The 57,120-nt window shown below is 63.0% G+C and carries 56 protein-coding genes, 1 tRNA gene and 1 pseudogene (1 of these 58 only partly in view); 23 read left to right on the forward strand and 35 right to left on the reverse strand.

From position 1 onward, the window contains the following. Positions 1–71: 71 nt before the first annotated feature. The gene (gene phbB / locus VGN46_RS18595) at positions 72–824 is read right to left on the reverse strand and encodes an acetoacetyl-CoA reductase (RefSeq protein WP_331645992.1); all 753 of its coding nucleotides are present in this window, start codon (positions 822–824) and stop codon (positions 72–74) included. A 51-nt stretch (positions 825–875) separates the two neighbouring features. Further along, the gene (gluQRS, locus tag VGN46_RS18600) at positions 876–1,745 is read right to left on the reverse strand and encodes a tRNA glutamyl-Q(34) synthetase GluQRS (protein WP_331645994.1); all 870 of its coding nucleotides are present in this window, start codon (positions 1,743–1,745) and stop codon (positions 876–878) included. 195 nt (positions 1,746–1,940) lie between these two features. Between gluQRS and htpX the strand changes: the two genes are divergently transcribed. From htpX to VGN46_RS18625, 5 genes are all read left to right on the forward strand, one after another. Next, complete coding sequence (gene htpX, locus VGN46_RS18605) at positions 1,941–2,831, forward strand: protease HtpX (RefSeq protein ID WP_331645996.1); 891 nt, start codon at positions 1,941–1,943, stop codon at positions 2,829–2,831. 117 nt (positions 2,832–2,948) lie between these two features. Then, a complete protein-coding gene (htpG, locus tag VGN46_RS18610) occupies positions 2,949–4,817 on the forward strand; it encodes a molecular chaperone HtpG (RefSeq protein ID WP_331645998.1) in 1,869 nt (622 codons plus the stop codon). 162 nt (positions 4,818–4,979) lie between these two features. Next, positions 4,980–5,882 carry an AEC family transporter gene (locus VGN46_RS18615; RefSeq protein WP_331646000.1) on the forward strand — a complete coding sequence of 301 codons (903 nt, stop codon included), beginning with the start codon at positions 4,980–4,982 and terminating at the stop codon, positions 5,880–5,882. 38 nt (positions 5,883–5,920) lie between these two features. Then, complete coding sequence (locus VGN46_RS18620; RefSeq protein ID WP_331646002.1) at positions 5,921–6,319, forward strand: RNA-binding S4 domain-containing protein; 399 nt, start codon at positions 5,921–5,923, stop codon at positions 6,317–6,319. A 163-nt stretch (positions 6,320–6,482) separates the two neighbouring features. Next, the gene (locus tag VGN46_RS18625; RefSeq protein ID WP_331646004.1) at positions 6,483–7,325 is read left to right on the forward strand and encodes a hypothetical protein; all 843 of its coding nucleotides are present in this window, start codon (positions 6,483–6,485) and stop codon (positions 7,323–7,325) included. A 166-nt stretch (positions 7,326–7,491) separates the two neighbouring features. Here VGN46_RS18625 and mutS read toward each other — a convergent pair whose 3' ends face one another. Then, a complete protein-coding gene (mutS, locus tag VGN46_RS18630; RefSeq protein ID WP_331646006.1) occupies positions 7,492–10,077 on the reverse strand; it encodes a DNA mismatch repair protein MutS in 2,586 nt (861 codons plus the stop codon). 159 nt (positions 10,078–10,236) lie between these two features. Continuing rightward, entirely contained in the window at positions 10,237–11,103 is an 867-nt protein-coding gene (locus tag VGN46_RS18635) for a peptidoglycan-binding protein (RefSeq protein WP_331646008.1), read from the reverse strand. Between the two features lie 323 nt (positions 11,104–11,426). Here VGN46_RS18635 and VGN46_RS18640 point away from each other — a divergent pair, with 323 nt between their 5' ends. Next, positions 11,427–12,167 carry a lysozyme inhibitor LprI family protein gene (locus VGN46_RS18640; RefSeq protein WP_331646010.1) on the forward strand — a complete coding sequence of 247 codons (741 nt, stop codon included), beginning with the start codon at positions 11,427–11,429 and terminating at the stop codon, positions 12,165–12,167. Between the two features lie 51 nt (positions 12,168–12,218). After that, positions 12,219–13,991, forward strand: coding sequence for a peptidoglycan-binding domain-containing protein (locus VGN46_RS18645; RefSeq protein ID WP_331646012.1), 1,773 nt, complete (start codon positions 12,219–12,221; stop codon positions 13,989–13,991). A 188-nt stretch (positions 13,992–14,179) separates the two neighbouring features. On the opposite strand, the gene VGN46_RS18650 is transcribed toward VGN46_RS18645, so the two are convergent. The 24 genes and pseudogenes from VGN46_RS18650 to VGN46_RS18750 form a co-directional block, all read right to left on the reverse strand. Beyond that, positions 14,180–15,859, reverse strand: coding sequence for a type IV secretory system conjugative DNA transfer family protein (locus VGN46_RS18650; protein WP_331646014.1), 1,680 nt, complete (start codon positions 15,857–15,859; stop codon positions 14,180–14,182). A gap of 45 nt (positions 15,860–15,904) precedes the next feature. Further along, positions 15,905–16,252: a hypothetical protein gene (locus tag VGN46_RS18655; protein ID WP_331646015.1), complete on the reverse strand. Its 348-nt coding sequence runs from the start codon at positions 16,250–16,252 to the stop codon at positions 15,905–15,907. Between the two features lie 40 nt (positions 16,253–16,292). Then, a complete protein-coding gene (locus VGN46_RS18660) occupies positions 16,293–17,771 on the reverse strand; it encodes an XVIPCD domain-containing protein (RefSeq protein ID WP_331646017.1) in 1,479 nt (492 codons plus the stop codon). Continuing rightward, a complete protein-coding gene (locus VGN46_RS18665; RefSeq protein ID WP_331646019.1) occupies positions 17,768–18,370 on the reverse strand; it encodes a hypothetical protein in 603 nt (200 codons plus the stop codon). The genes VGN46_RS18660 and VGN46_RS18665 overlap by 4 nt, the downstream gene beginning before the upstream one ends. Positions 18,371–18,463: 93 nt before the next feature. Next, complete coding sequence (locus VGN46_RS18670) at positions 18,464–19,588, reverse strand: XVIPCD domain-containing protein (protein WP_331646021.1); 1,125 nt, start codon at positions 19,586–19,588, stop codon at positions 18,464–18,466. A 15-nt stretch (positions 19,589–19,603) separates the two neighbouring features. Then, positions 19,604–20,125 carry a hypothetical protein gene (locus tag VGN46_RS18675; protein WP_331646027.1) on the reverse strand — a complete coding sequence of 174 codons (522 nt, stop codon included), beginning with the start codon at positions 20,123–20,125 and terminating at the stop codon, positions 19,604–19,606. Between the two features lie 20 nt (positions 20,126–20,145). Continuing rightward, a complete protein-coding gene (locus VGN46_RS18680; protein ID WP_331646029.1) occupies positions 20,146–21,408 on the reverse strand; it encodes an XVIPCD domain-containing protein in 1,263 nt (420 codons plus the stop codon). Between the two features lie 80 nt (positions 21,409–21,488). Continuing rightward, positions 21,489–22,133, reverse strand: coding sequence for a hypothetical protein (locus VGN46_RS18685; RefSeq protein WP_331646031.1), 645 nt, complete (start codon positions 22,131–22,133; stop codon positions 21,489–21,491). Positions 22,134–22,252: 119 nt separating this feature from the next. Beyond that, complete coding sequence (locus tag VGN46_RS18690) at positions 22,253–23,440, reverse strand: XVIPCD domain-containing protein (RefSeq protein WP_331646033.1); 1,188 nt, start codon at positions 23,438–23,440, stop codon at positions 22,253–22,255. Positions 23,441–23,467: 27 nt separating this feature from the next. After that, positions 23,468–24,040, reverse strand: coding sequence for a hypothetical protein (locus tag VGN46_RS18695; protein WP_331646035.1), 573 nt, complete (start codon positions 24,038–24,040; stop codon positions 23,468–23,470). 307 nt (positions 24,041–24,347) lie between these two features. Beyond that, complete coding sequence (locus tag VGN46_RS20395) at positions 24,348–24,917, reverse strand: DUF4189 domain-containing protein (protein ID WP_414675272.1); 570 nt, start codon at positions 24,915–24,917, stop codon at positions 24,348–24,350. Continuing rightward, positions 24,883–25,389, reverse strand: a complete 507-nt coding sequence (locus VGN46_RS20400; protein WP_414675273.1) for a DUF4189 domain-containing protein — start codon at positions 25,387–25,389, stop codon at positions 24,883–24,885. Before VGN46_RS20400 ends, VGN46_RS20395 begins: the two co-directional genes overlap by 35 nt. Positions 25,390–25,515: 126 nt before the next feature. Further along, positions 25,516–26,019, reverse strand: coding sequence for a DUF4189 domain-containing protein (locus VGN46_RS20405; protein ID WP_414675274.1), 504 nt, complete (start codon positions 26,017–26,019; stop codon positions 25,516–25,518). Further along, positions 26,019–27,179, reverse strand: a complete 1,161-nt coding sequence (locus VGN46_RS18700) for a type IV secretion system protein (RefSeq protein ID WP_331646037.1) — start codon at positions 27,177–27,179, stop codon at positions 26,019–26,021. The genes VGN46_RS20405 and VGN46_RS18700 overlap by 1 nt, the downstream gene beginning before the upstream one ends. A 67-nt stretch (positions 27,180–27,246) precedes the next feature. Continuing rightward, entirely contained in the window at positions 27,247–28,038 is a 792-nt protein-coding gene (locus VGN46_RS18705; protein ID WP_331646039.1) for a hypothetical protein, read from the reverse strand. A gap of 25 nt (positions 28,039–28,063) precedes the next feature. After that, complete coding sequence (locus VGN46_RS18710; RefSeq protein ID WP_331646041.1) at positions 28,064–30,538, reverse strand: VirB4 family type IV secretion/conjugal transfer ATPase; 2,475 nt, start codon at positions 30,536–30,538, stop codon at positions 28,064–28,066. A 60-nt stretch (positions 30,539–30,598) separates the two neighbouring features. Continuing rightward, positions 30,599–30,907, reverse strand: a complete 309-nt coding sequence (locus VGN46_RS18715; protein WP_331646043.1) for a VirB3 family type IV secretion system protein — start codon at positions 30,905–30,907, stop codon at positions 30,599–30,601. Continuing rightward, positions 30,900–31,334, reverse strand: a complete 435-nt coding sequence (locus VGN46_RS18720) for a TrbC/VirB2 family protein (protein ID WP_414675275.1) — start codon at positions 31,332–31,334, stop codon at positions 30,900–30,902. The genes VGN46_RS18715 and VGN46_RS18720 overlap by 8 nt, the downstream gene beginning before the upstream one ends. Positions 31,335–32,141: 807 nt before the next feature. Beyond that, positions 32,142–32,630, reverse strand: a pseudogene (locus VGN46_RS18725) (lytic transglycosylase domain-containing protein); the annotation flags it as partial. A 51-nt stretch (positions 32,631–32,681) separates the two neighbouring features. Further along, positions 32,682–33,719 carry a P-type DNA transfer ATPase VirB11 gene (gene virB11 / locus VGN46_RS18730; RefSeq protein WP_331646045.1) on the reverse strand — a complete coding sequence of 346 codons (1,038 nt, stop codon included), beginning with the start codon at positions 33,717–33,719 and terminating at the stop codon, positions 32,682–32,684. Positions 33,720–33,726: 7 nt separating this feature from the next. After that, positions 33,727–34,977, reverse strand: coding sequence for a TrbI/VirB10 family protein (locus VGN46_RS18735; protein ID WP_331646047.1), 1,251 nt, complete (start codon positions 34,975–34,977; stop codon positions 33,727–33,729). Then, positions 34,974–35,795 carry a TrbG/VirB9 family P-type conjugative transfer protein gene (locus VGN46_RS18740; RefSeq protein ID WP_331646050.1) on the reverse strand — a complete coding sequence of 274 codons (822 nt, stop codon included), beginning with the start codon at positions 35,793–35,795 and terminating at the stop codon, positions 34,974–34,976. Before VGN46_RS18740 ends, VGN46_RS18735 begins: the two co-directional genes overlap by 4 nt. Next, the gene (locus VGN46_RS18745) at positions 35,795–36,835 is read right to left on the reverse strand and encodes a type IV secretion system protein (protein WP_331646052.1); all 1,041 of its coding nucleotides are present in this window, start codon (positions 36,833–36,835) and stop codon (positions 35,795–35,797) included. The genes VGN46_RS18740 and VGN46_RS18745 overlap by 1 nt, the downstream gene beginning before the upstream one ends. 23 nt (positions 36,836–36,858) lie before the next feature. Continuing rightward, positions 36,859–37,377, reverse strand: a complete 519-nt coding sequence (locus VGN46_RS18750) for a hypothetical protein (RefSeq protein ID WP_331646054.1) — start codon at positions 37,375–37,377, stop codon at positions 36,859–36,861. A gap of 1,004 nt (positions 37,378–38,381) precedes the next feature. Between VGN46_RS18750 and VGN46_RS18755 the strand changes: the two genes are divergently transcribed. The 6 genes from VGN46_RS18755 to VGN46_RS18780 all read left to right on the forward strand — a co-directional run bounded on the left by VGN46_RS18755 (position 38,382) and on the right by VGN46_RS18780 (position 43,916). Then, positions 38,382–38,891, forward strand: a complete 510-nt coding sequence (locus VGN46_RS18755; RefSeq protein ID WP_331646056.1) for a CinA family protein — start codon at positions 38,382–38,384, stop codon at positions 38,889–38,891. Between the two features lie 101 nt (positions 38,892–38,992). After that, positions 38,993–40,039 carry a recombinase RecA gene (recA, locus tag VGN46_RS18760; RefSeq protein WP_331646057.1) on the forward strand — a complete coding sequence of 349 codons (1,047 nt, stop codon included), beginning with the start codon at positions 38,993–38,995 and terminating at the stop codon, positions 40,037–40,039. Beyond that, positions 40,017–40,535 carry a regulatory protein RecX gene (locus tag VGN46_RS18765; RefSeq protein WP_331646059.1) on the forward strand — a complete coding sequence of 173 codons (519 nt, stop codon included), beginning with the start codon at positions 40,017–40,019 and terminating at the stop codon, positions 40,533–40,535. The genes recA and VGN46_RS18765 overlap by 23 nt, the downstream gene beginning before the upstream one ends. Before the next feature lie 69 nt (positions 40,536–40,604). Next, the gene (gene alaS, locus VGN46_RS18770; protein ID WP_331646061.1) at positions 40,605–43,238 is read left to right on the forward strand and encodes an alanine--tRNA ligase; all 2,634 of its coding nucleotides are present in this window, start codon (positions 40,605–40,607) and stop codon (positions 43,236–43,238) included. 306 nt (positions 43,239–43,544) lie between these two features. Beyond that, positions 43,545–43,748: a carbon storage regulator CsrA gene (gene csrA, locus VGN46_RS18775; RefSeq protein WP_247334906.1), complete on the forward strand. Its 204-nt coding sequence runs from the start codon at positions 43,545–43,547 to the stop codon at positions 43,746–43,748. A 75-nt stretch (positions 43,749–43,823) separates the two neighbouring features. After that, positions 43,824–43,916 (forward strand) — tRNA-Ser (locus VGN46_RS18780). A 69-nt stretch (positions 43,917–43,985) separates the two neighbouring features. Here the strand turns inward: VGN46_RS18780 and VGN46_RS18785 are convergent. Next, positions 43,986–44,918 (reverse strand): hypothetical protein, encoded by a 933-nt coding sequence (locus VGN46_RS18785; protein WP_331646064.1) that lies wholly within the window; start codon positions 44,916–44,918, stop codon positions 43,986–43,988. 24 nt (positions 44,919–44,942) lie between these two features. On the opposite strand from VGN46_RS18785, the gene VGN46_RS18790 reads away from it, so the two are divergent. From VGN46_RS18790 to VGN46_RS18835, 10 genes are all read left to right on the forward strand, one after another. Next, positions 44,943–45,317 carry an FAD-binding monooxygenase gene (locus tag VGN46_RS18790; RefSeq protein ID WP_331646066.1) on the forward strand — a complete coding sequence of 125 codons (375 nt, stop codon included), beginning with the start codon at positions 44,943–44,945 and terminating at the stop codon, positions 45,315–45,317. Positions 45,318–45,423: 106 nt separating this feature from the next. Then, positions 45,424–45,741: a R body protein gene (locus tag VGN46_RS18795; protein ID WP_331646068.1), complete on the forward strand. Its 318-nt coding sequence runs from the start codon at positions 45,424–45,426 to the stop codon at positions 45,739–45,741. 35 nt (positions 45,742–45,776) lie between these two features. Next, positions 45,777–46,277 carry a hypothetical protein gene (locus tag VGN46_RS18800; protein ID WP_331646070.1) on the forward strand — a complete coding sequence of 167 codons (501 nt, stop codon included), beginning with the start codon at positions 45,777–45,779 and terminating at the stop codon, positions 46,275–46,277. Positions 46,278–46,343: 66 nt separating this feature from the next. Beyond that, complete coding sequence (locus VGN46_RS18805) at positions 46,344–46,700, forward strand: hypothetical protein (protein WP_331646072.1); 357 nt, start codon at positions 46,344–46,346, stop codon at positions 46,698–46,700. A gap of 13 nt (positions 46,701–46,713) precedes the next feature. Next, a complete protein-coding gene (locus tag VGN46_RS18810; protein WP_331646074.1) occupies positions 46,714–47,022 on the forward strand; it encodes a hypothetical protein in 309 nt (102 codons plus the stop codon). Further along, a complete protein-coding gene (locus tag VGN46_RS18815; RefSeq protein WP_331646076.1) occupies positions 47,019–47,219 on the forward strand; it encodes a Ras family protein in 201 nt (66 codons plus the stop codon). The genes VGN46_RS18810 and VGN46_RS18815 overlap by 4 nt, the downstream gene beginning before the upstream one ends. A gap of 1 nt (position 47,220) precedes the next feature. After that, positions 47,221–47,451, forward strand: a complete 231-nt coding sequence (locus VGN46_RS18820; RefSeq protein WP_331646078.1) for a hypothetical protein — start codon at positions 47,221–47,223, stop codon at positions 47,449–47,451. Beyond that, a complete protein-coding gene (locus VGN46_RS18825; RefSeq protein WP_331646080.1) occupies positions 47,451–48,152 on the forward strand; it encodes a hypothetical protein in 702 nt (233 codons plus the stop codon). The genes VGN46_RS18820 and VGN46_RS18825 overlap by 1 nt, the downstream gene beginning before the upstream one ends. A 100-nt stretch (positions 48,153–48,252) precedes the next feature. Then, complete coding sequence (locus VGN46_RS18830; RefSeq protein ID WP_331646082.1) at positions 48,253–49,317, forward strand: hypothetical protein; 1,065 nt, start codon at positions 48,253–48,255, stop codon at positions 49,315–49,317. 360 nt (positions 49,318–49,677) lie between these two features. Further along, positions 49,678–50,712, forward strand: coding sequence for a site-specific integrase (locus tag VGN46_RS18835; RefSeq protein WP_331646084.1), 1,035 nt, complete (start codon positions 49,678–49,680; stop codon positions 50,710–50,712). Positions 50,713–50,929: 217 nt separating this feature from the next. Here the strand turns inward: VGN46_RS18835 and VGN46_RS18840 are convergent, their stop codons facing one another. The 6 genes from VGN46_RS18840 to VGN46_RS18865 all read right to left on the reverse strand — a co-directional run. Continuing rightward, positions 50,930–52,525, reverse strand: a complete 1,596-nt coding sequence (locus VGN46_RS18840; protein WP_331646086.1) for a hypothetical protein — start codon at positions 52,523–52,525, stop codon at positions 50,930–50,932. 15 nt (positions 52,526–52,540) lie between these two features. Beyond that, positions 52,541–53,014, reverse strand: coding sequence for a hypothetical protein (locus VGN46_RS18845; RefSeq protein ID WP_331646088.1), 474 nt, complete (start codon positions 53,012–53,014; stop codon positions 52,541–52,543). Next, positions 53,011–53,520 (reverse strand): glycine zipper 2TM domain-containing protein, encoded by a 510-nt coding sequence (locus tag VGN46_RS18850; protein WP_331646090.1) that lies wholly within the window; start codon positions 53,518–53,520, stop codon positions 53,011–53,013. Before VGN46_RS18850 ends, VGN46_RS18845 begins: the two co-directional genes overlap by 4 nt. Positions 53,521–53,781: 261 nt before the next feature. Further along, positions 53,782–54,363 carry a hypothetical protein gene (locus VGN46_RS18855; protein ID WP_331646092.1) on the reverse strand — a complete coding sequence of 194 codons (582 nt, stop codon included), beginning with the start codon at positions 54,361–54,363 and terminating at the stop codon, positions 53,782–53,784. 31 nt (positions 54,364–54,394) lie between these two features. Then, on the reverse strand, positions 54,395–56,242 hold the full coding sequence (locus VGN46_RS18860; protein ID WP_331646094.1) for a type IV secretion system DNA-binding domain-containing protein: 1,848 nt from the start codon (positions 56,240–56,242) through the stop codon (positions 54,395–54,397). Between the two features lie 5 nt (positions 56,243–56,247). After that, positions 56,248–57,120, reverse strand: the 3' portion of a protein-coding gene (locus VGN46_RS18865) for an AAA family ATPase (RefSeq protein WP_331646096.1). It continues 483 nt past the right edge of the window; 873 of the gene's 1,356 nt are visible here — the last part of the coding sequence; its start codon lies beyond the right edge, outside the window — the gene reads right to left on this strand; the stop codon is at positions 56,248–56,250.

The raw sequence follows: 57,120 nt of genomic DNA on the forward strand, positions 1-57,120 counted from the left end.
GCGCGCTTGCGCGCGATGGGTGCTCGCCGCAACCCGATCGCGCGCAAGCGCGCTCCTACAGAAAGACTGGTTTACCAGCCCATGTAATGGCCGCCGTTGATAGCGAGGTTGGAACCGGTGATCCAGCTGGAGGCTTCCGAGGTAAGAAACGCCACCGCATGGGCGATCTCTTCTGGACGGCCGAGGCGCCCCACCGGGATCTGCGCGATGATCTTGGCGCGAATATCTTCCGGCACCGCCATCACCAGGTCGGTGCCCACGTAACCCGGCGAGACGGTGTTCACGGTGATACCAAAGCGCGCGTTCTCCTGTGCCAGCGAGATGGTGAAACCATGCACGCCGGCCTTGGCTGCCGCGTAATTGGCCTGGCCGTACTGGCCCTTCTGGCCGTTGATCGAGCTGATCTGCACGATGCGGCCCCACTGGCGGGAACGCATGCCTTCGATGACGGGGCGGGTGACGTTGAAGCAGGCGTTGAGGTTGGTGTTCACCACCTCGGTCCACTGCTGGTAGTCCATCTTGTGGAACGTGGTGTCGCGGGTGATGCCTGCGTTGTTCACCAGGATCTCGACCGGGCCGGCCAGTTCTTCCACGCTGCGGACCATGCTCGCGGCGGAGACCGGATCGGCCACGTCGCCGGGCACCATCACCACATCGATGCCATCGCGGATCATGTCTTCGCGCCAGGCCGCCGCGCGGGCTTCGTCGCGGAAGTTCGTGGCGACGCGGTGTCCCTGGCTGGCAAGGTAACGGACGATCGCCGTGCCGATGCCGCCGGTGCCGCCGGTGACCAGTGCCGTGCGTTGCGTCGTGCCCTGTTTCATGTGTTGCCTGGTTCCCGTTAAGTGGTGGCCCGCCGTCCGGGCAATCTCGTTTTATAGCGTCCGCGTGTCGGTAAGACTACTGCGGCGAAGCGCCGCAGGCTCGAACGCCGCGAGGGCTTCGGCCAGGGTAGCGGCCGGCGTGGTCGCCTCCGGCACAGTCAGGCCGAGCCAGGCGAGCGCACGGCGCAGGGCCGGGAGCGGATCGGACGGGTCCACCGGCTGGGCTTTCTCCGATTTGGATAGTTTCCGGCCTTCGGCGTCGAGGACCAGCGGCAGGTGCAGATAACCGGGATGGGACAGGCCGAGTAGTTCCTGAATGTAGAGCTGCCGGGCAGTCGATTCGAGCAGGTCGGCGCCGCGGACCACGTGGTTGACGCCCTGGAATCCATCGTCGACGACGCAGGCGAGCTGGTATGCCCAAAGGCCCTCGACGCGACGAATAACGAAATCGCCCGCTACCTCACGCAGGTTTTCGGCTTGCGGACCCTGGAGTTCGTCGATCCAATGGATCGTGCGGTCGGGCGAGCGCAGTCGCCACGCCGGTGGTCGGGAAGGGTCGGGTGCGGCGATGCATTGCCCATCGCGATGGAGCCCCCCGTGGGCTGCCAGCTCGGTACGGCTGCACCAGCATGGGAACACGTGGCCGGCGTAGCGGAGGTGTTCGAAGGCGGCTTCGTACGCGTCGCCGCGGCGGGACTGGAACAGGATGGCTTCGTCGGCATCGAGGCCAAAGGCGGGCAGAGCCGCGAGGATGCGTTCCGCTGCGCCGGGAACCTCGCGCGGGGGATCGATGTCTTCCACACGCAGGAGCCAATGACCACCCCGGTGCCGGGCGACCAGCCAGCTGCCCACGGCCGCCACCAGCGAGCCAAAATGGAGCGCGCCAGTCGGCGAGGGCGCAAAGCGTCCGCGGTAGCTCATGCGCTGGAATCGGGCATGGGTTGAGACGTTTCTCACGGCGTCAGGGACGGGGCCGCGACAGTGTAGGGGATCGCCACCCCGTGCTGCCCGCGCAGGGCGGGGCATGTGCCCTTCAGGGATTGAATCATTCCGTGTTCGCCCCGAAAACTTAGGGCAGGCGGCGCCACATAGCCAGCCGCTTTAGAGAGAGCAACCATGTTCAAACGCATAGCACTGTTCCTTGCCACCAACATCGCGGTCATCGCGCTGCTCAGCATCGTTTGCCACCTCCTGGGTGTCGACCAGTGGGCGGCCCAGCGCGGCATGGGCCTCGGCGGCCTGATTATCTTCGCCTCGATCTTTGGCATGGGCGGCGCCTTCATTTCGCTCGCCATCTCCAAGTGGATGGCGAAGATGAGCACGGGCGCCAAGGTCATCACCGAGCCGCGCAACGAAACCGAGCGCTGGCTGGTGGAGACCGTTCGCCGCCACGCTGAGAAAGCTGGCATCGGCATGCCGGAGGTGGCGGTGTATGACGCCCCCGAGATGAATGCCTTTGCGACCGGTATGTCGCGTAACAACGCGTTGGTGGCGGTGAGCACCGGCCTGTTGCAGCAGATGGATCGCGAGCAGGTGTCGGCGGTGCTGGGCCACGAGATCGGCCATGTCGCGAACGGCGATATGGTGACCCTGACGCTGATCCAGGGCGTGTTGAACACGCTGGTGATCATCGCCGCGCGTATCGTGGGCCGGCTGATCGATAGCTGGCTCAGCGGCGGTCGTGAGCGGGAGGGTGAGGGCGGTATCGGTTATTTCGTGACGGTGATGGTGCTGCAGATCGTGTTTGGCCTGTTCGCGTCGATGATCGTTATGTGGTTCTCCCGCTGGCGCGAGTTCCGGGCGGATGCGGCGGGTGCGAACCTGGCCGGTCGCGCGTCGATGGTTTCGGCGTTGCAGCGTCTGTCGGGGAACCACGGCGATACATCGCTGCCGCAGACGATCCAGGCCTTCGGCATCTCGGGCCACCTGGCGTCGGGCCTGAAGCGTCTGTTCATGAGCCACCCGCCGATCGAGGAACGCATCGCGGCGTTGCAGAACGCTCGCTAAGCCCTCGGAAAGCCGCCCTTCGGGGCGGTTTTCTTTTGGGGGTGGGGCTGGTGACTTTTCTTTCGCCCCAACACCCCCATAATTCACGGTCTGTCCCAGCCCTGAAGGAACGGCACCGTGAGCCAGGAAACCCGTAAATTCGAAGCCGAGGTCGCCCAGGTCCTGCATCTGGTCACCCATTCCCTCTACTCGCACAAGGAAATCTTCCTTCGCGAGCTCATTTCCAACGCGTCCGACGCCTGCGACAAGCTGCGCTTCGAGGCCCTGGCCGAGCCCGGCCTGGTGACCGAGGACGCCGAACTCCGCATCCAGGTCACCTGGGACCCGGATGCCCGGACCATCAGCGTCCGCGACAACGGCATCGGCATGTCCCGCGAGGACGTCGTCGCCAACATCGGCACGATCGCCAGCTCCGGCACCCGTCGCTACCTCGAAGCGCTCTCGAGCGAGCACAAGGCCGATTCCCGCCTGATCGGCCAGTTCGGCGTCGGCTTTTACTCCGCTTTCGTGGTCGCCGACAAGGTCACCGTGATCACCCGCCGCGCCGGCCAGCCGACAGAAATGGGCGTGCGCTGGGAGAGCGATGGCAAGGGTGAGTACACCCTGGAAGACACCAACATCACCGAGCGCGGCACCACCGTGGTGCTGCATCTCAAGGCCGACGAGGATGAGTTCCTCAAGGCCTGGCAGCTGCGCCAGCTGGTCACCAAGTACTCCGACCACGTGGCCTTCCCGATCCGCATGCCGGAAGAGAAGGATGGCAAGCCGGATCCCACCGAATGGGTGACGGTGAACTCCGCGTCGGCGCTGTGGGCGCGGCCGAAGAGCGAGATCACGGATGAGGAATACACGAACTTCTACAAGGCCCTGGGCCACGACTTCAACGACCCGCTCGCGTGGGCGCACAACCGTGTCGAAGGCAATCAGAGCTTCACCACGTTGCTCTACGTGCCCGAGCAGCCGCCGTTCGACCTGATGATGGGCGGCGGCCGCGATGAGCGAAAGGGCCTGAAGCTGTACATCAAGCGCGTCTTCATCATGGATGCCGCGGAAGAGCTGCTGCCGAACTACCTGCGTTTCGTGCGCGGCGTGGTGGATGCGGACGACCTTCCGTTGAACGTGAGCCGCGAGATCCTCCAGCAGAACCGCCAGCTGGAGAAGATCAAGAGCTCGTGCGTGAAGCGCGTGCTCGACCTGCTCGAGAAAATCTCGCGCGACAAACCAACGAAGTTCGCCACCTTCCTCGCCGGCTTCGGCAACACGCTGAAGGAAGGCATCGTCGAAGACACGGCGAACCGCGAGCGCATCGCCAAGCTGCTGCGTTTCGCTTCGACGAAGGGTGAGGGTGCGGAGAAGTCGGTATCACTGGATGACTACATCGGCCGCATGGCCGTGGGCCAGGAAGCGATCTGGTATGTCACTGCCGATAGCTACACCGCTGCCGCCGGCAGCCCGCAGATCGAGTCGTTGAAGGCCAAGGGCGTCGAAGTGCTGCTCATGTCCGATCGCATCGACGAATGGATGCTCGGCTACCTGACCGAGTACGAAGGCAAGCGCCTGCGTAACGTGGCCAAGGGCGACTTCCCGCTGGATGAAGCCGACAAGGCGAAGCAGGAGGCTGCGAACACCGAAGCCGCGCCGCTGCTCGAGCGCACCAAGGGCCTGCTCGGCGACAAGGTCAGCGAGGTGCGCGTCTCCGCACGCCTCACCGATTCGCCGTCGTGCCTCGCCCTCGCCGATTTCGACCTCGCCCCGCACCTGGCCCGCCTGCTCCGCGAAGCCGGCCAGGACGTGCCCGAATCGAAGGCGGCGCTCGAACTCAATCCCGAGCACCCGCTGGTCAAGCGCCTGGCCGCGGAAAGCGACGACGCCAAAGCCGGCGACCTTGCCAACCTGCTGCTTGAGCAAGCCGAGATCACCGCCGGCGCACAGCTCGCCGACCCGGCCGGCTTCGTGCAGCGCATGAACCGCGTGCTGATGGGCTAACCCCAGTCCCTGTAGGAGCGCGCTTGCGCGCGATCCGGGTTGCCGCAACCCTGGATCGCGCGCAAGCGCGCTCCTACAGGGCACGTTGCACGTTGGGCGCTCAAAGCAAGCGCACGCTGTCATAGTCATGTGGTGAATCGACGGTCTGCTATCGTCGGCGCCATGTCCGCGTTACTCATCCTCTTCGTCTGCCTTGCCCTCGGCATCCTCTGCCGGCGGTATGCGAACGTGCCGGATGGCATCGTCCCGGGCATCAACTGGTGGGTGTTGAACATTGCGTTGCCGGCGCTGGTGCTGGCCCTGGTGCCGCATGTCACCGTGGACCCGCACCTGTGGTTTCCTGTGGCCGGGATGTGGATCACCTTCTTTGGTTCGTGGGCGTTGTTCGCTACGTTGGGCAAGCTGTTCCATTGGACGCCGCAGCGCATCGGTTGCCTCACGCTGGTGTGCGGGCTGGGCAATACGTCGTTCATGGGTTACCCCATGATGGAGGCGTTGCATGGGAAGGAAGGCCTCTCGATCGCGGTGATTGCCGACCAGCTGGGTTGCTTCCCGTTGCTGGCGGCGGGCGGGATCATCGTGGCCTCGATCTATTCGGGGAAGGGCGCGAGTGGCGGCCTGATCGCGAAGCGCGTGTTGGGATTCCCGCCCTTCATCTGCCTTGTTATCGGCGTGATCGCTGGTGTGTTTGGCGGTTGGCCGGGCGAAGTGGACAAGCTGCTGATGCAGATCGGCCAGACGCTGACGCCGCTGGCGCTGTTCTCCGTGGGCCTGCAGTTCAAGCTGCATCTGCAGCGTGACCAGGTCGGCGCACTGGTGGCTGGGCTCAGCTGGAAGCTGGTGCTGGCACCGGTGATCGCGCTGGGCCTGGGTCTGGCGGCTGGCGTGGGCGGGTTGATCCTCACCGTGGGCGTGCTGCAGGCGGCGATGGCGCCGATGATCTCCGCAGCCATTCTCGCCGACCAGCATGACCTGGAGCCGCGCCTGGCCAATACCGTGCTCGGCGCGGGCATCTTGCTCTCCCTCGCCACCATTCCGCTCGGTAACCTGTTCCTGCCGGCCTGACGCTTGGGTTTCATGCGCGGCGGCCGCACACTCCGGGTATGACCGATACTTCGACGAACGCTGGCGTCCGCGCCGACGTGTGGCTGTGGGCCGCACGCTTCTTCAAGACTCGCGCGCTGGCCAAGCAGGCGATCGATGGCGGCAAGGTGGAAGTGAATGGTGCCACCTGCAAGCCGGCGAAGACGGTGCAGGTCGGCGACCAGCTGCGCATCACGCGCGGCGAGGAGCGCCTGGTCTGCGTGGTGGCTGGGTTGGCCGCAAAGCGTGGTCCCGCGCCGGAGGCACAGAAGCTCTACCAGGAAACCGAAGAAAGCCTTGCCGAACGCGCACGCCTGCGCGAAGACCGTCGGCTCACCGGTGGCGCCTTGCTCCGCCCCGACGCCCGCCCCGGCAAACGCGACCGCCGCCTGATCCAGGACTTGAAGAAAACCCTGTAGGAGCGCGCTTGCGCGCGATAAACGACAGCGCGGTGACGCAGCACCCCCCACTTGCACGCAAGACCCATCGCGCGCAAGCGCGCTCCTACATATGTTAATTCGGCCTGAGATTTTGTAGCCTCAGCGAGTGCCGGTGACGTTCCCCATCGGCGGAGGGATTCGCATGGTTCCAGCGTCAGGCATCGCACCGGGTCGGTTCATCAGCCGGCATGGGCGGACGCGAACACACACCATTCTGTTGGCGCTGGCGGCGTTGTGCCTGTTCGCTGGTATCGCCGTGCCCTTGCTCATCGCGGGCGGCGGTTCGCTTGCAGCACACCCGATCGCCACCGTCATCGCGGCTGTGTTGTGCCTCGTCGGTCTCGGCCTGGCCGTGGCGTGGAAAATGTTGGAACCGAAAACCGTTCTGGCCTTGCACGACCGCGGCATCGTCATCCATCACACCCGCACGAAGGTGGATGACTTCGTGCCGTTCGCTGCTATGGGCGATCTCTACCTCTATCGCACGGGGCAGAAAGGCGGGTTGATCAACGGGCTCGCCTTCCGCTGTGATGCGGCATCGCCGTGGTTTGATGTGCTCGATAGCCTCGGCGATGCGTTTCGCCTGCGTGGCGCGATCATCGAAGGTCAGTTGCGCGAACGTGGCCCGCTCACCTTGCGTGCGCTGGAAGCAGGCGAGGGCGTGGTCTTCCATACAGTTTCAGATGAGCAGCGTCATGCAAACCGCCATGGACGCGCGGCGGTGGATGTGCCGGCGACAGCGTTCTATCTCAGTCCGCTGGGCGTCGAGTTCGACAACCTGACCATTCCGCTCGCGGATATCGCCACGGTGGACGAGGGCACCACATCCGGTTCGCTGCGCCTGCTGGATGAACGCGGTAACACCCTATGGGGCGTGCATTACCTGTCGCTGTTTAGCGCCGACCTGTTCATCGTGCTGATGCGTACGCTCATCGAGGCCCGGCACTACGGCCTGGGTGGCGTGACCAGCAACAAGAGCTATTAGAAGAGCGCCTCCCGCCCCGGCCACCGGGCTGCTGAATTCTCAGGGTGGGGCGGGAGGCATCACGGCACCGATGATGGAGAGTCGATGGGAGCCGTGATGGGGTGACTATAGGGTCGCCCCAGGCGTGGGGGAATTTGATTGTTTGGATCGTTTCGATAGGACGGAGCTATCGCAGCATTTTCCGCAGCTTGTACAGCTGGTCGAGGGCGGCGCGCGGGGTGAGGTCGTCAGGGTCCATGGCCCGCAGCGCTTCCTCCACCGGCGATGGTAGCGGCGGGGCGAACAGCCCCATCTGCGGCGCGGGCGTCGTCGGGGCGGCCACCGCGGCGGTCACCTCGTGGCCTTGCTCCAGTGCGGAGAGGTAACGGCGGGCGTCGGCGATCACCGCCTTCGGCAAGCCCGCCAGCGCGGCGACCTGCAGGCCGAAGCTCCGGTTGGCGGGGCCTTCCTTTACCGTGTGCATGAAGACCAGCTGCTCGCCGTATTCGACGGCATCCAGATGCACGTTGGCGATGGTCCGGTACTCGCCCGCGAGTTCGGTGAGCTCGAAGTAATGCGTCGCGAACAGGGTGAACGCGCAGCTGGTGGCGGCGAGATGCACGGCGGCCGCCCGCGCGAGCGATAGGCCATCGTAGGTGCTCGTACCGCGGCCGACTTCGTCCATGAGGACGAGGCTGCATTCGGTCGCGTTGTGCAGGATGTTCGCTGTCTCGCTCATTTCCACCATGAAGGTGGACTGGCCGCGCGACAGGTCGTCGCCCGAACCGATGCGGGTGAAGATCCGGTCGATCGGGCCGATGATCGCAGCCGCGGCGGGCACATAGCTGCCGACATGCGCGAGCAGCACGATCAGCGCGTTCTGGCGCATGTAAGTCGACTTACCGCCCATGTTCGGGCCGGTGATCATCAACATGCGCCGCGTTTTATCGAGGTGGATATCGTTCGGTTCGAACGGCTCGTCGCGTACCTTCTCCACCACGGGGTGGCGGCCGCGCTCGATCTGGATGCCTGGCGCATCGGTGAGCACGGGCTGTGCCCAGTCCAGCGTTTCGGCACGCTCGGCCAGGTTGGCCAGCACGTCGAGTTCGGCCATGGCCGAGGCAGCGATCTTCAACGTGGCGAGCTGTTCGATCAGCTTGTCGAGCAGCAGTTCGTAGAGGGCCCGCTCGCGCATCAGCGAACGTTCCTTCGCCGAGAGCACCTTGTCTTCGAACTGCTTCAGTTCCTCGGTGATGTAGCGCTCGGCGTTTTTCGTCGTCTGTCGGCGCGTGTAATGCGTCGGCGCTTTCTCCGCCTGCGCCTTGGTGATCTCGATGTAATAGCCGTGCACGCGGTTGTAGCCGACTTTCAGGGTCGGGATGCCTCTGGCGGCTTTCTCGCGCTCTTCCATGTCGACCAGGAACTGATCGGCGTTGGTCGAGAGCCGGCGCAGTTCGTCGAGTTCTTCATCGTAGCTGTCGGCCAGCACGCCGCCATCGCGAAGCAGCACAGGCGGTTGTTCGATGATCGCGCGGGCGAGCAGGGCGGCGGTGTCGGCGTGGTCGCCGATGCGTTGCACCAGATCGTGCAGCAGCGGGCTATCGACGCCTTCGATCTCTTCGCGCAGGCGCGGCGCGGCGGCCAGGCCATCGCGCAGGGTGGAAAGGTCACGCGGGCGCGCCGAACGCAGCGCCACGCGGGCAAGGATGCGTTCGAGGTCGCCCACGCCGCGCAGCTTTTCGCGCAGGGTGCCGTGGCGACGCGTGTCGATCAGTGCGCCGATCGCCTGGTGGCGGCCGCGCAGCACGGTGCGATCGCGCAGCGGACGGTTCAGCCAGCGGCGCAGCAGGCGGGCGCCCATCGGCGTCACGCTCTCGTCGAGCACGCCCAGCAACGTGTTCTCGACGTTGCCGCTCTGGTGCGTATCGATCTCCAGGTTGCGCCGGGTGGCGGCATCCATGGCGATGGTTTCGCTGGCGTTCTCAACGGCCATGCCGGTGAGGTGAGGCAGTGCGCTCTTCTGGGTTTCTTCCACGTAGCCGAGCAGGCAGCCGGCCGCGGCAACCGCAAGCGGCAGGCCCTCGACGCCGAAGCCGCGCAGATCGCGGGTCTTGAAGAAACGGCACAGTTCGCGTGTCGCGGCATCGCCATCGAAATGCCAGGGCTGGCGCTTGCGCACGCCGGGCAGGGCGGTAACGAGTTTCGGCCAGGCTACGTCTTCGCTGACCAGCGTTTCCGCCGGCTGCAGGCGGGCGAGTTCAGCGGCGAGGCCTTCGGCGGTCGCGGTTTCGGTCAACAGGAAACGGCCGGTGGAAAGGTCCACCCAAGCCATGCCATAGCCCTTCGGGCCCGCGGCGATCGACAGCAGCAGGTTGTCACGGCGCTCTTCCATCAGCGCGGCATCGGTCACCGTGCCTGGGGTGACGATACGCACGACTTCGCGCTTCACCGGTCCCTTGGACAGGGCGGGATCGCCGATCTGCTCGCACAGCGCCACCGATTCACCCAGCTTGACCAGGCGTGCAAGGTAACCTTCCACCGCGTGATACGGCACCCCAGCCATGGGGATCGGCGCGCCGGCCGACTGGCCGCGCTGGGTCAGCGTGATATCGAGCAGCCGCGCCGCCTTGCGGGCGTCGTCGTAGAACAGCTCGTAGAAGTCACCCATCCGGAAAAACAGCAGGATATCCGGGTGTTCCGCCTTCGCGCCCAGGTACTGGCGCATGAACGGCGTATGCCCCGCCGCCGAGGCGATGTCTTCTGCTAAAGCCATGATTTTCCGAAACCTGGGTTGCTGGGCGGCCCGCCGAGGGCGTGCCGGCCGTACATGATACCGGCTCGGACGGCGCCCGGCGCCCCGATCGCTCCCTTGTAGGAGCGCGCTTGCGCGCGATTGGGGGTGCGGCAAGATCCATCGCGCGCAAGCGCGCTCCTACAGGGGCGCTGGGGCCAGTCGGGTGGCGATGGCGGCTAGTGTTGCCGGGCCGGCGATGCCATCGGCGTCTAGCTTGAGCTGGCGCTGGAATGCTTTCACCGCTGCCGTGGTGGCTGGGCCGAACACCCCGTCGGCTACCAGCGCGTCACCGGTGCCGGCGGTAAATCCCAGGTGGGCGAGGTCGGCCTGCAGGGCGCGTACGTCCTCGCCGCGCGAGCCGGGCTTCAACGCACGCGGTGCGGTGGCGACAAGGGGTGGGAGCGCCGTGCCCTCGGCAAGGCCATCCATCACGCGCCGTGTCAGCCGGGCGACCCAGGCCACGAAGCGCGCTTGCCGGTCTTCAAGGCCGTTGAAGCCGCCGTTGATCGCCATCGTGGCTGCCTTGAGGTTCTGCCGTACGCACGTGGGCACGCGTGTCTGCCAGTACCAGATGGCGATGCGCGATGCGGTTCTGGGTTCGGCCGCGCGGTGAGGTTCGCTGACGAGATCGATATCCAGTGCGTTGCCTGCCGCTTCGTAGTTGTTCCGGCCGGTGAGCTGGATATAGCCGCGCCCGCGGTATGCAAAGCCATCGCCGGGGGCATCGTTGCCCATGCGGTCGCCATACATCAGATCCGCAAGTGCTTCGGGCTTGTCCTTCACGGCGAGCTTCCTTGCATTCTCCAAGGCCTCGCGGCCATGGCGCCAGGCATAGCGCACCGGAATCTGCTCGATGCCGCGGCTGTATCGAAAGCTCTCTTCGAGACAAGTGAGGCCTTGAGACTCGTGGCATACCTGCGCCATGAAGTTCGCCAGCTCCAGCGGGTGCGAGATACCAGCGTGGTAGGCCAGTGTCGCCAGTTGCGATTCACGATCCATCGTCATGTTCCATGTCCTGGTGATGCGGTTCCGAGGGCCCACTCCGTGAGCCGTGTGCACCGTACACCGATAACGTGCATTCGGACCTCAGCGATCCCTGCGTGTTGTGTAGGCCCATGACCCCGCATAGGCTCGGGTTATGCCTTATACGGTCGGGGCTGCCCTGCCTCCCGCAAGGCATTCTGGCCCTGCCGGGTGTCTGAATGTCGGACATTCACAGCTTATGAAGGGGCAGACTGCCAAGCTGTACGCAGATCGGTTCAGGTACCTGCGCTAGCATCGCGCAAGGCCTCGTGAGCCAGCTCAACAGGGTTACCAAGGGATTACCAATGCACGGATTCAAGGGTTTGACGGTGCGTCGACGCGCCTGGATTCTGGGTGCCATGGCCTATGCGCTGGTCATGACCGCCTCGGCCGCCCCGGCGCCGCAAGAGGCCGATGCCGCCTACGATGCCCAAGATGTGCGCCTCAACGCGGCCTACAAGAAGCTAGCCCAGTCACTCGACGAGGCCGGGCGCAAGTCGCTTCGTAACGAAGAGCGCCAGTGGATTGTCGGCCGCGACACAGCATGCAAGGTATCCGCGGGCACGGTGGTGAAGAACCAGTGCACCACCACGCAGACGAGCTTTCGTGCGGACGAGCTGGAGAAGCGCGCCAAGGGCTCCGCAAAGGCCCCGGCGGCTGGGGCGGTATCCGCCCTCGCAGGCGATTGGGCTTATCAAAGCGACTGCAACCTTGGTCACGACGCTGAACTGAGCGTGCAGGCGACCTCGTCCGCGATCGAAGGGACCTGGTCGGATGGCACCCGCACGTCCGGCAGCCAGGGGCGCTTCAAGGGTGACTGGCGCGACGGCAAGCTGTTCGTTCGGTTTTGCACCGAGGACGACGCAAACGGTGGATACCCCGCGTGTCCCGCTTACAGCGATGTCTCGGCTTACATGGTTCCCGACGCCGGGAAGCTGACCTGGTACCGGACCACCGGTGGGAAGGCCAGCAAGTACGTGGTGCTTGATCGCAAGCCGAAAGGCGGCGATGTTCCGAAGGACACGAAGTGCAAGGAAGCTGGGTAATCGATCGCTAGTTACATTTCGCCACAACGACCATTAACCAGGAGTTGGACCATGCCAGGATTGACAGACAACGAAGCGCGCACCCTCACGTATTTCGCGATCGGCGTAGCTTCAGAAGGCGGTGATTCATCGTATCGGCTCGCCTTCGCCGGCAACATCCGCAATGGCGTGATGGACCCCGTTGGCAACAGCGGCTTCTCCATCGGCACGTTGCAGACCGATTTGGGGCAGCACCCCGAGGTCGCCACATCGCTTACCGACGCTTACCAGTCGTGGGCACAGCGTGAGCATCCGGAATGGGCGCTCAATGCTGCTCAGCGCACGCAAACCATCGCGGATCTCAGCCGTACCGGGCACCAGATCGAGGCCCAGCACGGGCGTGCGATGGACGCCACGGTGAAGTCGCATCTGGATAGCTTCATGGCCAGTGATGCCGGTAAGACCTTCGTACACCAGCACGATGTGGCCCAGTCCAATCGCCTTATGGACAATGTGGTCACGCCGCTCAAGCAGACCGATCTTTACAAACACGCCTCGGAGCAGGATCAAGCTCGCCTCATCACCATGACGGCGAAGCTGTACAACCAGAACGAAAACTACGGCAATGCGCTGCTACGCGATATCGAGCAGAACAAGCTGCACAGCGAAGCCGAGGTGAAGCACGCGATCGACGGCCGACCGGGCTATGTGCGTGATGGCCGCGACCACGCATTGGCCGGCGCGGAGCTGTTCAATGACATGCGTGCCATGGGGGCCAATAGCCCGCTGCGGCCAGCATGGGACAACGTGGTGGCGAATCCGCTGGTGAATCCCACCCAGCTCGGGAATGATCCGACCCATCCCAACCTGCCACACGAGTACGCGGCGATCCGCGACGCCTACACGGACACGACGCGTGGCCGCGGCATGGTGCACGCGCTGGAGCAGGGTGGTTCGTACGCCAACACCCAGAATGGCCGCGGCTACCTGGCGGAGGGCCGGGACCTCGTCACGTGGGACAAGTCGGGCCACGGCCATGCCCTCGTGAATGGCCAATGGCGATCGGTGGAGAGCAAGGATGTGTCCACCCACGTCAACGCCGATAAGACCATGGACGTGAATCTCCGCCATGCGGGCCAGGACGAGCGCCTGCTCCACATCACGCACCCGGGCAATGCGCGTGGCCACGCCGCTCATACATCGGCGCCCGCCGCGGGCGATCACGTGCAACGGCCAGGGTCGCTACGCGAGCACGACCGCGCGCCGCAGGTCGGCGAACTTCAGTCTGGCCTGGCCGCGTTGGGTTATCGGGGTGCGGATGGAAAGGTCATTCACCCGGACAACGATTTCGGCGGGAATACGAAGGCCGCGCTGCAGAATTTCCAGCGTGCCCACGGGCTCGACCCGGATGGCATCGCGGGTACAAAGACGCTGGATGCGCTCCACGCCGCGCAAAAGTCCCCGTCGCTGGCCGACCCGGTGCATCCGGGCCACGTCATGTACGAGCAAGCGTTGAAGGCCGTCGGTGACCTCGATGCCAGCCGTGGCCGCACCCCCGACCAGCAAAGCCGGAACCTGGCGGGCGCATTGACTGATGCCGCCCATGCCCAAGGCCTCACCCGCATCGATAACGTGACACTCAGCGGCGACGGTGCACGCGCTTACGCCGTGCAGGGTGACATGAAATCCCCGTTCAAGCAGATCGCCCAGGCCGATACCACTCAGGCCGTCAAGCAACCGCTGGAGCAAAGCGGCGCTAACTGGCAGCAACCGTCGCAGGCTCAATCCCCGCAAGCTCAGAACCAGCAGCAACAGCAACAACAACAACCCACCATGGGCCGCTGAGCCGGTAGGGATCGAAGACCCACCAAAGGCGTCGACCCCTCACCCGGTGCCGACGCCTTTGATGCCGCCGACACCTTGCCGTTGTAGGAGTGCGCTTGTGCGCGACATCTTTTCGCGAGAGAGCAACAGGTCCTGCTGCTCTTCCGCCAATGAGCATCGCGCGCAAGCGCGCTCCTACAAAGAGCGGGTCAGATGGTTAGTTGGGGGACTTCGGCCTTTTTGAGCAGGCGCGAGGTGAAGTACTTGTCCTGGTAGTACTTGATCTTGTCGCATAGCACCGGGTGCGGGATCCCTTCGAAGAAGAACACTTCCTTGTCAGTACCCATGGCCTTCAGCTCCTGTGGGAGCATCAGCGCGCGCTTCTCTTCGGTCTTGCTCTTGGTATCGCCACCCTTGCTCTTGGTGATGTTGGTCTTGCTCACCGTGGTGTAACCGAGCATCTCGGAGTAGTCGTTCGCATCCTGCTGTTCGCGCGGGGCGAAGACGATCTGCAGGGCGTGGTTGGTGATGACCGTGCGCGAGACGTCCTTGCCGTAGACCGCATCGAGCTGGGCCATGCTCTGGATGATGGGGAGCAGGCGGATGTTGTAGCCGGCCATGTACGAGACCGCTGAAGCGATGATTTCCACCTTGCCGATCGAGGTAAATTCGTCCATCAGCAGGAGGCACTGGTGCTTCAGCTCGGGATTGTTCTGTGGCAGCTCCTTCGTATTGAGGTTGATGAGCTGGCTGAAGAACAGGTTCACGATGAGGCGGCTTTCGGCCAGCTTGTTCGGCTGAATACCAATGTAGATGGTCATCCGCTTCTTGCGCACGTCGGTGAGCAGGAAGTCATCGTCGCTGGTGGCGGCGTCGAGCACTGGGTTCAGCCACGCATTCAACGGCTCCTTGAACGTGCCGAGGATCGAGGCGAAGGTCTCCGCGGCCTGGGAAAGCATGTTGGCGAAGGCGGACTTGGCATTGGCGCTGAGGAACGGCTTCTGCGAGAGCGCTCCGTAGAGCTCGCGCAGATCGGTGCCGTCGCCGGATGAGAGGCGGTAGATCATGCCCAGGGTCGGCTTGTCGCGCAGCACGTCCGGCAGGCCGGTCTTTTCGTCGTGCTCCCACTTCTCGCAGAGGTACAACGAGAACGCCATGAACGCATTGCGGGCCTGGCTGACCCAGAATTTCTGGTCATCCGAGCCGTCGGGGTAGAGCATCGAGGCGATGCTCATCAGGTCGGACACGCGGAACGCCGGGTCTTTCGAGACGTAGCTCAGCGGATTCCAGCGGTGCGTGCGGCGATCTTCCGCGAACGGGTTGAACAGGTAGATCTCCTGGCCTTGCTCAGCGCGCCATCCGCTGGTCAGGTCGAAGTTCTCCTGCTTGATATCGAGCACGACCACCGACTCCTGGTAGTCGAGCAGGTTCGGAATCACCACGCCAACGCCCTTGCCTGAGCGGGTAGGGGCGGCGAGGATCACGAATTGCTGGCCCGGCAGGCGGACCAGGTCGCCCTTGAAGCGGCCGACGAGGACGCCGTTAGGGGCCGGGTCGAGCATCTTTTGCTTGCGCAGGTCGCCCGCCTTTGCGAAGCGCGCATCGCCATGCATGGCTTGCTTTTTCTTCTTCAGGATGAAGAAAAGCGAGACCGCCCACAGCGCCAACGGGATCAGGAAGCCGATGACACCGGCGGTTTTGATCTTCCACACATACGGCTGGACCTGCGGAAGGTCCAGCGCCTTTACGTAGTTGATGAACGTCATGAAGCCCAGCGGTACCTGGCCCAGGCCGAGGAACCACAACGTCAGAAGGCCGGCGAGATACTCGCCGGCCAAAAGGGCGGCCACGGCCAGGGCCGCGGCCCACCATCCCCTGTTAGCTGTCATAGCTTGTCCTTGTGGAGCGAGTGTTTCGCGTACGCGATCGTTTCGTTAGTGCTGGGTTGGCGACGTTGAGCCATCGCCTGCGCCCTGCCATTCGCCCGATGTAATAGCGACAGGACAGACCTCCTCGTACTGGGCCAACGAGGCCGTGTCGTCGGAATCCCAGGGAATGCCATAGGGGTCGACGGGTTCGCAGTAAGGTGCGTTCATCCACGCCGTGCCACCGGTAAATGGTGGGAGTGGCCACCAACAGCGGTCCGGGTTCTTCTTGATATCTTGTCCGTCGTGGCAGAACAGGAACGGGTCGCTATCACGGTAAGTCAAGCTGCTCGGTCCTACCTGCGCCGCGGCGGCGCAAGTGACGAACAGGCCTGCGACGAATATCCAGCTCTTCATGACATGTCCTTGGCGATGATTGATGTTGAATAACTGCGCATCACGGGCCGGCGACACCGTGGTTAGGCCGGTTGGCTTGTTGTTGTGTGTTTTGTTGCGCAAGCGCTTCGTTCTGCTGTGCCTGACGCGTCTCGGCCGCCTGCTGCCATTGCGCGCTGCTCTGCGCCACCGGCGTGGCAACAGCCTGAGCCGTATCGACGCTTGCCAACTGTTTGAGCGGGGAATTCAGTTCACCCTGCACGGCGTACGTACGCACACCCGGGTCATCGAGCAGCACGTGGTTGACCTTGTCCAGGCCTTCCTTGCGTGCAGCCACGGTGAGCGATGCGGCTAGGTTGTCGCTGAGCTGGTCGGGTGTCCGACCCTGCTTCGCATCAACCTGATGCACGCCTTCGAGCACCTTCTTGAACAGCGCATTGTCCGGGTGCTGCGGGTGATCCAGCGCGACCTGCGGCTTGTCGTGCTCGAACCATTCCTTGGGGTGGGTCAGCGTGTGCCAGACCCCGGACGCCTTCTCCTCGAAGGTGTGGATGCCCTCGCTGATCTCGTCCTTGACGTGTTCGAACCCCTCCTTGAGGTGTTCGAAACCTTCCTTCGCCTCGTTCACCACATTCTCGATGCCATGCTCGACCGCGAGGATGCCTTCGCCAGCAAGTTCAAAAGCCTTGTGCTCGAGGTTGTCCTTGAACTCGCCGATCGCCTTGGGGATCTCCCATGTCGCCGAAAGGCCAAGGCGAATGTCCGCGACGTCGTTGCGATAACGATCGACCATGCCCTTGTGGGCTTCGTAACGGGCTTCGTTCTCCGGTGCGATGATCGACTGACCGAGCAGCTTGCTGTTCGGCACGAAGTTGTCGATGGCGTGGGCGTCGAAGTCCGTGGCCTTGATCGGATTCCGTAGGCTCAGGATGCCACTGTCATCGCGATAGCCGGCGTGTTGCAGGGTATCGATATCCTGCTGCGCCGCGTATACGCGCACTTGTCCGTAGTGCGGGCTGGCAGCGCTGACAAGGTCACCAGCGCGGACATGGTCGATCACGGTGTTGCCGCCCTCGGGAATGCCCTTGAGGCTTGCCGCACCATAGGCGTTGAAGGTTTCGCCGTGCAGGCCGTACTTCGCCGCGTTGATCTCGGCGAGCGTGCCGCCGAGCGAATGACCGGTGACCGTGACCTGCAGCGGACGGTGGTGCAGTTCGGCGTCCAGGCGGGCCTTCTCAAGCACGCGCTGGGTGAATGCCTCCGAGTCGGGGGACTGCAGGTTCACGCCGGTCAGCACCATGGCGGCATCGACGCCACCATCCTGCACCGGCTCGCGGTCAAACTCCGTGCCGCGGTAGGCGATGACGACCTCGCCGGTATCCATGCGCTTGTAGGCGGTTGCCTGGAAGCCGGTGACCGGATCGTTCTGGGTATCGAACGCCTCGTAGGTCACGCCGCCCAGGATCTTGGGCTTGTTGAGGACCGGATCCTGGTAGGCATCCTGGGCGAGTAAGGCGTAGTCGGTTGAGGAGAGCGTCACGGATGCATCTCCTCGGCGTGCACGGTCACGGAGAACGTGGCGTTGGCTTCATCCTGGTACTGCGCGCGGTTCTCTTCGCCCGAATCCACGCGCTCAAGCTGCGTGGTGGCGTAGGAGCGGTTGGAGTACCAGCGGGTGACCGGCTTGCCCTTGAACAGCTCGTCGTTGAACAGCGGCGCGCTGAAGTCGACCTTCTGCACGAACAGGTTCGCGCTGGCGGCCACGACCGACCAGTGGCAGACGCCCTTGCCGAAGTAGTCTTCGTCCTGGAGCAGATCGGCGAAGAGCTCTCCCTTGTAGACGCCGTTGCCCGCAGGCTTAAGGGTGATCGGTACGCGCTTCTCGGGCGCGACCGTGGCGCCGACCACCGGGGTCAGGGGCACACAGGCTTCGTTGGCGACGCGGTAATCCACGACGCCTTCGATCCGGTCGAACGGGCCCGGCGCGCCATCTACCTTCACGGTGAATTCGTAGCGCATGCGCGGGTTCGGGTTGAGCTTGATGTCAGGCTTGTTCATGGTGGCACCGGTAGCGGAAAAGGGCAGGGCGAGGAACAGGGTTACGGCGGCAGCGTGTTGCTGCCATCGGCTCGGGTTCAAGTCGTTCTCCTTCCGGCGTACCGGGGTGTTTAGCAAGATCATTTGCCATGTGTAGCTCCTGGTTGACGGGCATGTGCGCGGCGAACCGCGCGGTTAGTGACCCGGTGCGGGCTGTGCTGCCTGCTGGGTCGGGGTCTGCTGGTGTTGTGGCTGCTGTGCCTGCGTGGCGGCTTGCTGGTCAGCGATTTGCTTCCACTGCACCGAGCTTTGTTCGATCGTGGTGTTGATCGCCTGCTGGGTGTTCACTTCCGCGGCCTGCTTGAAGGGGGAATGAAGCTCGCCCTGCACGACGTAAACCTTGCTACCGTCCTGGTTGAGCACGGCTGAGTCGACGCTCGTCATGCCTTCCTTGCGCGCCGCCACGGTACCGGCGGCTGCGAGGCGATCGCTGAGATGGTCGGGCGTGCGGCCCTGCTCGGCATCCAGCTTGTGCACGGCACTTTGAGTCTGGCGATACAGCGCATGGTCGGGATGGGCTTCGGAATCGAGATGCGGCCCGAGTTTCTGCTGGGCATGGATCGCATCAAGGGTCTTCTTGCCCACCACGCCATCGACGTCCAGGCCATGGGCGCGCTGGAACTTCTCGACCGCCGCCTTGGTGTGTGCACCGAAGTCGCCATCGGCAGTGAGGCTGCGGCCGCGTTCATCGCGATAGCCAAGCTGGTTGAGCTGCTCCTGGATGCCTTTGACATCGTCGCCTTTATCGCCCTGGCGCAGCGCAGAGTGCGACGCCGGCGCGTGCACAGCGGGATGTGCGGCTTGGGCATGGCCCGGCTGGCCAGGCGAGCGGTTACGCCAGAATTCCTCGGGATTGACAGCGTGGCCGTTGGCGTCCTTCATCTGGTAATGGACGTGCTGGGCGTACTGCTGCGAGCCCTTGGGGCCACGGCCACCCATCTGGCCGATCTCGTCGCCCACCTCGATGTGCTGGCCGACCTTTACCGACTGTGATTGCGTGTGCAGGATCTCGTGGCTATTGCCATCGGCATCGCGGATCTTGATCGTGCCGTACTGGCCACCCACGAAGGTGACTTCGCCGCTGATGGGTGAGTGAATGCCCGGGTGCTCAAGGTTGACGCCCGACTGGCCGCCTGCGTAGTTGAAATCCGATCCGCCGTGCGGACCCTTGGCGCGCACTTCACCGTAGTGGCCGGTGATGTGGGCGGCGGTTCGCTGCTGTGCGGGCAGCATGGTGTTCATGACTTCCTGGTACGACATGCGTGTAGCTCCTGGTCAGAGTGAATCATCCTCGGTCCGATAGAGCTGCCAGCAGCCCTCGGCCGAACGGAAGTGAAACGTCATCTGGTAATCGGTATCTGGCTTCGCGAGTTCCACGGCGAAGCCGGCATCGCCTTCCGGCGTCTTCTTTAGCACCAGGCCATCCTTATGCTGGCGTGCTGAGTCAGGCATCACGGGGAACGTGATTTGATCCTTGGTCAACATCTTCTTTACCGGCGCCGGTTCCGGCTCGGCATTCGCGTCGATCGTGTCGCTTTCGAGCGGGTCGACGATGTAGCGCTTCTGCACCGAGACGTCGTCCGAGAACTTCGGGAGGAAGTCGTCGAACGTGTTAGCGGGGCAGACGTTCGCAGCGTTCTCGGGCGCAGGTGCGGTCAACGCATTCACCGAAGTGGACGGTGATGCGGGCGCCGCAGCCGCGGCAGGTGTTGGCACTTCCGATGACTGGCATCCGGCCAAGAGCGCGACAAAAGCCAGCGGAAGGAGTGCAGCGCGTAGCGTGCCGAGCGTCGTCATGGGCAGTCCTTTTCTGGTCGTCATGGCTGCATCTGTTGCTGTTGTTGCTGTTGTTGCTGGGTGGGTTCGGCCTGCGGGCGCGCGGTATTGGCCATAGTCGAGGCACTTTGCTCAAGTGGCGTATTGACCGCCTGGGCGGTCTGCACTTCCGCCATTTTCTTCATCGGTGAGTTCAACTCGCCCTGCACTGCAAAGGCTTTGCTGCCATCGTCGCTAAGGATGACGTGGTCGATGCGAGTGAGGCCTTCCTGCTTAGCCTTGGCTGCAATGGCGCCCGAGAGGTTTTCGCTGGCCTGGTCGGGCGTGCGGTTCATCTTCGCGTCGATCGCGTGCACGCCCTTGGTGGCCTGATCGAAGAGGGCGCTATCGGGGTTGGCCGGGTTGCTCAGGCTTGCCTTATCGATCTTCTGGTTGTCGAGGTGCTTCTGAGCAGCTATGGCTTCGCGTGTGTCCGGACCGGCGACACCATCGGGCTTCAGTTTGTGCTCGCGCTGGAAGGCTTCGAGCGCGGACTGCGTGCCGGGGCCGAACTTGCCATCGGTGTGCAGTTCGCGACCGTGGGCGTCTTTGTAGCCGAGGCGGGCGAGGTCAGCTTGGAGTTTGCGGACGTCTTCGCCGTTCATGCCTTCCTTAAGCGTGCGATCGGCGGTGGGCGCGCTCGGGGTGGCCGTGGACTGACCGACCTGGCCACTGGCTAAGCGGTCCATCACTTCCGGGGTGAGGCGCTTCTGCCAGTCGGCGAAACGATGCTCGCGGTCTTCGAGGCCGTTGTACTTGCCGTTGACGGCTTTGGTCGCCGCCTTGACGTCATCACGTGCCGCTTCGGGCACGCGGCTTTCCCAATACCACGTCGCGATCTTCGAAGCGTTCTGCGGGTCGGCGGCAAGTTCGGGGTGTTTAACCAGGTCAAGGTCGAGTGCCTTGCCTGCGGCGGCGTAGTTGTCCTTGCCGGTGAGCTGGATATAGCCACGGCCGTGGTACTTCCAGCCATCGCCGGGCTCATCGTTGCCATTGCGGCCGCCGTACATCAGTTCGGCGAGTTTTTCCGGCTTGCCCTGCAGGGCCTCTTTGCGCGCGGCATCGAGGGCGTCGGGGCCTTCGCGCCACGCCGATTGCACAGGGATCTGCTGGATGTTGCGGGTGTAACGAAAGCTCTCTTCAAGCCGGTTCAGCCCATTCGACTCATGGGTGACCTGAGCCATGAAGTTGGCCAGTTCCTTCGGGTCCCTGATACCGGCCGCATAGGCATCGGTCAGGACCTGTGTTTCACGATCAATCGCCATGTGTAGCTCCTGTATGACTTACGGGGCGGTCCAGCCATGGACCCGTCACACCGCCAGCCGTGGCGGTGGTGGAACGAGCGTCAGGGGAGGGTGACCTCCGGGAGGTGGCTCGGATTGAAGTCCTTGAACGCGACATCGCCCAGGTCTTTCGCCGAGAGGTCCACCTGCTTGTCTTTGCCGGAGTCAGGATCGGAGACCCTGCGCACTACATGGCTGGCAAGCCAGTCCCTCTTCGCGGCCGACCAGGTGAAGGTGAATTCGTCGGACCAGCGCTCGCGGCTGCCACCGCCGGTGACGATGGTGAACTGGCCCTTGGCGACCTTGGTGTAGCCGTACGGATCGCCCGTGACGCCACCGCAGGTCGCGCAGGGCACGATGCGGGCGTTGGAGGCCGCCTTCTGCAGATGGCCCGAGGGGTCGGGCACCACCAGCAACACGTCACGCGCAGGGCCTTCGCCCAGCTTCGCGTCGGCGCTGCCTGGCGGGTCAATGATGAGCACCGCGCCTTGGCGGCCATCGCCCATGAGGTCGCCCCTGGTGGATTCGAGGACTTTGGCGCCGCCCGTCGCAAATGACTTCAGGTCATCCATCTTGGTTCCTTTGTCCTGCGGGGCGGACGGTGCAGCAGCGGGTTTGGCGTAAGGGTTGGCGATCTGTGCGTAAGCCCATCCGGGCGCCCCGAGCAGGGCGAGGGCCACCAGGCAGTTGCGTGTTCTTGGCTTCATGGTGGCTTGGGGCTCCGTGGGCTGGGGTGAGCGTAGGTGAAGCGATGTATCGGGGCTGTGCGCGGGGTCGGACTTCGTGCGTGTAACGGGCCGCTCCGGTCAGGGAGCGGCCCCGGTGCTTACAGCGATGGCTGGGACGCTTTCTGCTGCGCCGCCTGTGCCTGCTGCTGTTCGTTGGCCTGCAGGCCCTGCTGGTGCGACTGCTGCAGGTGTTGGTCGACCTGCTGCGTGCTCTGCGCCATGGGGGTCTTCAGGCCTTGCAACACATCGACGCTCGCGATCTGCTTGAACGGCGAGTTCGGGTCGCCCTGGACGGCGAACAGGCGCGATGCGTTGTCGTCGAGCAGCACGTTGTCGATCCGCTTCATGCCGGTGCACACGGCCGAGGCGGTGACAGCACCCGCGAGCTGGTGGCTGTCCGGTCCCGAAGCGCGGCCGTGCGCTGCGTCGATCTTCTGTACGCCGGCCAGCGCGTCGCGGAACATCGGGTGGGCGGCATGCGACGGGTCGGCAAGGCCTGCGGCCTTGTGCGCGGCATCGGCCTGGTGCTTCTGCGATTCGGTCTTCACCGCGTCGTGGATGGCATTCAGGGTGTTCTTGCCAACGATGCCGTCTTCCTTGAGGTGGTGATCGCGCTGGAATGCCTTCACCGCGTCCTCGGTGTGCTGGCCGAACTTGCCGTCGGCAACGTTGCTGCCGAGCTGCCTGGCATAACCGAGGGCGATGAGGCCGTCCTGCATCTCATGCACGCGATCGCCGTGCGAACCGTTCTTCAGCGAAGCCGTACCTGGCTGCGCCGCGGCGGCGTGGCCGGCCTGCGGTGCGTGGCCGGTCGCCAGCTCGATGCCGTGGCGCATCGTACGGCCGGCATAGATCTCACGCATGTTCTCGGCGTACTTCGGGTCCGTGGCATAGCCTGCCTTCTGCAGGGCGTCGGCTTCCTTTTCCAGGTTGCCCAGCGTGCCCTTATCGAACAGGCCGGCCTTGGTGTAACGCTCGTTTTCCTTCAGGAATTTGGCGCGGTCGGTGAGCGCTTCCTCGTAGGAACCGTACACACGGAATGCCTGGTCCTTCCAGACCTTCTTGCCGTGCTCGATTTCCCAGACGTTGAACGTCTTGGTGGGGCCGTGCCAGCTGGGGTCGGCCTTGATGTTGAACAGGTTGTTCGTACCGGGGAGGACTTTCTCGCCCCAACCGGTTTCGCCAGCTGCCTGCGCGAGCGTGAGCTCCGCCGAAAGGCCGGTTTCCTTGCTTACCTTGACTGCCGCCGGGTACAGGTCGGCAATGAATTGCTCTTTACTACCCATGATGTAACTCCTGGTGGATCGGTGGGTTTATTTGGCCAGCGGGATCTTTACCGTGACCTTGAAGTCGTGTGACGCGTCCGGTGCGTCAGTAAGGACATACTTGCCCGCGACTTCGATGGATTCCGGACCGGTGACCCGGAAATTCTTGGCATCGAGATCGGACGACATGCTGACCGAACCCTTCACATCGGCCAGGTCGACGTATTCCATCGCCCGCACCTTGCCGGTAGCCGCATCCAGCTGCGCCACGTTAAGCAATGTCTGGCTCAACGAAGGCGAAGTGTTGGTATCCCCCTGCACCAGTACGTAAAGCGACTTGCCCGACTGCACGCAATGCGTGGCACGCGCCTGCTCGGTGAACTCCGGGAGCTTCAGCGTGGTGGTCCAGAGCGGAGCCTTGCCGTCGGTGACGTAAACGAGGCCCTTGGCATGCATGCCATCCGCATCGGTCACCACGCCCACCTTGCACTGGCGGCCGGCGTCGACGGTGCTGGTGGCGTAGTCGCGGTGGTGGGCGGGGAGGGTGGCTGCGTGCGCGGCGCCAGCTGTGACGAGGGCTGCGAAGGCGAGGGCGGCGAGTTTGGTGGGGGTGCGGGTCATTTGAGGCTCGTTGTGGTGATACTAAGAAGCTCTATCGAGTTGTATGCGACGAGTGATCGTTTACCTGACCAGCTCGGGATAACTGCATTGATTGTAGATTTCCTTACAAGTGCCATCGCATCGCTTAAGTGAGCGCATACTCGCGTCTTCCGCCGTTGCAGCCGTGGCAGTACTGAGTAGATGCGTAGTCTGATCTTGCGATATGGATGCGTATTGATTCCGAAAACTAATGACGATTTTTCAGGTGGCGGCACGAGGCTGACCGCTGGCGAATCGTTCGCGTATTGATCCGGTCGTTCGCCAACATCTACTTCATTCTCTGCGGGACGCTACATTCGCCATACACCACATGACATTTGCTCGCGTCACCACACTTGCCAATTGCCAACGCACCCGCTCGATCGACTGACTCAGCACTCATTGTCGTGACCACCCCGCCGCCATCTGGTTGAGCGACGGCGACACATTGATTTTTGTAGCTCAAGACTAACTTGCACTCTGATCCGCCATTCTGATGGCAAATATCTATGGCCGCGTTTACTGCATCGCTTTTGCTCCGCATCTGCCCCTTCGCCCCCGCGCGGCCATCTTTAAACGAAACTGCGACGGCGCCCCATCTATCCGCCCAGATGGGAGGCGGTTCAACTGGTTGTTGCGCACCTTGGTCGGCGCCTCGCTGGTAGTAAGGGGAGTTCGGTTGATTGGGCGGAATGCATCCGGAATTTCCTGCTGAAGGAATTCCCGGGGCGCACTGTGCGAATGCTGCACTTCCCCAAATTAACGCTGCGACTGCAACGGCCTTTTTTATCATGCTGTAAGTATCATCAAGCGCAGGAGGCCGATCACTGCACCTGCTCGGCGTAGCTGCAGGCGCCATAGATCACGCGACAGGTGTTGTCAGAACACTTTCGAATCGCTAGCTCCTTCGCTTCATCAATTGATGCGGCACTAGCGAGGCCTGCGAGTCCACCCGTGTCCTTTTGCGCGACAGCAGCGCATTGGTTGTGATAGGTGATGACAACCTCGCAGTGAGAGCCGTCGTGCTCTTTGCATACTGCCAATGCACCACGAGACGCTTCCCGCTCACTTGCCTTCCCAATAGTCGCGCCGGCTTTAGAGTCTACGTCGTCAAGCGAAATGGCGCCCCACCGGTCGGCCCACCTCGCAGGCACCTCCACGGGCGTTGCTGCCTCGACGTCGGTTTGCCCTTGATAATAAGGGGAACTTTGTTGATTAGGCGGAATGCATCCGGGATTCCCGGCCGAAGGAATTCCAGGTGCGCACTGTGCTGAAGCTACGCCAGCATGTAACGACAGCAGAGCCAGAAAGGTTCGGTGCAGAGCATTCATTGTCTCTATCAATCCTTCTTCTTGATCGCATTAGGGTTGCTTTGATTGCCAGCATCTCCACCAAAGTCACCATATGTGCGTACCGCGTTGTTCCCGTAATCGGTAATCTGAGGAGGTATTGCCGTCTTAGTTGATTCGCACGGGGGCGCTGCATTCCGATATGAATACCTTGCAGGACTTCGCGTCACCGCAACGACGGATTGACCGACTCTCGGCCTCGCCAACCGTTGCCGCTGTAGCTGTACTCAAGTCTCCGCCCGAGAGCGGTTGCGCAACTGCTGCGCACTGATTGACAAATGTCATGAAGACCTCGCATTTGGCACCGCCATTCTTCTGGCAGTCCCGGACGGCGGCGCGCTCGGCTGATTCCTTGGACTCCATCTGCGCTGCCGATCCGCGGCCACCTTGGCTAAAGTCGAGCGAGATCGCGCCCCATCCCTGTGCCCATTGTGGTGCCGGCGCCTCCGGTACTCCGTCGGCTCCTGATGGCGAGCCTTGATAGTAGGGGGAGTTCTGTTGATTTGGCGGAATACATCCAGGATTGCCAGCCGACGGGATGCCAGGCGCGCATTGCGAAAAAGCCGATTGTGCTAATGCGCAAAGAAGAATGGCACTTAGGATGCGTTTCACTATTGAGGCCCTGGCTGAGGTTTAAACTTGTTTTCTTCGATTGACGGAGTCGTGGTCGTCGTGGTCCTTCCGGCGTTGAAGTTCATCCCTCTGTTCGTCTCGTGTTGACCACTGTCACCTTGAGTGAGGTTGCCACCGTTTGGCGCCGGAACACGCCCCTGCGCCATAGCCTGCTGACGCGCCGCATACCCACCGCCACCACCGATCGTGCCGAACGACGAGTACGAAGCAAAGTTACCCAACGTACCCTGGAAGAACGCAGCGGCCATCGGGGGCGCCATCACGATCAGGGTGGAGAGCAATAAGCCAAGGCCGCCTTGCTGCAGCGCCATGCTGCTGATGCCGTCGGAGCTGCCCATATCGCCAATGGTGGCCGCGGCGTACTTGGCCGCGAAGGCGGCTGTCACGGCGGTCATCATTTTCATTGCAATGGTGACCATGACGGAGAGGACGGCAAGTGAGAAGACAGTGCCTATGCCATATAGCAGCCATTTGCTGAACAACTGCTTGGTGCTGTTGAACAGTAAACACATGATGAAAATCGGCCCGAATCCGACGAAGAGGGCGAGGGCGATTTTGTTGAGCAGGAGCATGGCGCCGGCAATGACGCTAGGGCCGGCAATGCCCACGCCGGTAAACCAGCGGTCGCGATCCTTCGCGGCTTCGGCGCCCGTGCTGCCGCCGGTGTCCAGCGCATCGATGAGGGCGAGTGATGCCTCCATCGTGGCCAGATTCTTGTCGATCGAATCGAAGGGGCTACTACTGCCATCCGTCACATAGGACGAGATGGCGGTGGTCATGCCGTCGGTGACTGTCCAGTACACCGACGACGACGAGTACGCCGCCGTCGTTGCGACCATCAGGATCAGCGCCGCCTTCAGTGAATCGCCAACCAGCGCCATCATGGGCTGCTGGGATTGGCCGGTCACGATGCGGTAGCCCTGGAACATGATCCAGACCGTGAGCACCACGACGCCAGCAAAACCCACGACCGCTGCGGATCCGGTGAGCAGCTTCCACTGCACCACGTCGATCTCGTTGCGCAGGAAGTCATTGATGACTTTGAAGAAGACGAAGTTGGACAGTGCACCTAGCGGATCAGATCCGGCCAGCAGCGCGATCGACGATTTGCCCAGAAGCTGGGTCATCAAACCGGCCATGATGTGAGCATCCTGTTGAGATGGAACATTACGAATACATCCTGCATCGATAATTCACGGGGGACGATCAGAAACCTTCGGTGACCTTGAGTGTTTGCATGCCGCTGGGTTTCGTCGTCTGCATCGTCTTGAGCGTTTCAGCCAACACCGCGCCGCCGATCACGTCCTGAAGCATGTTGCCGACGTCAATGGCACCTACGACGGGCAGGTCGATGCTGCCGTACTTGCCGGGCTTGCCGCCCTTCTGCGCCACGCTGGCGGCCTGGGTCTGCTGCGCACGCAGGTAACGCAGGTTGGCCTCGTACGCAAAGTTGACCGATTCCATCTGCTGGCGATCCAGCTGGATCAACGCGTAGAGCGCAGTCAGCTTGTTGGTGTTGTCTTCCAACTTGCCGTAATCCGTGGTGTTCAGGGCTTTGCGTTCATCAAGAATGGTTCGCAGCATGTCGTCACGCGTCTTGCTTGTCTCGTACATCGTGACCATGAACTTGTACTGGGCATTCTGGATATCGACGATCTTCTGGCAGTTGGCCTGCTGTGCTTCGGCGACGGTCTTGCACGACGTGCCATCATCCAGCTTGATTGCGTCGCTGTCGGACTTGGGAAAGGGCTGCGAGGGGTCGGAGACGCGTTCGCCCACCCACTTGTTGTCCTTGGTCTGCTTGGTGATATCCAGCTTGCTCTTGATATCGCCAAGGTTTGAATTAATGGTGCTGCCGCCCTTGGGGCTGCCGAGCACTTTGTTCGCATCCTTGTCCACCACCTGCCACTGGGCATGTGCGGAATTCGCGCCAAGTCCGGCGATACCGGCCAGCGCGATGAGGGTGAGAACACGGAAGCGAAGGTTTGATGTAGGCATGGGAATCTCCATCCAAAAAGTGAGCTCAGAGCGCCGCCGAGCGGGGCGGGCGCGTTGTCCGGGACGGGGACGGTGACGTCGGGCGTTTGCCGCTGCCCTTGCGGTTTTCATAGAAGGTTTCCAGCCACTGTTCGGGGCGCAGGTGGTCCGGGTGGATGCCCTCGGCCTCACCACGTACCTGAAGCACCTCGTGCATGATTTCGATGTTGTCAGTAGAGGCCGAGATCACCGCCAGCGCGTCGTCCAGGCCGCGCAGGTTGAGCTGGCACACCGCCGAGGCGTGGCCCTGCTTCACCAGGAAGCAGCGCGAGCGCTCATCGAGGCTAACGACCACCTGGTATTCGGCATCCGTGAGTTTCAGGCCACCCACATAATCCTCGCGGCTGGCGTTCGGGTTCGGCAGCAGGATCATGGTCGCGGTCTGCTCGATCAGCGCGGCCGAGATGTCGCTGGCCAGCGCGTCTTCCGGCGACTGTGTGGCAAAGATACCCATGCCGTTCTGCTTACGGATGGTCTTCTGCTTGTTCTTGGCGAATTCCTTGAGGCCGCCCTTGCCGTCCAGGATTTTCCAGAACTCGTCCATCACGTAGATCAGGCGGCGGCCGTCGATCAGCGCCTCAAGGCGATGCAAGAGATAGTTGATGACCGGGGCGCGGACTTCGGGGTTATCGATGATGTCGGTGTAGTCGAAGCCGATGATGTTGGCTCTGGACAGGTCGACCGTATCGTGCGGGTTATCGAACACCCAGCCCAGCGAGTTGCCGGCGGTCCACTTGCGCATGCGCACAAAGAGGCCGTCATCGCCGAGGTTCGGCAGGCTCTTCTGGAAGTTGGTCATGTTGCGCAGGTGCATCGGTGTGTCGAGCATGTTCTCCACCGCGCGGAAGATGTCTTCCTCCTCGCGTGAGCTGTAGACGCTCTTGCCAGCCAGTACCTTGATCAGGTCCGCCAGGAACTGCACGTTCTCTTCATTGCGCTCGCAGTGGAACGGGTTGAAGCCGGTGGGCTTGCCATTCTCCAGCGCGAGATAGTTACCGCCGCAGGCACGAACGAAGATCTCGGCACCGCGGTCCTTGTCGAAGAAGAAGATGGTCGGCGCCGGATCCAGCTTCTGGACCTGGCTGAGCAGGAAGTTGATCAGCGCGGTCTTACCGGTACCGGACTTGCCGATGACCATGGTGTTGGCGATCGCCTTCTCACCCAGTGAGTTCTCGGCGGGGTGGGTGGCATGGAAGTTGAAGTAGTACGGCTGGCCGTTGGTCGTCTGCAGCGTGGTGACGCAGTTGCCCCAGGGGTTGTTTTCTTTCTTGCCCGTGGCGAAGTTGTGCAGGGGCGAGAGGCCGAGGAAGTTCAGCGAGCTGAGGTTGGCCAGCCGCGTGCGATACCGCCAGTTGCCGGGGAACTGGGCGTAGAAGGCAGCCGTCACGGCGAGGTCTTCTTTCACCGTGACGAAACCGGCGTTGGAGAGCTCGGCGCGGGTGGCGGCGATCTGCTGCGACAGCGCGTCCTGGCTGGCTGCGTAGATGGCGATGGTGAAGTGGTACTCGCCCAGCACGAAATTGCCGGACGCGAGCTGGTCCATCGCGTGGTCCATCTCGATGATCTGGCTGACCGCCTTGTCGCCGGAGGACACCATCATGCCCTTGGTGCGTTCCAGCGCCTTCAAGGCGTCCTGGCGGCCCATGGGGCTGAAGGAATGGGTGATGACGTACTCGAAATCGAGGTACTTCAGGCCATTGAGGATGCCGGGGTAGGTCCCGTCGACATACTCCTTGAGATTCAGGATGGCGCCAAAGTGGTTAACGCCGTTCGGGGCGGTCAGCACGTAATCGCCGGTCTTCGCCGAGAAGCGCTGGCGGCTGACCGGCAGGTAGTCGTACACCGGTGCGCTGAGCGCCGGCACGGGCTCGTCGATACGGTTGAGCAGGTACCCGTAGAGCTCAAGGATCTCGGAGAACACGACGCCGTTCGGTGTCTCGTAGAGACCCAGGCGATACGGCGCGTAGTCCTTGAGCACGGCTTCGACGTTGCCGGCGAGCTCGAGGATCGTGGTGATGGCCTGTGCCTGCTCGGCTTCGAGGCGGCTGACGTCGGCGGATTTCTCCGCGAAACGCTTACCGCTCACGACCGGGCGGTAAATCATCGTCACGTACAGCTCGTTCTGCATCAGCTTCTGGGTCGATAGCGCGTCGAAGTACGCATCGTTGAGCTGCTGGTTGAAGGCGTAGCCGAACTTCGAGTCATCCTTCATGCGGCGGCGCCGACGGATGTCGTGCACCCAGAAGGCGACGTTGGTGAAATCGGGGGCGCGCAGGGTCTGCAGCAGCCGGTTGAACGTGTTGTGCTTGTGCTCCAGCTCCCATTCCTCGCGGCCTACGAAGGGCAGGCCGCCCAGGCGCCACACGAGCAGGTAATCGCCTCCCGTCGTCTTCACCACGGTGGGCGAGACGTGCGTGGAGAACGGGATGTGGGTGGAAATGGGCGCGTCAGGTGTGAACATGGTGGTCGAAGCCGGTTGTCTTGAAAGGCCCTGGCACGAATGCCAGGGCGTCTGTCCTGCTTACTTCTGGTGTGTCTTGGTATCGCGGTAGTTGTTCGGGGTGAACACCCACATGCCGTCGTGGTCGGGAACATTCCGCACGCGGGTCTTGAACTGCAGGCGCAAGCCCAGCAGCCGGAAGATCAGCTCATCGCGACGGGCCATCTGGCGCATCACGAAGACCACGGCGGGAATCATCAGCAGGAACCACATGTTGAAGTACATAGCCATCAACAGGCCGGAACCTGCGCCGACGAAGAACGGCACATACGGCACGCCCATGAACATGGGCGGCCGCGTGGAACCCCGGAACAACGGGTTCTTATGCATGGAAGTGCAGCAGGTGCATCGCGGTGTTCACGGCATCCATCATGAAACCGCTCGCCTGGCACTGGGTGCCAGCGCTGGCACCGCCGCTGCCTTCCTTGCCCACCACGACCATCTTGGCGATCTGGGCGGCCGCACCGATCAGCACACCACCGAGCAGCGGCGGCGTCACGTCGGAAATGCGCTTGTGGGCAAAGGCGATCTGGTAGCCCGAGAAGATCACCGCCACCGTCACCACCACGATCGACGCGGCGTTGAGGATGGTGTTGAGGCCGCCGAAGAAGCCGCAGACCTTGTCCTGGGTCTGGTCCACCTGGGCAAGGGCGATCTCGGGCATGAACGCCAGGGCGATAAAGAGAAACGCCATGGTCGTCGTCAGCAGCGGGTTCTTGGTGTTGGCAATGGCTTTGCTAAGGGAGGGCAGGGACATCGTGGATTCCTTCTTTCAACGTTTTCAGACAGGGTGAGGCCGGTTCCCGGCCGTGGTTAGAACGGCTGCATTTCTGCAGCCGGTGTTGCCGCGGCCTGCCCGGATCCTTCCGTGCAGGGCCTGCAATGCTTAAAAGACAAAGGCGTCATCCTGCGGCGCCTGCCGGAGATCGGCGTGATCAACACCCGGTTGCGTCGGGGCCTGCTGCGTACCGGGCGCCGGGTCGTTCGGACCTTGCACCTGCGGTTCGAATACGCCACTGCCGCCTGCGGGCACATCGCCCCGCGGGGAGGCGGCGGATACGCCGATCTGCGACATGACGGCGGCCGTGGACGGATCGGTGCGGATCCGACCGGCCTGCGGTACCGGCATGTTCTGTGGAAGCTGCATGCCTACCTGGGCCATCGCCGCAGCCGTCGCCGGATCGGTTGGGATCGGGCCGGGTTGCGGTTGGGGCGAGGCCACGAGGGCAGGGTTGGTGATGGCGCGCGCACCCGGCACATACGCGCCTTGCGGCAGCGCCATGGGCTGCCCCGCGACCACCTGTTGTTGCGCCTGTGCTTGCGCTTGCGCCTGGGCTTGCTGGGCCTGGAGCAGCTGTTGCTGCAGGAGTTGGATCTGCTGAGCCTGGGTCATCGGTACCTGCGCCTGCGCCAATTGCACCTGCTGGATCGGCTGGGTACGTGTCGGCGGGGCATCAGATGCGACGGCCGGTGAAATCAGTGCGGAGGCGGCCGCGTCGAGCACGCTGCGCATGGCAACGCGGTAGCCTGGGCTATCGGTGGTCACGCCAGTGACATCCTTGCCCACGCTGACCACCTTCACCGGGACTTTCGCAACCTGCAACGGGATGGCCTGCGCCCCGGCGAGCGAACTCTTGGCGATCGATGCGTAGATCTTCTGGACGTAACCGTCGCGATAGCCGGTGGTGAAGTTGCCCGAGTAGTAGCAGCTGAAGGCCTTGCCCCAGTCGCGGTTCGCACTGGCATAGCATTGCGCGAGAATCTGCGAGCCCGCCGAGAGGTTGGGGCAGACCTCGAACGCCTTCTCGTAACTATCGATGCCGTACTTGCCGAGGTTGTTGCGGTTGATTTGCGCGACGCCCAGCGAGTAGTTGTAGCCCTTCTGCTCCAGCATGCGCACCGTGGCCACGGCTTCGCCGAGGTTCTGCGGCTGGCGCACGAGCTGGCCGCCGACCACGCCGATGGCGTAGCGGTTCTGGCTCGACTCCACGTTGACGACGTGCTGCATCACCTCTGCCGGTACGGCAAGGTGTTGGCAACCCATCATTTCCAGTCCTGGTAGCACCTTTACAACTCCTGTCTTATGACCTGATGTTCTTGAGTGTTACCCCCCGTCCGCGCCCAACGCGCGAGCCGGGTTGAAATCGATGCCGGTGATGTAGCGCCGGCCCGCATGCGCCTTGATGTGCACCACGATGTCGATGGTGAGCATCAGGAGCCGTTTGATCGTGCTGAACTCGAGCCCTGCACCTTCCGTGGAAGCCTTCACCATCAGCGCGAGCTGGTCCCAGGTCTGTTCCACGCTGCCCGCGTGGCAGCTGGTGATCGAACCCGGGTGGCCTGAAGCGCAGTTACGGATGAAGTAAAACGATTCGTCGCCGCGAAGCTCGGCGAGGATGATCCTGTCCGGCTTCATGCGCAGGCAGGCTTCCATGCAGCTCTTCGCGGTGACATTGCTCTGGCTTTGTCCGCCCTTGGAATAGAGCAGGTGGACGACGTTGGGCTGGTCGATGAACAGCTCGCGAGCATCCTCGATGGTGACCAGTCGCTCGTCCTGCGGGATGTGGTTCACCAGCGATTTCATGAACGTGGTCTTGCCGCTGCCGGTGGCGCCGGCGACGACGATGTTCTTCTTGCTGAGCACCGCGTGGCGGAAGAAATCCGCGTAGCGGCGTTCGGCGCGCAGTTCGAGCAGTTCCTGGTCGGCCTGGCTGATCGCGTTAGCGCCTTCCAGGATCTCGTTGAAGAAGCCGTCTTCGTGGTATTGCGCGAGGGTACGTGTCTGCTTCGACGGCAAACGGATCGTGATCGACACCCGCCCGGCCTCGCAGGCCGGGGGGATGACGAACTGCGCACGCTGCCCGGTCGGGAAGGTCAGCGACACCACGGGATCGACATCCGTGATGCGCTGGCCGGTGTTGCTTTCATTCACCACGGCCGTGCAGAACTGGCGTGCCCGCTCGAAGGTGAGCGAGGGCACATCCACGCGCTGCCAGCCGCCACGCCGTTCCAGATACAGCTCGCCCGGGCGGTTGATGCAGATTTCCGTGACGTCCGGCTCGGCAAGGAAATCCTTTACGCCCAGCACTTCGTACTGGTATTCGAGGAAGTCGTTGCCGACGGCGGCGAGTGCGCTTTCCATGCTTGTCTCAGTACCTTGCCACGACGCCGGCGAAATCCACATCGCGCGCCACGTAAATGGCGAGGATGGTGCCCTGGTTGATCGTGACCGTGGCCGGACGTTGCGCCGCGCGCTGCACAGCCTGGTTCGCGATCTGCTGGATCGTATCGGCCGTGTTGCTCTCGAACGGTGTCTGCGTCACCACACCATTGCTGACCGTCGTCTGACGCGGGCCGTGCTCCGCGGCTTCGTACTTGAACGCATCGCTGAGCAGGCTGATCAGCAGTGCGGCGCCGATGCGGCTACCCCAGTGGGCGTTGTAATAGCCCGGGTGACCGGCGCCACCCAGTGCATCCACGCCAGGGCTGGCCATATTCACGTCGATACCCGTAGGCGTGACGATACGGTCCCAGATCACGGCCACGCGCGGGCCGCTCGGTTCCATCTCGTACTTACCCATCACCTTCGAGCCCTTCGGCAGGAGCAGGCGCTTGCCGGTGAAGGAGTACACCGGTTCGGTCACCACGCACGAGGTGAAGCCCGGCATGTCGGTAATGATGCGGGTCTCGAGCACACAACGGATGAAGGTGCCACGCAGCATCAGCGTATCGGGGTGCTGCAGCGGCTCGGCGCTGGAGACCTCGGGCAGCTGCGCACCGCCGTAGGCGATATTGCCCATGGCGCTCATGCGCGGTGCCGCGGGTGCCGGTGCTGGCTGGCCGAACATGCCACCAAACGGTCCACCGGCACCCGGCTGTGCCGGAGCGGTACCTACAGCCGTGGTGCCTTCATTGGCCGACGCGATGCGGCGCTCAAGCAGCGTCGGACCACGGGCTGCTTCGGGCATTTCCGCAGGTCGCAACTGTTCCGGCGTCGGCAGCGGCGGGGGCGGCTGCAGCGCGATCGCTTGCTGTTGCGGCAGCGGGGCAGCTTGTTCCGGCGGCAGCGGCGGGGCGGTCGGGGTCGGCACGTTGACCGTCTCTTCGCGCGGCTTCGGTGGCGGGGCACTATTGCCGCCCGCATTGAGCAGCCAGAAGCCTACGGCCAGCAGGAGTACCACGATGCCGCCGAGGAAACCGAGCGCCCGGCGATTCATGCGTCGCAGGTCGTTCGATGCCAGTGATGGCGCGGCAGCGTCCAGGTCCGGCTGCGGCGCATGGCGCTGCTGGCTGGAATACGGGTTGCCGGCCAGCGGATCGTGCTGGCTGCCGTGGTTTTCGTTCGGCGGATTGCTGCCGATGGACTCGTCGTCCGGATGGTGTGGCGTGTTCGGGCTCACTTCTTGGTGTTCCTTCGCAGACCCACGACGTTGCTGTCGTGACGAATAACCAGGTAGGGGTACGTGCCGTGGACAACGATGGTGTTGCCCTCGACGGTCGTGTTCACCACCGAGTCCTCTCCATGTTCTTTCTCGCGCATGTACACCGTCGGGAAGTTGCCCGTCGGGAACTGCTTGAGGTCGGGCATCGTGATGTACGTGAAACGGCCATCGTCATAGACGGTGGTCGGCACGAGCCACGGTGCGGTCTTTCGGGTCTTCGAGAAGTCGTAATCGAAGTTGTAGTCGCGCCCCTTCACCAGCGTCGTATCGAGCGCAGGTGTGTCCTTCACCTTCTTCGTCTCGGCCATAAAGCTGGTATCGGACGGGTAGGAGAAGGTGATCTTGTACTGCACGCCGGCGCGACGGGCCTGGTCCAGGGTCTTCCAATCCGTGGCGACGACTTTGAGCTCGAAGATGTAGGAGTGCGTCGCGGTACGAATCATCATGTTCGTATCGACGTCTACATTCTTCGGCTTCACGTAGAAGACGTTCTCGCGGCGGTTCAGATCCCAGCCCGTGCTAAAGCCGGTGCTGTAATCCAGGATCTTCTCGTTGGGGCTGAGTTCGATCTGCGTGGTGATGCCGAGGCCGGTACGCACCTGGTAGATGCGATCAGGCTGGTATTCGTACACCTGCATCGGCGCCATAGGCGCACTGGCCGGCGTCACCGGAACAACCGGCGCGGGCGGATGGATATCGGCGCCTGCGCCCAGGGCCGTGCCCGTCAGTGCGACGGACAGGGCGAGGACCAGGCTGAGATTGACGGATCGGTTCATCAACGGCGCCCTCCGTTGGCGGCGCTTTGCGGGATGGCACGGGCCGCGGGAGCGGCGTTGGATGGCACCGCTTGCGGTGCGGCCGCGGCCGGAGCCAGGGGCGCGCCGTTCTCGGCGGGAAGGGGAGAAGGCGGGATGCCGATGGCCTGTTGCGGCGCCGCCGCGTTGGGCGCGACACCTGCCGGGGTAGTGCCGGGGGCGAGCGGAATGGCACCCGGCATGTCGGAAGGATCGACGCCCGGTGCGGCGGGAGCCGCCGGTGCCTGCGGCTGCGTCGCTGCCTGGGCAGGCGCTGTCGTGGGTACTTCGACCGGAGCCGCAGAACCGTAGTCGTTATCCACGCGGTAGCTGGTGACCTGGAAACCGAGTGGGTTCTCGATACGGTTCTGATCATCCATGCGCAGGTTTGGCTTGTAGACAAACTCCATCGTGGCGATCTTGCTATCAAGCGGCGTGCTTGCACCCGAGGACTTGTCATACACCGTGCGCTGGAAGCGAACCGTCGCGCCCTTCGGCGCGGTGCCGTTGGTGCCGCCGACAAGCACGATGCTGAGGATCTTCACGCGGACGGCCTTGGTGCGGCCATACAGGTTGAACGGGCGCTCCGGGTTCTGCGTGGAGTGCAGCGCCATATAAGGCGTCGCCACCTGTGGCGCGGCCATCGTGAGTACCGTCGGCCAGTCGCGCATGTTCGTCAGCGCCAGGTCGTACGACTCGCGGGCGATGAGGAAGTGCGCAATGTTGCTGCGATTGACCGCCTCGCTCGAGGTGATCTGGCGGTTGACCACGTCATCGGTAAGACGCGATAGCTGGCTGGTGCCGGAGTAAGGATCGGCGAGCACGATGTAGGGCTCTTTCTCCTTCAGTGGCAGCATCACCAGATATCCCGCGCCAAGCATCAGCGACAGGCCAGCCGAGCAGAACGCGACGATCCACGCACGCTTTTCATTGCGGCGCGCGATATCGGCGATGGTGAGTTCGAAGTTGACGCCCTGTGCAACGGCCTGGTCGATCTTCGGTGAGTTCTTTTTCTTAAGCATGTGCCGTCTGCCTCGTCACTCGCTTACTTCGCGTCCGCGTTAGCGGCCACGGGGTTGGTGGGTGCCGGTGCGGACGGCGTCTCGGGCGCGCTCGCCTGTGGCGCTGCAGGCGCGGGCGCTGCGACGGGCGGGGCGATCACGTTGATCTCGTCGACGACGAGGTCGGGCCCGCTCACCACCACGGCAACACCCTGGGCGGCGTAGATGCTGCTCAGCTGCGATGCGGCGTCACGAAGTTCGGACGTGTGGATGGCGGAAGCCGACGTCGTCAGCGTGAAGTCCGAGCGCAGTTTGTACTGCAGCTTCATGCCGTTGTCGGTGGTCCACCGCGTCAGCATCGTCTTCAGCGTGCCATCCATGGGCGCCGCGTAATACGTGTACGGCACCGCCAGTGGAATCTCAGTGGTCTTCTTGTCGAAGTGGTTGACCGGCTTCCAGGAGCCGCCAAAGTCACGGGCGGCGGGTGTTCCGCAACCCGTAAGGGCTAACGAAAACACCACTATGATGCCAATCAGGGCAATGTTGGTCTGGCCTATTTTCACGTTTCGCTCATAACTTTTTGAAAAGCAATAACAATGATTCGGAAGGCGGACACGGTGATCCGCCCGCGTCAGGCGCGAGGCCCGGCAGGTTCAGTTATGCGTAATCGGCAAAGAACTGCCCGCCGCGTGCACGAAAACGTGCATTCGCTGGCCGGCGTGACTCCGGTCTGGGTGGCGAAACGTACAGCCTTACCCCTGGTTGTCCGTACATGCGGGGGAGAACGGCTCCCCGCGCTTCGTGCAAGCTATCCATTCAAACTTCCTGTTCCGGGCGAGACTGCCGCCCTGCCAATCGATGTTGCGAAGTGGCCCCTGCATACGCCGCGCGCGTTGATGTCGTCGACATCAACTCGTCGCCCCTAGGCTTGCAGGTGTTCCCCCTTCATCGTGCGGATCTGCGATCCGCGTCAAAAAAATAGCTCATGAACGTGCAAATGGCGAGCACATTCGATACGCAATAAAGTGACGCAATTCACGGAAAAAACACTGCGAACATGGTTGCAGACGCAACCATGCGGCTGCGTACGTTTATTAAACCACAAAATTGACGACGAAAAGTTGACAGGCGTATTTGCTGCCGATGAAACGTGTGGGTTGGTCAATGTTTGACCAGCGCATGTTCGGCGCGAGTCGGTGCGATGCACTTCGCTTGATCGCGTGGCATGTCGCTGGGCAACTCTCGACGTAACGACACGTCGCCTGGGTACGTGTGCATACGAACCACCGGGTTGATGGCGATAAACCGGCGGGCAGGCAGCATGTGTGGTGCCATCCATGGGTGCTTCTCCTTGGGTAAAGGTGTGGCAGATCGCGCATCGATCCCGTCCTCCGGCCAAGGACGCCAGATTGTCGAGCACAACGTGCGAAATGTAACTGTGAAGGGCTCGGCAGAGTTGCGCAACCCGGCGGCGCCCGCGCTGTTGTGTAGGAAAGCCCTTACGCCGCATCGACAGAGTCGTCAGGGCAGGGTAGAACCGTCGTCTTGTTTGCTGTCTGGAACCCCGATGGACTCCCACGCTTCATTCAACGACGCCGCGCTGAATGCGCTGGCACAGCAGGTGGCCGCCGCCGCGCTGGACAAGCGCGTCATGGTCGCAACCGCCGAGTCGTGCACCGGTGGCTGGATCTCTAAGGCGCTCACCGACCTCGCCGGCAGTTCGGCCTGGTTCGAGGCCGGCGTCGTCACCTATAGCTATAGCGCCAAGGAAGCCCTGCTCGGGGTGAACCCGCGGACGCTGGAGCGCACCGGCGCGGTCAGTGAGGAGACCGTCCTCGAGATGGTTTCCGGTGCGCTGGCGCGGTATGGCGCGGGCGTGGCCGTGGCGGTTACCGGCATCGCCGGCCCCTCGGGCGGGACGCCGGAGAAGCCGGTCGGCACCGTGTGGATCGGCTGGAAGCGGCGCGGGGGCTACGCCCACGCCAAAGTCTTCCATTTCGGAGGGGATCGCGAGGCGGTTCGCCGACAGACGGTAGCCGCCGCTTTAGCTGGAATGGTCACCGAGCTGAACGGGTAAGCCTGCCCAGCTGTGGCAAAATCACGTGTTGACGGATCGCAGGCCCTGAGACCCCGCTCCGGCAAGATACCTCCCTATACACAAGCACACCGGAAACTACGATGGACGACAATAAGCGCAAGGCGCTGGCGAGTGCCCTCGGCCAGATTGAAAAGCAGTTCGGCAAGGGTGCCGTCATGCGTCTTGGCGACCGCGTGGACGACCAGATCGACACCGTTTCCACCGGCTCCCTGGGCCTGGATATCGCCCTGGGCATCGGCGGCCTGCCGCGCGGCCGCGTGGTGGAGATCTACGGTCCCGAGTCGTCCGGCAAGACCACATTGACCCTGCAGGCCATCGCGTCCTGCCAGCGTGCCGGCGGCACCGCCGCCTTCGTCGATGCCGAGCACGCGCTCGACCCGACCTATGCCGAGAAGCTCGGCGTGAACGTGGCCGATCTGCTGGTCAGCCAGCCGGATACCGGTGAACAGGCGCTCGAAATCGCCGACATGCTCGTGCGTTCCGGCGCGGTCGACATGGTGGTGGTGGATTCGGTCGCGGCGCTCACGCCGAAGGCTGAAATCGAAGGCGAAATGGGTGATTCCCACGTCGGCCTGCATGCCCGCCTCATGAGCCAGGCGCTGCGTAAGCTCACCGCCAACATCAAGAAGTCGAACTGCTTGGTCATCTTCATCAACCAGATCCGCATGAAGATCGGCGTGATGTTCGGCAGCCCGGAAACCACCACGGGCGGTAACGCGCTGAAGTTCTACGCGTCGGTCCGCCTCGACATCCGTCGCATCGGCGCGGTGAAGAAGGGCGATGAAGTCATCGGTTCGGAGACCCGCGTCAAGGTCGTCAAGAACAAGGTGGCGCCGCCGTTCCGCCAGGCCGAGTTCGAGATCCTCTACGGCGAGGGCACTTCGCGCGAAGGCGAGATCATCGAGCTGGGCGTGCGCGAGAACCTGATCGACAAGTCGGGCGCCTGGTACAGCTACAAGGGCGATCGCATCGGCCAGGGCAAGGAAAACGTCCGCCAGTTCCTGCGCGACAACCCGGCCATCGCCAACGAAGTGGACGCCGAGCTTCGCGCCCGTCTGCTGGTCAAGCCGGGTTCGGGCTCCTCCGCAGCGAAGACCGAGCAGGATGAGGTCGAAGAAGAGGCCTGAGTCCGGGGCGGGTACGGACGGCACCGGGAAAGCGGCCCGTCCGATCCGCACCGCGTACGACAAGGCGTTGGGCCTGCTGGCCCGGCGCGAACACTCCCGCCGCGAACTCCAGCAGAAGCTGGGGCGCGGCGGTTTTTCGCGTGATGAATCGTCCACCGCCGTGGAGCGCCTGGGCGACCAGGGCTACCAGGATGACGACCGTTTTGCCGCGTCGCTGTTCCGTAACCGGGTGGGGCAGGGCTATGGCCCAGCCCGCATCCGCGCCGAGCTACGCAGCCAGGGCATTCCGGACGCCACGGTCCGGTCCCTGATCGAATCCGCCGACGTCGATTGGGACGATCTGGCCGCGAATCAGCTCCGTCGGCGCTATGGCTCGCCCTCCGCCGACCCGGCCGAGCGGCAGAAGCGGGCGCAATTCCTCTTGCGTCGAGGCTTCGCCGCCGCCACAGTACGTGTTCTTACCCACGCCGATGCGGAAGATCCCGACGACGACTGAAGGCAGCGAGCCTTGATTCCGTGACTGGGTGTCTTTCGCGATCCTCGCAGCCCCAAGCCACGATCGCTCATGAAAACCGCCCAAATTCGTTCGACCTTCCTGGAATACTTCCGCGCCAAGGACCACACCATCGTGCCCTCGGCATCGCTGGTGCCGTCGAACGACCCGACGTTGCTCTTCACCAACTCGGGCATGGTTCCCTTCAAGAACGTATTCCTCGGCAGCGAAAAGCCGGGTTATGTGCGCGCCGCCGATGTGCAGCGCTGCCTGCGCGCGGGCGGCAAGCACAACGACCTGGACCAGGTGGGCTACACCGCGCGCCACCACACCTTCTTCGAAATGCTCGGCAACTGGTCGTTCGGCGACTACTTCAAGCGCGATGCCATCCGTTACGCGTGGGAGCTGCTGACCGAGGTCTACAAGCTGCCGGCCGAGCGCCTGTGGGTCACCGTCTATCACACCGATGACGAAGCCTACGATCTGTGGAACAAGGACATGGGCGTGCCCGCCGAGCGCATCGTGCGTATCGGTGACAACAAGGGTGCGCCATACGCGTCGGACAACTTCTGGCAGATGGCCGATACCGGCCCCTGTGGTCCCTGCACGGAAATCTTCTACGACCACGGCGCCGATGTCGCCGGTGGCCCGCCGGGCTCCCCGGATGAGGATGGCGACCGCTACATCGAGATCTGGAATCTCGTGTTCATGCAGTTCGACCGGGCGCCCGATGGCACGCTGAGCCCGCTGCCGGCGCCGTGTGTCGATACCGGCATGGGTCTGGAGCGTCTGGCGGCCGTGCTGCAGCATGTGCATTCCAACTACGAAATCGACCTGTTCGCGCACCTGATCCGCGAGGCTTCGCGCCTCACGAATACACCGGATATCGGCAACAAGTCGCTGCGCGTCATCGCCGATCACATTCGTGCGGCCTCGTTCCTCATCGTCGATGGCGTGCTGCCTTCGAACGAAGGCCGCGGCTACGTGCTCCGCCGCATCATCCGCCGCGCCCTGCGCCATGGCTGGATGCTCGGCGTACGTGGCGACTTCTTCTGGAAAATGGTTTCGCCGCTGGTCGCCGAAATGGGTGAAGCCTACCCGGATATCGCTTCGAAGCAGGCCTTCGTGGAGCAGGCGCTAAAGGTGGAAGAAGAGCGCTTCGGTGAAACGCTCGAGCACGGCATGCGCCTGTTCGACGATATCGCCGCCAAGGCCGGCAAGATCATCCCGGGCGCGGATGCGTTCCGCCTGTACGACACCTATGGCTTCCCGGTCGACCTCACGGCCGACATCGCCCGCGAGCGCGACATGACCGTCGACATGGAGGGCTTCGAGCGCTCCATGGGTGAGCAGCGTGCCCGTGCGCGCGCCGCCAGCAACTTCTCGAGCAAGGCGCAGCTGCCGGCTGACGTGGCCAGCGCCTTGCAGCCGACGATCTTCACGGGCTACGACGCCCTCGACCTGGCCGATGCCAAGGTCGTCGCGATCGTCCGTGACGGCAAGGCCGTGGAGCAGCTGGCGGATGGCGAGGAGGGCTTCCTCCTGCTCGATCGCACGCCGTTCTACGCGGAGTCGGGCGGTCAGGTCGGCGATACCGGCATGATCCGCAACCCGTCGGGCGCGCTTGCGGTCCAAGACACCCAGAAGGTGGGTGGCGCGTTCTTCGCCCATTTCGGCACCTGGCAGGGCTCTGCGCCACTGCTGAAGGGCGTCATGGTGGGTGCGGCGGTCGATGGCGCCCAGCGCCAGGCCACGGTCCTGAACCATTCCGCCACCCATCTGCTCCACGCCGCCCTGCGCACCGTCCTGGGTGAGCACGTGTCGCAGAAGGGTTCGCTGGTGGCGCCGGAGCGCCTGCGTTTCGACTTCTCGCACTTCAAGCCGGTCACCGCCGAAGAGCTCGCCGAGATCGAGCGCATGGTCAATGACGAGGTGCGCCGCAACGCGGCCGCCGAGATCCACAACATGGGTTACGACGAGGCGATCGAGTTCGGGGCCATGGCTCTGTTCGGTGAGAAATACGGCGCTGAAGTCCGTGTGCTGAAGATGGGCGATTTTTCCACCGAACTCTGCGGCGGTACCCATGTAGGTCGCACCGGCGATATCGGCCTGTTCAAGATCGTCTCCGAATCCGGCGTCGCCGCCGGCGTCCGCCGTATCGAAGCGGTGACCGGCGCGGGTGCCATGGCACGCATCGCCGACGAAGAGCGCATCCTGGGCGAAGTCTCGGGCCTGCTCGCGGCCAACGGCGACGAGGTCGTCGACAAGCTACGCCAACTGTTCGATAAGCAGAAGAAACTCGAAAAAGAGATCGAATCCTTCAAGGCCAAGGCGGCCCATTCGGCGTCTGCTGATCTTGCCGAGTCCGCTACGGACGTCGCGGGCATCAAGGTCGTCGCGGCGCGCCTGGAGGGCCTGGATGCCAAGTCGCTGCGCGATAGCCTGGATGCGCTTAAGCAAAAACTGGGCGACTGCGCGGTGATCCTGGCCGGTGCAGCCGATGGTCGTGTTTCGCTGGTCGCGGGCGTGGGCGGCAGCGCCCTTGGTCGTGTCAAGGCCGGCGATCTCGTCGCTGAGGTCGCTTCGAAGATCGACGGCAAGGGCGGCGGTCGTCCGGACATGGCGCAGGGCGGTGGTGTCGATAGCCCCGCGCTGCCCGGCATCCTGGCGGGTATTCCTGCCTGGGTGGAAGTCAAACTTCGCTGAACGAACCCCGGCTGACCCTGCCAAGGGGTGCGGTAAAGGCGCCCCGGACGCCCGTTTCGGCCGTCCGTGCGTTGCGCCACCGTGTTTGGCTCAGCTAGTATGATCTGAATGTCGGCGCGCTTTTTCTCGGCATCGATGGGTCGGGTCGATACAAGCAGGAAAGCTGGTCAGCGACACGCACGCAAAAGTAAGCCGGGGAAGGCAGTTCGGCCTTCGATGGTCGGAAAGTCAATCCACCGGCGACAAGACTCGGGGTGAGTTGTCGTAGGTGGGGAAGCCACTACCTGATTTTATGGAGTATCAATCATGCTGATTCTGACCCGCCGGGTCGGTGAAACCCTGATGATCGGCGACGAGGTGACCGTCACTGTTCTGGGTGTGAAAGGTAACCAGGTGCGTATCGGTATCAACGCACCGAAGAATGTCGCGGTCCACCGCGAAGAGATTTACCAGCGCATCAAGAACGAGAACGATCCCGCCGGCCATTCGGGCGACGACCACGACCAGTAAAACGCTTTACGGCCAGCGCAAGGACAAGTATCCTTGCTGGCTCGTTCGGGCATCTGCCTAGCGATAGTTCAAAATGGAGAGTTGCCCGAGAGGCCGAAGGGGCTCCCCTGCTAAGGGAGTATAGGGTCAAAAGCCTTATCGAGGGTTCGAATCCCTCACTCTCCGCCAGTTACGCAAGACGCCCCGAAAGGGGCGTTTTGCGTTTCCGCACCTACAAAAAAATCGCTCATCGCCGGTTCAAAGGGAAACCGCGTCTTTCAGTGCGCGGCAGATCGATGCCGCAAGTTCTTCCTGTTCGCGAATACCGAACTGCACCGAGCGGTCGAAATGTCGGGCCCAGGTAATGCGGCTGAGCGAGGCATCGATGAGTCGGATCGAAGTTCGCATGCGTTCGGCATCGACCCTCAGGCTGCCTTCGATCAACCGGTGACGCGCCGTGCGGTCTTCATCGGCATCTCCCGCTGCGTTGCCTGACCAGGCCGCTGGCGGCGCGGCCCGCGTGAAGACATCACCGAACGAGGAAAAGAGCTGGTTAAGTAATTCTTCGTAAAGGCCGCTTGCGAAAGCCTGCCCTTCCTCGCGTTCGGTGATGTAGCGGATGGGCTGTACCAACAGGTACGTGCCTTGCGGGTGAGTACGCTCGTGTCGCACCACGCGGCGAAAGCTGGGTGTATAGCGTCCGACCGGTATGGTGATCTCGACATCCCCGGTGGTTGCGTGGTCGGTGTAGTAAGCGGCCAGCCGATGACGCAGGCGGCCCACCTGGACGCGCACAGACGGATCTTCGGACAGGTAGTCCGCCGGGTTGCGTCCAAACACTTCGATGCCGATGGCGTACTCGCTGATGGCCTTCTCGCCCGCCAGCACCTGCCGGGTCAGGAAATCGAAGAGCCGCCTCATGCGATGTGCCTTCTGAAAGGCATCACTCGCCATGATCGAGGCACACGCTGTTCGGATCTCCCCCTCGTCGATCTCCCTGGTCTCGTCGATTTCCGTCTTCACCACGTCCCCCCTGCGAATCCGATCCTGTGCGGATGCCGTTTCCATGCTCGCGCTGTTGGCTCCGGTCCGGCTTCCGACGATAACCGCGGTGCGATCGCGCACAGCGGTTGTTACGGTAACAGCGGAGAAATCGTTACCGTAACGATACTTATGCCCGCCTGCCGGCAAACCTAGGATCTCCCCATCGACGCGATGCGCCTTGCGCTCGTGCTCGCCACATCACTGGGGATACCAATGGCCGGCCAACTTCCTGACGACATCGTCCAGGCGATCGCAATTTCCAACGCCAAGTCCATCGGCGAACAGCCGGCCATCCTGGCGAATCTGGCGCTCGCGCAGCAGATCTTCAACCAGAACATGCAGCAGCAGATCAGCCTGAGCCAGCAGCAGGCGATGAACCAGGTGCAGATGGCAGCCGCGGCCAAGTGCGTCGCGATGATCGAAACCGCGGGTGGCTGCAAGAACCAGACGTCCATCGACCAGATGGGCAAAGACCTCGAAAAGATCGCCGGCGAGATGGAGCGGCTCTTCAAGGACGGCGGGAAAAAAACATCCAGCGATACATAACGAATTCATGCGCATTCATCGCGGATGAGTGCGCTGGATGCCCTCGACAGGGGCCCATGCAGGTAAGTCGTTTCCATCAACCACGCAATTCACAAGGAGAATCATCATGGCCGCACTTCCCGATGACGTCGTTTCCGCCGTCGCGATTGGCAACCTCAAGTCCATCTCCGAACAGCCGGCGATGCTTTCCAACCTGGCCTATTCGAACACGGTAGCCAGTACCAACCTCTCGCAGCAGAACGCGGTGGCCAACCAGCAGGCGATGAACGAGCTGGGCCTGTCCATCGTCGCAAAGGCATCGAACACCATCAGCAACCTCGGCCCACTCGAGGCGCGTTCGGCCGTCGATATCCTGACCAACAACGAGTTGGCCCAGACCATCGCCGACATGAAGGCCACGCTGCAGGCTTTCGCCAGCAAGTAACCCGGCAGGCCGGGCGTTAATTCGGAGCGCAGAACATGCTTGACGAACAGATTGTCAACGCCGTGGCGACGGGCAACCTCAAGACGATAAGCGAGCAGCCCGCCCTGATATCCAACCTTGCTTTCGCGAACGTGGTGTCGAGCAGCAACCTCGGCCAGCAAAACGCGGTATCGAACCAGCAGGCGGGTAACGAAATCACCGTTCCGCTGGTAGCCAAGGCCGTGAGCACCGTGAGCGACCCTGGCCCGATGGAGGCTCGTTCTGCGGTGGATGTGCTCACCAACGACGAGCTGGCGCAGTCCATCGCCGACCTGAAGTCGGTCGTGGAGGCGTTCGCGACGGGTGGCGGTGGTCACCGTCATCGGCGGCTGCGGGATCTCGAGTTGAGCATCGACGAGGCCGGCCGTCTGGTCATCGTCGTGCTCAACGGTGATATGCCGGAGATCTTCGTGCCGGGACGCTTCACCAGGGAATCGGTGGACGTCAGCGTCGATACGAGCCGTGGCGCGACCATCCGGATCAGGAAGAGCCGGTAACCGTAACGCGACGATAGGAGCGGGGCGGCGGAGGTGCCGCCCCGCATTTCCGGGGGAGTAAGTGACATGGAAACGATCGAAGTCGTCGAGATCAACATCCACGAGAGCGGGCCTTCCGGCGATGCCATCACCGCCGCGCTGGCGATCAACTCAGTAGCGACGGCCCAGCAGGCCTCGGCCCTGACCAACCTTGCCTATGGCAACCAGGTGAACAGTACCGCGGTGGGCGCGCAGGCGCAGGTCGCCCATCAGGACGCGCTGAACCGGTTGCGCCACGTGATCCTGGCCCGTGCGGTCTCCAGTGTTCAGGTACCCGCGCCGCTTGCGGCCCGGTCCGATGTTTTCGTCTTCAGCTCCAACGAGCTCGCGCAAGACATAGCCGACCTCAAGGCGGCGGTCGAAGCGTTCGTGCCCACACCTTGAACCGGAGTCGCGCATGGATGACTTCAACAGCATGCTCATCGAACAGATCAACGACCAGTTAAAGCGAGGCTTCGATGCGAACCTGCGCGCAGGGGATTTCTGCGTGGTGGAGACGCGGGTGAATGGCGTGTTGTCGGTGTTGCCATCGGCCGCGGTCAGTGACCAGCACAAGACGGTGTTTGGGCCGGGATCATTTGCTTCGTGTATCGCCTACGTCAATGGCCATCTGGTGACGAGGCCGCTCAGTGCAGGCGATATCCAGACGCTGCACGTGGCGGCACGGGCTGGCGATGCCGACATCATGGAAGGAGACCACCCGTGAGCCAGGAAACCATTGCGCAGTTGGGCAAGGTGGTGGAGGACATCGCCGAATCGATGACGAAAGTGGCGACTAACATCGCCTTGCTCGGCGTGGAAGGCAATGCCGATGAGCAGATGCGCATCATCACCGAAGAAAACAACAAGGTCCTTGATCGGATCCGCGTGCTTTATAACCTGCCGCCGGCGCCGGGCCGCTGAGATGGCCGCGAGTGGCTCCATCGTCGATACGCCGCTGGCTGCCGCGACCGCCCTGAACGCCGTGGCGATTCCTGAGGCGGAGGCGGGCTACACCTTTATGGTGGAGATCCTCGGCAACCAGACGACACCGCTCATCTTCGGCTCGCTGGCACTCAGCGCCGTGGCGATCGTGGGCGGCCTGACAGCCTACGAAACGACGGTCGCCGCGGCGGCCGCCACGAAGGCAGGGTAATGGCTGTGGCGCGTGACAGGCATGCGACACGTCCGTTGCCGGAACAGGTGGTGATCGTGGCCTTTCCGGGTGCCTATGCGCAGCAAGGTGTGCCGGTTTCCGCGCCATCGCCGCCCAGCGATTTCTTCATCGTGCGCGCCGATGCAAGCGAAGTGTCGCTGCCCGGCCATACCGCCGATTGGCTCACCGTGTCGCCGCCTACAGCGATCGTGCAGGGGGTGTGCCGTATCGCCTACCGCGCCACCGACAACACGCGCGTGGCGCGACACGTCGAGGTCCCCGTGGTGGTGAAAGGCGCGCGCTATGCGGTGATGTTCCGTCAACAGGCCGGTGAACTGGTCCAGTTTGAACTCGTACGAACATTGAACAGCCCGCTCAACATCGATTGCCTCGTCGCGATCGGCTTCATTGCCAGCCTGATCCAGAAGATTCCGGTGCCGCCCATCAAGCTCATCGTGATGGTGCTGGTGGTTCTTGCGCTTATCGCCCTGGGCTTTGCCGTATCGGCTATCCGGCATGGTTTCGTGGGTGTTCCCGAGCCGAAGCCGTTATCCACGGACACCAACGGCACACCGATTGTCGTTATTCCCGGCATTGCGATTCCCGGACTGCTGCCGTTGGCCGGTATCGCCGCCGAGGACCAGACCATCGCGCTACAGACCATCCAGGAAATCTACTGGCTGATCGAGGAAGTGGGCTAGCGGCCGCTTGTCGGCCAACTCGGATGGACCCGGCGGAGCCGAAGCCCACCTCCGCGCGACATGGGCCTTCCCCATTCCACCCATGACGGAGCATGCAGACATGTCCCAGTACACATCGCTATTGCCTTTCAGCTACATGGTGCCCACGTTCTATCCCACCTCACCTGGCAACGTTCAGCCGATGAACGGCGCGCCGCAGGTCGTCCTTTCCGATCCTGACCTGCAGGCGCGTGCCCAGCGTCTGGCCAACGTGCTTTTCTGGACCGCCCAGACCTACCGAAACCAGGAGGGCATGCAAGACGACAGCACGCTGAAGGTGTTCATCGCGCCCGAGTTTTACTTCCGCAAGGCATCGCCCTCTGAAGTGAGTGCTTATGGATTCCAGCTCGGCACCAGCTTCGGATCCTATCCCGAGGCATCCAGGCAGGAATTGGCGGCGGCTCTCGACATGGTGGTACGCGGGACGCCCCTCTTCAAGGATTGGACCATCGTGGCCGGTAGCATCTGTTCGGCCTTGCCTCGCCAGAATCCAGGCGATCGGCTGAACCTGCTGAACACCGCCATCATGTTGCGTGGGTTACGCGACACCCCGGACAACAGTGCCCAGTACGTACTGATGGAGAAACACTACATCTCCAACATTGATGGTCCGTCCGCTAGCGCGCACGCCAACCAGGATCCGACGACGGTCTATAGCTTCGACCTCAATCCCGAACAGCACTGGGACAACCTCATCTTCTGGGACGGCATGAGCGTCGGGCTTGAGGTGTGTCTGGATCATTCCGAGCAGGTCGTGTTGAATGCCGTGACCGAGCTGGAGCGGATGATGGGGCCGGCAGCGGGCAAGCTGAGCCTGCAACTCGTCACCTCGTGCGGCATGTCCCTCGTCGATGAGGCGGTGGCTGTCGTCGACGGCGCCTTGGTCATGCTCACCGATGGTATGTCGCAAGTCGCGAGCGGCCTGCGGGAGCCGCGCTTCCAGGTGGGTCGCTTCGATGCCGAAACAGGCGTGGTGACGACGTTCGGCAACAGCGAGTTCGACTTCCAGGAGCTGCCCGCTAATGCGAGCTACCAGCTCCTGGACTATGCGCGCGGGGAGTATGTGAGCAAAAAACGCCGCCAGGGCGTGTGGGCGTCCAAGTCTCCTCTGCCCCTGTACGACTGAAGACAGGGCCGTGGCCCGGGTGTCGCGCCGGGGATGAGGCTTTTACGCTGCCCAAAACAAAAACACCGGCCAGTGGCCGGTGTTTTCGATGAAAGGATTCAGAATCGATCAGCGCTCTGCGACACGCGGTCCCTCGTCAGGCTCGGTGGCCTTAGGAACGAAGACCGTGAACGAAGAAAGCCCGCTTTGAGGGCGGGCTTTTCATCGTCAAGCGATGTAACTACTTGAATATTGGTCGGGGAGACAGGATTCGAACCTGCGACTTCTACGTCCCGAACGTCAAATACAACATAGCTGCGATGCGGGTTTGCGGATATTATGTAGACTATTCCGTCCAAATTCCGTCCAACTGAGGTTCCAATGGCGTCGATCTCGAAAACCGATGAAGGTACCTACCGCGTACGGGTGCGTCGTACTGGGGGCCGCCAGAGCTCCGCTACCTTCCGTACCAAGGCAGAGGCGGCGGCATGGGCGGCGCAAACTGAGAACAATATTCACCGCCGCGTGCATCGCGACTTCCGAGTAGCCGAACGCACAACGGTCAAAGAGCTGTTGACGCGCTACGAGGGTGAGGTCGCCGCCATGATGAAGTCCGCGGCCGTACTGCATTACCACCTAGCGAGATTCATCAAGGATTTCGGTCACCTTCGGCTGTCAGGCCTTACCTCTGAGGAGCTGATCCGCTGGCGTGATCGGCGCCTGAAGTCCGTACAGTCGGGCACGGTGCGACGGGAGTTGCAAACCCTCAGCTCCTTCTTTACATGGGTTCGCAAGGATTTATTGATCGCCCTACCAGAGAACCCGGTGAGCTCCATTCGATTGCCGCCGGCGAGCAAGGCACGGGACAGGCGACTAGAAGAGGGCGAGGAACAGCGCCTGCTGGAAGCTCTAGCCGATCACGCAGCGCCGACGAAAGGCGAGAAGCGTGCGGGCAACTACCGCGTGGGTACGCGAAATCCTTGGGTCAAGCCGGCCGTTCAGTTCGCAATTGAAACGGCGATGCGACTAGGGGAGTTTTCCCGATTGCTGTGGCAGAACGTTGACCTGAAACAGCAGACCGCCTTCTTGCCCGAAACGAAAAATGGCGACCCGCGCACGGTGCCGCTGTCGTCTCGCGCCGTTGCGATCTTGGAATCGTTGCCGCGGCAAGACGATGAGCCCAGGGTATTTCCGATCACCAAGAGCGCTCTCCAGCAGGCGTGGCGTCGCGCTAGGACGCGCGCGAATCTCGGCGACCTACGCCTCCACGACCAGCGGCACGAAGCTACTTCACGGCTCGCGGAAAAACTGCCTAACCTCATAGAACTGGCGAGCGTTACGGGGCACAAGGATCTGCGGCAGCTCAAACGCTACTATCATCCGCGCGCTGAGGACCTGGCAAAGAAGCTAGGGTGAATCAGTGCTCTGAGGACATATGATCGTGAAGATACTAACCATATATATGCTCGACTAAGCAATTCTTCTTATACTCACTTATACCTGTCTATATACGAGTATGCGTTATGGATGCTAACCGCAACCCCTTGGCGCACGCGCGCACCGTGCACTAGCGATCAGTCCACTAGACAAAAAGCAAGGGCGGCCAGTGGCCGCCCCGAAAATCCGCAGCACCTTACCAAGATGCGCCGATACCCGCACCGACCTGATGTTCATCGCCTGCCAACGCGCCATGAAGCGAGAATGAAACACCGCCTCCGGTGACGTGACGGTAGCCGACGGCCAATGCGTCGCGCCCGCCTTGCAACCCCACGCCCGCAGCGATTGAGTTATCACCAGTGAAGTTGGAGGCCATGGCCGTGGACGCTGCCTGCGATGCTCCTAAACGGTCCAGTCGATTGTTGATCTGGTTGAAGCGCATGTCGGTGTAGTTCTTTGCCTCTTGCAGAGCCTCGCCGACGGCCTGGTCGACATAACCATGCGTCCAATCCTCTGCTTGGACAAGGGTGCGCGCATCTCCTTGATTGGCATAGGCATCTGCGTGGGCGAGGGTGCCGGCATCTCCTTGATCGACATAATCCTTGGTTTTTTCCAATGTGTCGGCGTCCGTGCCAGAGCCAGCCGCCCCCGTAGCACCAGTATCGCCCTTCGCGCCCTGCGGCCCTTGGGGGCCTGATGTCCCGCCTCCGCCGGACGAGGCAAGCGTAGTGAGCGAGGTATCGACCGCTGCGAATGCCGAAGTGATGTCGTGATACTGCGTGCCTTGGATCGCGTACGTAGGTGCACTCAGGGCGCCCCTGGCGTCAAGGCTCGCACCTATCACGCCGACGATCCCAGCGAACTGGTCGATATTCACGGCATCCGTGCCGGCCACACCTGGCGAAATGTTGATGAGCCGTCGCGTGAGGGTAGGGCTGCCGAACGAGACCACATTCTTCATGTCGCTGGAGACCGTGGATCCCGCGCCGATAGCGACTGATGACACCGCGCCGCTGGCCACACTGGCACCCTCACCGATGGCCGTGCCGAAGTCACTTGCAGATGCCAGATAGCCTATGGCGGTGGCGTACTGGGTCGCTGCCGTGCCGGCGCCGATAGATACACCTCCAGTGCTGCCGCTCGCCACGTTGGATTGGTAACCCAGCGCCAGGCTGTACTGCGCGCCGGCAGTCGCGCTATAGCCAAACGCAGCACCGTAGTCGGTGGCGGTCGCCGATGTGCCGAATGCCATGGCGTTGGCGCTGGAACTCGTGCCATTGCCGATTGCAATGCCGGACTGGCCCGTGGTCGCGGCGCGGCCGATGGCGACGCCGCTTGTGTCGGAGCTGGCCGCGTTTCCGATGGCCACCGCGCTGCCGTTCCTGGTCTGTGTGCCGTATCCGATGGCGACGCTGTAGTTGCCGGACGTACTGCCTTTGCCTAGCGAGACGCTGCCTGTGTTTGCGGCGGAGCCGTTACCAACGGCGATGGCGCTGTCGTTCTGTGCGTTTGCGGTTGGTCCGACGGCGATGGCGCCGTCCCCGTATCCCTCCGCCCCTGGTCCGATTGCCAGTGCACTTCCGGATATGGAATTGGCGCCTTCGCCAATCGCAATGCCACCATTGCCCGAGGCCTGGGCCGCTCCAGTGTTAGTGCAAGTGTCTGGGAGGGTGTTCTGACAGACGGCGATGAGGCCGCCGGCAGCGGACTGGGCGACGGTCTGCGCCCGTGCGCCGGGGCAGAATGCGAGCGCGGCCCATATGGCGGCGGTGAATAAGCTGCGTGCGTACATGATGGATTCCTTTGATCAGAGCGGGAGCGAAAGTTGCGCGCCGACGAAGCCGCTGTGGCGGTTTGGCGTGTTGGGTACGGCGGAGAGGTCGAGCGACCATCCGCGAGGTGTGACTACGCGCACGAGGCCTGCGCCCATGAGCGGTTGAGAGGCAGCTTCGTTGCGGCGGTAACCTGTGACCAGACCCGCCTCGGCGCCTGCGGCGATTCCCCAAGTGCCGAGCGGGATGCGCAGCGGCGTCCACGCGGCCAGCGCATATGCGCTAGTGCGGCGATAGCTATTTACGTAGAAGCCGGCGGACAGCGACCACGACGGGTCGAGCTGGGCAGTGATGCCCAGCCCTTCGTTGCGCTGATTGAGCGTTTCGCGTGCCCACCGCTCGGTATGAACGCTCGCGAGGTTCAGATCGAGGGTGAACGTTACCGCGTGCGCCGAAGGCATCGCGAAGGCGGCGGTCAGGCACGCCGCTAGAATCAGCGGCCGAGTCACGGCGCGGCCTCTAGGGGGATCACGCGCGATGGCTGGCCATAAGATGCGCTGGCGACGAGCTGCACACGTTCACCGGCTGAGATAGCTACATCTGCCGCTTGCGTGAGACTGACAACGTTGCCGCTGTCGAGCTTGACGGTAATTTCCAGTCCGGCTTGCTGGAAAGCGTGCTCACTCGCAAGGTTGGTAGCGACAGCTCCACCTAGCGCGCCGGCGACCGTGGCGATGGTGCGGCCAGTGCCCCCTCCGACCTGATGCCCGAGCAAACCGCCCACGGCGGCGCCGATGGCGGAGCCGCCAGCGGTTTGCGCCGTCGTGGCCGAGATGCTGACATGGCGTACGGATAGAACAGTGCCGAGTGTCACGCTCTGCGTTTGCTGTGCCTGGGCGGGCGTGAAGACGTCCGCGCTGCTGTGGTACTGGCCGGGGAGGCTTGACGGAAGGCCCGCGCAGCCCGCCAGCAGGCTAGTCGCCACCAGGCCGGAAAGTAGAAAGAGTGTGCGCACGGATTTGCTCCAACGGACACGGGCTCATGCCCGCATCTGTATGCAGCTGCCTTACGCAGTCTTTGATGTCACCTATGTCGCGAGCGGTGGCGTCCAATAAGGCCGCGCATCACGACGTGCGCGACGGCTGTGCCAAGAATGCCCACGGCGACGAAGACGAGAACGCCATGAATACCGAGTCCACGCATACTCGCTGACAGCGAGCGGTAAATGAGGCCATGAATGAGTGCGGATTCGATCATATGCCACATAGCCGCGCCCTCACAGGATCAGGAGCGCGCCGGCGAAAAGACCGGCGAAGGTCGCCGCACCGGCAGCGAATGCGAGAGCCCGCTCGTGTACGACGGGCCAGATGATGGCCTGCCTTGCGACCAGTAGCGACACCGCGACCGCACCACAGCCGCAAGTCACGGCCAGTGGATCGACTGGGTCGGCGGCTAGTCCCTGCATGAGCGCATAGCATGGGACGGCTGCCGCCGCCACGACAGCCCACAATCGCACGGTGTCCTTGCCGCTGCCGTGTCCGGCAGCCATGACGCCTACGGCGCTCGCGACAGCCGCTGCGATGGCGATGCGGGCCGGGCGATCCCGAAGTCCCGCCGTGTCCAGCGCCCACGCGGCGATGGGCCATGCGATCAGCGTGGCGCCCAAGCGGACGAACAGGCGCAGGCCTCCGCCGATGTTGCCGGCTCCGCTGCGTGCAATGGCCGGCGCAGTCACTTCAGCAAGCGCGAGGACGATGGCGACCGCGCAGGCTGCCGATACCGGCAGAACTTCGCGAAACAATGCCCAGCTGAGGGCGAATATCAGTGACGCAAAAAACAGGCGAAGCAGAATCCGCATGGGTCGTTCCCTATTAGTGAGAGAGGGTGGGCTACGCCTGGTCCCAATCGAAAGGATCGTCAGGGCCGTCGCTCGCTTGGTCCCAGTCGAAGGGATCGTCCGCGCCGTCACTCGCGTGGTCCGTCGAGGTGGAGACGCGTTGCAGTAGCTCGTCGATGAACGGATCGTCGTCGTAGCCCGTTTGACCTACATCCACTCTTGACGGTGCCGGCGGCAGCCCTGAACGCCATGCCTCGCAAGGCACGAACGCCTCTGCCCGCAGCGGGGGGCGCTGACCACTGTTGGCGAGCAGTTTCCCAACGACGCCCTCGATGGCGACCACCACTTCAATATCTGCCGTGCCGTCGGTGCGACGAGTCACCCGCAGTCCGGTCAGGTCGGAGGTGGTAAGTACTGGGACACGCTCGTATCCCATCGTCTTGCCCTGTACCGCGCCGCCGGTCGCGGTGTTTGTGATGCGTTTGATTTCGCGGTCGCCGACGGTCTTCACGACCTGCTCCGCAGCCGCCGGCGCGGCGCGCAAGTAGAACCGCGTGGCCTGCATGGAAAGCATGGGGCCGGCTTTTTCGCGGCCGACGGCAGCCTCAAGCTGCTGCGCATCTTGCAGGCCCAGAACCACACGCACGCCACGTGATCGGCCCACTTCCTCGATAGTTTGGACACGCTTCAGGGCGTCACCGCCCAGTTGCCGTGCCTCGTCGAGGATCAGCCAGAGTCCCGGGTCGTCGGCCGAGCGCTCTGGCATGGCCGCCACAATGGTTGCACTGGCAACGGCAAGCATGCTCCCCCAAATTGCCTCGCAGGCCTGCGAATACAGCGCGCTGGAATTCAGAATTACCAGGCGAATGTCGGAATGCGCAGTTCCAGAGAGCCATGCCCGAAGCGAGAATCGTGGGCTATCGGGTCGCGCGGCGTCGACCGTACCCAATTGCAAGAGCATGCGGGAGCTGGTGGCGAGATTGCTGACTACGTTGCGTTCGGCGATGCCCAACTCGCCTTTGCCCGATGTGAACAGGCTGGACATCGTTTGCTTGACGAGTGGGTCACCCTCAGCTGCGCGCAGCACCATCGGAACGGGCTCGCTACGTAGGGCGTCGGCAAGTTGTGCCCACGTCCAGCGCTTGCCGCCACGCTGTGAGGCCTTGATGAGGCCGCCGAGAATCGTGGCCGCGCCCTGGTAAAAGAAGACGTTCTGGCCAGCGTTGGCCACGTCGCAGACGGCCGCGGCGAATTCGTCCACGAGTGCGGACGAATCTATGTCGGCCGCACCGTCCCAGAGATGCGATCTCGCGTCCCACGGACCGAGTAGCACGGTGTTTGTTGGGTCATAGTGAGTCGACGCAAAGTCGCCTTTCGGATCGTGCAGCAGTACGCGGTCGCCGCGTGCGAGCACCTGGTTGAGCAGCGGACGAAGGACGCCAGCTGTCTTGCCGCCTCCGGGCAATCCCAGGACGAGTGCGTGTTCGGTTTCGCGGCTGCGTGAAAACTCCAGGCCCCCAAAGGTTACGCCGCGTACTGCTTTCGCCCGTTGTTGCGGGGACATACGGGGTACTTCGATGGCACGCAATGCCCTCGCTGCCGTGCGAGGTTCCGCCGCGTACCGCATACCACGCTGATGCTGCTCTTCTTCTTGCTGCGCCGCAAACCACCCGCCAGCCGCAGCAGCGGTGATGCCGCCGAGGCTGACGACTGTGAGCGCCAAGCGTGAACACATATTGGACGTATCGGTCAGCAAGGCCAATGGCCACGCAAAATCGACCACTGAAGGCATCGAGGAATGTGTGAGAAGGATTAGCGGCGAGAGCACTGCGACAGCTGTTCCGAGCCCAAGCAGCGCACCGATGAGGACTTCCTCGTAGGAGACTTTGAGATGGCGCACGGCGATCACTCCACGCCCGTGACGACAACGCGATCGCCTTCCACGGCGATGGCTGCTGAGTGATAGCCCCGGTCGCGGATGTCGAGCAGACCATCGACGACGGCGCCTTCAACAAGTCGCACGACCTCGCGGACACCATATCCCGCGACCTGCTCTCGACGCTGCACTAGGTCAATAAGCAACGCGGCATCGACACTTTGCAGATCGACTCCAACGTCAGCGGCGAAGGTGAGCAGGTAAAGGCCGACGATTTCGGCAATCGCGCCGCGTGACAGCTCACCAAACGGCTGCACGGCGTCTACGCGTGCGAGGATTTCAGGACGGAAGCCGGCGGCTTTTAGTTCATCTTTCACGCGGCCGACGCGCTCTGGGCCGTCCGAGGTGGTGGCCACGACCTGGGCGATGCTGCTGCACGCAGCGTTGCTCGTCATTACGATGACAAAGCCTGTTGCGGAGTACGTTGTACCCGTGGCCTGCTCGGTAAGGCGTGCCTCGTCGAGCAACGCCATCAGCGTCGTAAGTACATCCGGGTGCGCCTTCTCGATTTCGTCCAGCAGGATCACGCCCGTTCGGCAGCGGCCAATTTCGCGGCACAACCAGCCCCCGCTATCGCTGCCGATGTATCCAGGTGGGGCGCCAATGAGGCGCTGCGTGCTTTGGGGCTGCGATAGCTCGGCGCAATCTACCCGGATCAGGTTACGCCGGAATATCACGTCCGCAATGGCTTTTGACAACTCGGTCTTGCCGGCTCCTGTGGCACCGACAAAGAGCAGTGTCGCGATGGGCTTATTAGGGCGGCGCAGCCGGGCGCGACGGAAGATCAGCGACGTGGCCGCTTCGACAGCCGCGTCTTGTCCAATGACGCGAAGACGGATCGC

Source organism: Luteibacter sp. (assembly GCF_036500425.1).
In the GTDB taxonomy this organism is placed as follows: Bacteria; Pseudomonadota; Gammaproteobacteria; order Xanthomonadales; family Rhodanobacteraceae; genus Luteibacter.

Coding starts and splice junctions, on each gene's coding strand:
- htpX (WP_331645996.1), top strand. CDS start 1,941: ATGTTCAAACGCATAGCACTGTTCCTTGCCACCAACATCGCGGTCATC.
- alaS (WP_331646061.1), top strand. CDS start 40,605: ATGAAAACCGCCCAAATTCGTTCGACCTTCCTGGAATACTTCCGCGCC.
- VGN46_RS18745 (WP_331646052.1), bottom strand. CDS start 36,835: ATGCTTAAGAAAAAGAACTCACCGAAGATCGACCAGGCCGTTGCACAG.
- VGN46_RS18755 (WP_331646056.1), top strand. CDS start 38,382: ATGGACTCCCACGCTTCATTCAACGACGCCGCGCTGAATGCGCTGGCA.
- VGN46_RS18840 (WP_331646086.1), bottom strand. CDS start 52,525: ATGTACGCACGCAGCTTATTCACCGCCGCCATATGGGCCGCGCTCGCA.
- VGN46_RS18650 (WP_331646014.1), bottom strand. CDS start 15,859: ATGACAGCTAACAGGGGATGGTGGGCCGCGGCCCTGGCCGTGGCCGCC.
- VGN46_RS18635 (WP_331646008.1), bottom strand. CDS start 11,103: ATGACGATGGATCGTGAATCGCAACTGGCGACACTGGCCTACCACGCT.
- VGN46_RS18790 (WP_331646066.1), top strand. CDS start 44,943: ATGCGCCTTGCGCTCGTGCTCGCCACATCACTGGGGATACCAATGGCC.
- VGN46_RS18820 (WP_331646078.1), top strand. CDS start 47,221: ATGGCCGCGAGTGGCTCCATCGTCGATACGCCGCTGGCTGCCGCGACC.
- VGN46_RS18690 (WP_331646033.1), bottom strand. CDS start 23,440: ATGGGTAGTAAAGAGCAATTCATTGCCGACCTGTACCCGGCGGCAGTC.
- VGN46_RS18835 (WP_331646084.1), top strand. CDS start 49,678: ATGGCGTCGATCTCGAAAACCGATGAAGGTACCTACCGCGTACGGGTG.
- VGN46_RS18620 (WP_331646002.1), top strand. CDS start 5,921: ATGACCGATACTTCGACGAACGCTGGCGTCCGCGCCGACGTGTGGCTG.
- phbB (WP_331645992.1), bottom strand. CDS start 824: ATGAAACAGGGCACGACGCAACGCACGGCACTGGTCACCGGCGGCACC.
- VGN46_RS18675 (WP_331646027.1), bottom strand. CDS start 20,125: ATGACGACGCTCGGCACGCTACGCGCTGCACTCCTTCCGCTGGCTTTT.
- VGN46_RS18765 (WP_331646059.1), top strand. CDS start 40,017: ATGAGGTCGAAGAAGAGGCCTGAGTCCGGGGCGGGTACGGACGGCACC.
- VGN46_RS18855 (WP_331646092.1), bottom strand. CDS start 54,363: ATGCGGATTCTGCTTCGCCTGTTTTTTGCGTCACTGATATTCGCCCTC.
- VGN46_RS18805 (WP_331646072.1), top strand. CDS start 46,344: ATGGAAACGATCGAAGTCGTCGAGATCAACATCCACGAGAGCGGGCCT.
- VGN46_RS18710 (WP_331646041.1), bottom strand. CDS start 30,538: ATGTTCACACCTGACGCGCCCATTTCCACCCACATCCCGTTCTCCACG.
- VGN46_RS18720 (WP_414675275.1), bottom strand. CDS start 31,334: ATGTCCCTGCCCTCCCTTAGCAAAGCCATTGCCAACACCAAGAACCCG.
- VGN46_RS20395 (WP_414675272.1), bottom strand. CDS start 24,917: ATGGCGCCTGCAGCTACGCCGAGCAGGTGCAGTGATCGGCCTCCTGCG.
- VGN46_RS18715 (WP_331646043.1), bottom strand. CDS start 30,907: ATGCATAAGAACCCGTTGTTCCGGGGTTCCACGCGGCCGCCCATGTTC.
- VGN46_RS18625 (WP_331646004.1), top strand. CDS start 6,483: ATGGTTCCAGCGTCAGGCATCGCACCGGGTCGGTTCATCAGCCGGCAT.
- virB11 (WP_331646045.1), bottom strand. CDS start 33,719: ATGGAAAGCGCACTCGCCGCCGTCGGCAACGACTTCCTCGAATACCAG.
- recA (WP_331646057.1), top strand. CDS start 38,993: ATGGACGACAATAAGCGCAAGGCGCTGGCGAGTGCCCTCGGCCAGATT.
- VGN46_RS18825 (WP_331646080.1), top strand. CDS start 47,451: ATGGCTGTGGCGCGTGACAGGCATGCGACACGTCCGTTGCCGGAACAG.
- VGN46_RS18740 (WP_331646050.1), bottom strand. CDS start 35,795: ATGAACCGATCCGTCAATCTCAGCCTGGTCCTCGCCCTGTCCGTCGCA.
- VGN46_RS18810 (WP_331646074.1), top strand. CDS start 46,714: ATGGATGACTTCAACAGCATGCTCATCGAACAGATCAACGACCAGTTA.
- VGN46_RS20400 (WP_414675273.1), bottom strand. CDS start 25,389: ATGAATGCTCTGCACCGAACCTTTCTGGCTCTGCTGTCGTTACATGCT.
- VGN46_RS18800 (WP_331646070.1), top strand. CDS start 45,777: ATGCTTGACGAACAGATTGTCAACGCCGTGGCGACGGGCAACCTCAAG.
- VGN46_RS18670 (WP_331646021.1), bottom strand. CDS start 19,588: ATGTCGTACCAGGAAGTCATGAACACCATGCTGCCCGCACAGCAGCGA.
- VGN46_RS18680 (WP_331646029.1), bottom strand. CDS start 21,408: ATGGCGATTGATCGTGAAACACAGGTCCTGACCGATGCCTATGCGGCC.
- VGN46_RS18830 (WP_331646082.1), top strand. CDS start 48,253: ATGTCCCAGTACACATCGCTATTGCCTTTCAGCTACATGGTGCCCACG.
- VGN46_RS18615 (WP_331646000.1), top strand. CDS start 4,980: ATGTCCGCGTTACTCATCCTCTTCGTCTGCCTTGCCCTCGGCATCCTC.
- csrA (WP_247334906.1), top strand. CDS start 43,545: ATGCTGATTCTGACCCGCCGGGTCGGTGAAACCCTGATGATCGGCGAC.
- gluQRS (WP_331645994.1), bottom strand. CDS start 1,745: ATGAGCTACCGCGGACGCTTTGCGCCCTCGCCGACTGGCGCGCTCCAT.
- VGN46_RS18640 (WP_331646010.1), top strand. CDS start 11,427: ATGCACGGATTCAAGGGTTTGACGGTGCGTCGACGCGCCTGGATTCTG.
- mutS (WP_331646006.1), bottom strand. CDS start 10,077: ATGGCTTTAGCAGAAGACATCGCCTCGGCGGCGGGGCATACGCCGTTC.
- VGN46_RS18645 (WP_331646012.1), top strand. CDS start 12,219: ATGCCAGGATTGACAGACAACGAAGCGCGCACCCTCACGTATTTCGCG.
- VGN46_RS18695 (WP_331646035.1), bottom strand. CDS start 24,040: ATGACCCGCACCCCCACCAAACTCGCCGCCCTCGCCTTCGCAGCCCTC.
- VGN46_RS18795 (WP_331646068.1), top strand. CDS start 45,424: ATGGCCGCACTTCCCGATGACGTCGTTTCCGCCGTCGCGATTGGCAAC.
- VGN46_RS18655 (WP_331646015.1), bottom strand. CDS start 16,252: ATGAAGAGCTGGATATTCGTCGCAGGCCTGTTCGTCACTTGCGCCGCC.
- VGN46_RS18705 (WP_331646039.1), bottom strand. CDS start 28,038: ATGCCTACATCAAACCTTCGCTTCCGTGTTCTCACCCTCATCGCGCTG.
- VGN46_RS18685 (WP_331646031.1), bottom strand. CDS start 22,133: ATGAAGCCAAGAACACGCAACTGCCTGGTGGCCCTCGCCCTGCTCGGG.
- VGN46_RS18700 (WP_331646037.1), bottom strand. CDS start 27,179: ATGGCCGGTTTGATGACCCAGCTTCTGGGCAAATCGTCGATCGCGCTG.